59 protein-coding genes and 1 tRNA gene (1 of these 60 cut by a window edge) are annotated in these 53,560 nt (G+C 68.5%); 36 read left to right on the top strand and 24 right to left on the bottom strand.

Going from position 1 to position 53,560, the window contains the following annotated elements; genetic code table 11:
- Nucleotides 1-454, bottom strand: partial view of a tetratricopeptide repeat protein gene (locus ACN6LB_RS31235; protein ID WP_445028779.1) — the 5' end (the start) only. 1,082 nt of this gene lie to the left of the window's left edge; 454 of the gene's 1,536 nt are visible here — the first part of the coding sequence; its start codon is at nt 452-454; its stop codon lies beyond the left edge, outside the window.
- 92 nt (nt 455-546) lie between these two features.
- On the opposite strand from ACN6LB_RS31235, the gene ACN6LB_RS31230 reads away from it, so the two are divergent.
- A complete protein-coding gene (locus ACN6LB_RS31230; RefSeq protein ID WP_356147584.1) occupies nt 547-1,953 on the top strand; it encodes an FAD-binding oxidoreductase in 1,407 nt (468 codons plus the stop codon).
- A 17-nt stretch (nt 1,954-1,970) separates the two neighbouring features.
- Here the strand turns inward: ACN6LB_RS31230 and ACN6LB_RS31225 are convergent, their stop codons facing one another.
- Nucleotides 1,971-2,444 carry an SsgA family sporulation/cell division regulator gene (locus tag ACN6LB_RS31225; protein ID WP_356147586.1) on the bottom strand — a complete coding sequence of 158 codons (474 nt, stop codon included), beginning with the start codon at nt 2,442-2,444 and terminating at the stop codon, nt 1,971-1,973.
- 255 nt (nt 2,445-2,699) lie between these two features.
- Between ACN6LB_RS31225 and ACN6LB_RS31220 the strand changes: the two genes are divergently transcribed.
- Both ACN6LB_RS31220 and ACN6LB_RS31215 read left to right on the top strand, forming a co-directional pair.
- A complete protein-coding gene (locus ACN6LB_RS31220) occupies nt 2,700-4,190 on the top strand; it encodes an RDD family protein (RefSeq protein ID WP_445028778.1) in 1,491 nt (496 codons plus the stop codon).
- Nucleotides 4,191-4,281: 91 nt separating this feature from the next.
- Nucleotides 4,282-4,950, top strand: a complete 669-nt coding sequence (locus ACN6LB_RS31215) for an RDD family protein (RefSeq protein WP_445028777.1) — start codon at nt 4,282-4,284, stop codon at nt 4,948-4,950.
- A 39-nt stretch (nt 4,951-4,989) separates the two neighbouring features.
- Here ACN6LB_RS31215 and ACN6LB_RS31210 read toward each other — a convergent pair whose 3' ends face one another.
- Entirely contained in the window at nt 4,990-5,349 is a 360-nt protein-coding gene (locus ACN6LB_RS31210) for a hypothetical protein (RefSeq protein WP_356139592.1), read from the bottom strand.
- A gap of 451 nt (nt 5,350-5,800) precedes the next feature.
- On the opposite strand from ACN6LB_RS31210, the gene ACN6LB_RS31205 reads away from it, so the two are divergent.
- On the top strand, nt 5,801-8,155 hold the full coding sequence (locus ACN6LB_RS31205; protein ID WP_356139593.1) for an immune inhibitor A domain-containing protein: 2,355 nt from the start codon (nt 5,801-5,803) through the stop codon (nt 8,153-8,155).
- Between the two features lie 121 nt (nt 8,156-8,276).
- The gene (locus tag ACN6LB_RS31200; protein WP_356139594.1) at nt 8,277-8,636 is read left to right on the top strand and encodes a hypothetical protein; all 360 of its coding nucleotides are present in this window, start codon (nt 8,277-8,279) and stop codon (nt 8,634-8,636) included.
- Between the two features lie 13 nt (nt 8,637-8,649).
- Here ACN6LB_RS31200 and ACN6LB_RS31195 read toward each other — a convergent pair whose 3' ends face one another.
- Nucleotides 8,650-9,234, bottom strand: coding sequence for a nicotinamidase (locus ACN6LB_RS31195; RefSeq protein ID WP_356139595.1), 585 nt, complete (start codon nt 9,232-9,234; stop codon nt 8,650-8,652).
- 215 nt (nt 9,235-9,449) lie between these two features.
- Nucleotides 9,450-10,778, bottom strand: a complete 1,329-nt coding sequence (locus tag ACN6LB_RS31190; RefSeq protein WP_356139596.1) for a nicotinate phosphoribosyltransferase — start codon at nt 10,776-10,778, stop codon at nt 9,450-9,452.
- 94 nt (nt 10,779-10,872) lie between these two features.
- Between ACN6LB_RS31190 and clpS the strand changes: the two genes are divergently transcribed.
- The 7 genes from clpS (at nt 10,873) to ACN6LB_RS31155 (ending at nt 15,766) form a co-directional block, all read left to right on the top strand.
- On the top strand, nt 10,873-11,190 hold the full coding sequence (clpS, locus tag ACN6LB_RS31185) for an ATP-dependent Clp protease adapter ClpS (protein WP_356139597.1): 318 nt from the start codon (nt 10,873-10,875) through the stop codon (nt 11,188-11,190).
- Between the two features lie 79 nt (nt 11,191-11,269).
- Nucleotides 11,270-11,875: a DUF2017 domain-containing protein gene (locus ACN6LB_RS31180; protein WP_445028776.1), complete on the top strand. Its 606-nt coding sequence runs from the start codon at nt 11,270-11,272 to the stop codon at nt 11,873-11,875.
- 345 nt (nt 11,876-12,220) lie between these two features.
- Nucleotides 12,221-13,678 carry an amino acid permease gene (locus ACN6LB_RS31175; protein ID WP_356139599.1) on the top strand — a complete coding sequence of 486 codons (1,458 nt, stop codon included), beginning with the start codon at nt 12,221-12,223 and terminating at the stop codon, nt 13,676-13,678.
- Nucleotides 13,679-13,808: 130 nt separating this feature from the next.
- Complete coding sequence (locus ACN6LB_RS31170; RefSeq protein ID WP_445028775.1) at nt 13,809-14,231, top strand: Mov34/MPN/PAD-1 family protein; 423 nt, start codon at nt 13,809-13,811, stop codon at nt 14,229-14,231.
- 79 nt (nt 14,232-14,310) lie between these two features.
- On the top strand, nt 14,311-14,406 hold the full coding sequence (locus ACN6LB_RS31165) for a putative leader peptide (protein WP_350954403.1): 96 nt from the start codon (nt 14,311-14,313) through the stop codon (nt 14,404-14,406).
- A gap of 113 nt (nt 14,407-14,519) precedes the next feature.
- Nucleotides 14,520-14,798, top strand: a complete 279-nt coding sequence (locus tag ACN6LB_RS31160; protein WP_356139601.1) for a MoaD/ThiS family protein — start codon at nt 14,520-14,522, stop codon at nt 14,796-14,798.
- 17 nt (nt 14,799-14,815) lie between these two features.
- On the top strand, nt 14,816-15,766 hold the full coding sequence (locus ACN6LB_RS31155; protein ID WP_356139602.1) for a PLP-dependent cysteine synthase family protein: 951 nt from the start codon (nt 14,816-14,818) through the stop codon (nt 15,764-15,766).
- A 56-nt stretch (nt 15,767-15,822) separates the two neighbouring features.
- Here ACN6LB_RS31155 and ACN6LB_RS31150 read toward each other — a convergent pair whose 3' ends face one another.
- From ACN6LB_RS31150 to ACN6LB_RS31140, 3 genes are all read right to left on the bottom strand, one after another.
- Nucleotides 15,823-16,215 carry a hypothetical protein gene (locus ACN6LB_RS31150; RefSeq protein WP_445028774.1) on the bottom strand — a complete coding sequence of 131 codons (393 nt, stop codon included), beginning with the start codon at nt 16,213-16,215 and terminating at the stop codon, nt 15,823-15,825.
- Between the two features lie 89 nt (nt 16,216-16,304).
- Complete coding sequence (gene rph / locus ACN6LB_RS31145) at nt 16,305-17,039, bottom strand: ribonuclease PH (protein WP_356139604.1); 735 nt, start codon at nt 17,037-17,039, stop codon at nt 16,305-16,307.
- A 99-nt stretch (nt 17,040-17,138) separates the two neighbouring features.
- Nucleotides 17,139-17,372, bottom strand: a complete 234-nt coding sequence (locus ACN6LB_RS31140) for a PTS glucose/sucrose transporter subunit IIB (protein ID WP_356139605.1) — start codon at nt 17,370-17,372, stop codon at nt 17,139-17,141.
- A 175-nt stretch (nt 17,373-17,547) separates the two neighbouring features.
- Here ACN6LB_RS31140 and ACN6LB_RS31135 point away from each other — a divergent pair, with 175 nt between their 5' ends.
- Together ACN6LB_RS31135 and ACN6LB_RS31130 are read left to right on the top strand one after the other, a co-directional pair.
- A complete protein-coding gene (locus ACN6LB_RS31135; protein WP_356139606.1) occupies nt 17,548-18,852 on the top strand; it encodes a PTS transporter subunit EIIC in 1,305 nt (434 codons plus the stop codon).
- A 285-nt stretch (nt 18,853-19,137) separates the two neighbouring features.
- A complete protein-coding gene (locus tag ACN6LB_RS31130) occupies nt 19,138-20,403 on the top strand; it encodes a PTS transporter subunit EIIC (protein ID WP_445028773.1) in 1,266 nt (421 codons plus the stop codon).
- A 71-nt stretch (nt 20,404-20,474) separates the two neighbouring features.
- Here the strand turns inward: ACN6LB_RS31130 and ACN6LB_RS31125 are convergent, their stop codons facing one another.
- Nucleotides 20,475-21,227 (bottom strand): MBL fold metallo-hydrolase, encoded by a 753-nt coding sequence (locus tag ACN6LB_RS31125; RefSeq protein WP_445028772.1) that lies wholly within the window; start codon nt 21,225-21,227, stop codon nt 20,475-20,477.
- A 292-nt stretch (nt 21,228-21,519) separates the two neighbouring features.
- Here ACN6LB_RS31125 and ACN6LB_RS31120 point away from each other — a divergent pair, with 292 nt between their 5' ends.
- Together ACN6LB_RS31120 and rdgB are read left to right on the top strand one after the other, a co-directional pair.
- Nucleotides 21,520-21,969: a type II toxin-antitoxin system PemK/MazF family toxin gene (locus ACN6LB_RS31120; protein WP_445028771.1), complete on the top strand. Its 450-nt coding sequence runs from the start codon at nt 21,520-21,522 to the stop codon at nt 21,967-21,969.
- Nucleotides 21,970-22,016: 47 nt separating this feature from the next.
- Nucleotides 22,017-22,619 carry an RdgB/HAM1 family non-canonical purine NTP pyrophosphatase gene (rdgB, locus tag ACN6LB_RS31115; protein ID WP_445028770.1) on the top strand — a complete coding sequence of 201 codons (603 nt, stop codon included), beginning with the start codon at nt 22,017-22,019 and terminating at the stop codon, nt 22,617-22,619.
- Nucleotides 22,620-22,674: 55 nt separating this feature from the next.
- On the opposite strand, the gene ACN6LB_RS31110 is transcribed toward rdgB, so the two are convergent.
- From ACN6LB_RS31110 to ACN6LB_RS31100, 3 genes are all read right to left on the bottom strand, one after another.
- A tRNA-Leu gene (locus ACN6LB_RS31110) sits at nt 22,675-22,750 on the bottom strand.
- Nucleotides 22,712-23,206, bottom strand: a complete 495-nt coding sequence (locus ACN6LB_RS31105; RefSeq protein WP_445028787.1) for an HNH endonuclease signature motif containing protein — start codon at nt 23,204-23,206, stop codon at nt 22,712-22,714. The genes ACN6LB_RS31110 and ACN6LB_RS31105 overlap by 39 nt, the downstream gene beginning before the upstream one ends.
- Nucleotides 23,207-23,622: 416 nt before the next feature.
- Nucleotides 23,623-24,246, bottom strand: coding sequence for an HNH endonuclease (locus ACN6LB_RS31100; RefSeq protein ID WP_445028769.1), 624 nt, complete (start codon nt 24,244-24,246; stop codon nt 23,623-23,625).
- Between the two features lie 193 nt (nt 24,247-24,439).
- On the opposite strand from ACN6LB_RS31100, the gene ACN6LB_RS31095 reads away from it, so the two are divergent.
- Complete coding sequence (locus ACN6LB_RS31095) at nt 24,440-24,973, top strand: GNAT family N-acetyltransferase (protein ID WP_445028768.1); 534 nt, start codon at nt 24,440-24,442, stop codon at nt 24,971-24,973.
- Nucleotides 24,974-24,982: 9 nt separating this feature from the next.
- On the opposite strand, the gene bcp is transcribed toward ACN6LB_RS31095, so the two are convergent.
- Nucleotides 24,983-25,450 carry a thioredoxin-dependent thiol peroxidase gene (bcp, locus tag ACN6LB_RS31090; protein WP_356139613.1) on the bottom strand — a complete coding sequence of 156 codons (468 nt, stop codon included), beginning with the start codon at nt 25,448-25,450 and terminating at the stop codon, nt 24,983-24,985.
- A gap of 140 nt (nt 25,451-25,590) precedes the next feature.
- Between bcp and ACN6LB_RS31085 the strand changes: the two genes are divergently transcribed.
- Together ACN6LB_RS31085 and ACN6LB_RS31080 are read left to right on the top strand one after the other, a co-directional pair.
- Nucleotides 25,591-25,929 (top strand): DUF3618 domain-containing protein, encoded by a 339-nt coding sequence (locus ACN6LB_RS31085; protein ID WP_356139614.1) that lies wholly within the window; start codon nt 25,591-25,593, stop codon nt 25,927-25,929.
- 43 nt (nt 25,930-25,972) lie between these two features.
- A complete protein-coding gene (locus ACN6LB_RS31080) occupies nt 25,973-26,317 on the top strand; it encodes a GroES family chaperonin (RefSeq protein WP_356139615.1) in 345 nt (114 codons plus the stop codon).
- An 88-nt stretch (nt 26,318-26,405) separates the two neighbouring features.
- Here the strand turns inward: ACN6LB_RS31080 and ACN6LB_RS31075 are convergent, their stop codons facing one another.
- Nucleotides 26,406-28,847 (bottom strand): transglycosylase domain-containing protein, encoded by a 2,442-nt coding sequence (locus tag ACN6LB_RS31075; protein ID WP_445028767.1) that lies wholly within the window; start codon nt 28,845-28,847, stop codon nt 26,406-26,408.
- Nucleotides 28,848-29,048: 201 nt separating this feature from the next.
- Between ACN6LB_RS31075 and ACN6LB_RS31070 the strand changes: the two genes are divergently transcribed.
- The 4 genes from ACN6LB_RS31070 (at nt 29,049) to ACN6LB_RS31055 (ending at nt 32,810) form a co-directional block, all read left to right on the top strand.
- Nucleotides 29,049-29,849, top strand: a complete 801-nt coding sequence (locus ACN6LB_RS31070; RefSeq protein ID WP_445028766.1) for an ABC transporter permease — start codon at nt 29,049-29,051, stop codon at nt 29,847-29,849.
- A gap of 157 nt (nt 29,850-30,006) precedes the next feature.
- The gene (locus tag ACN6LB_RS31065; RefSeq protein WP_445028786.1) at nt 30,007-30,771 is read left to right on the top strand and encodes an ABC transporter permease; all 765 of its coding nucleotides are present in this window, start codon (nt 30,007-30,009) and stop codon (nt 30,769-30,771) included.
- A gap of 2 nt (nt 30,772-30,773) precedes the next feature.
- On the top strand, nt 30,774-31,850 hold the full coding sequence (locus ACN6LB_RS31060; protein WP_445028765.1) for an ABC transporter ATP-binding protein: 1,077 nt from the start codon (nt 30,774-30,776) through the stop codon (nt 31,848-31,850).
- 33 nt (nt 31,851-31,883) lie between these two features.
- On the top strand, nt 31,884-32,810 hold the full coding sequence (locus tag ACN6LB_RS31055) for a DUF1707 SHOCT-like domain-containing protein (RefSeq protein WP_445028764.1): 927 nt from the start codon (nt 31,884-31,886) through the stop codon (nt 32,808-32,810).
- Between the two features lie 49 nt (nt 32,811-32,859).
- On the opposite strand, the gene ACN6LB_RS31050 is transcribed toward ACN6LB_RS31055, so the two are convergent.
- Nucleotides 32,860-34,188 (bottom strand): SGNH/GDSL hydrolase family protein, encoded by a 1,329-nt coding sequence (locus ACN6LB_RS31050; RefSeq protein ID WP_445028763.1) that lies wholly within the window; start codon nt 34,186-34,188, stop codon nt 32,860-32,862.
- A 220-nt stretch (nt 34,189-34,408) separates the two neighbouring features.
- Here ACN6LB_RS31050 and ACN6LB_RS31045 point away from each other — a divergent pair, with 220 nt between their 5' ends.
- From ACN6LB_RS31045 to ACN6LB_RS31030, 4 genes are all read left to right on the top strand, one after another.
- On the top strand, nt 34,409-35,803 hold the full coding sequence (locus tag ACN6LB_RS31045) for a DUF445 domain-containing protein (protein WP_445028762.1): 1,395 nt from the start codon (nt 34,409-34,411) through the stop codon (nt 35,801-35,803).
- Between the two features lie 109 nt (nt 35,804-35,912).
- Entirely contained in the window at nt 35,913-37,379 is a 1,467-nt protein-coding gene (locus tag ACN6LB_RS31040; protein WP_445028761.1) for an MFS transporter, read from the top strand.
- Between the two features lie 76 nt (nt 37,380-37,455).
- A complete protein-coding gene (locus ACN6LB_RS31035; protein WP_356139623.1) occupies nt 37,456-37,923 on the top strand; it encodes a hypothetical protein in 468 nt (155 codons plus the stop codon).
- 86 nt (nt 37,924-38,009) lie between these two features.
- Nucleotides 38,010-38,390 carry a VOC family protein gene (locus ACN6LB_RS31030; RefSeq protein ID WP_445028760.1) on the top strand — a complete coding sequence of 127 codons (381 nt, stop codon included), beginning with the start codon at nt 38,010-38,012 and terminating at the stop codon, nt 38,388-38,390.
- On the opposite strand, the gene ACN6LB_RS31025 is transcribed toward ACN6LB_RS31030, so the two are convergent.
- On the bottom strand, nt 38,391-38,918 hold the full coding sequence (locus tag ACN6LB_RS31025) for a levansucrase (RefSeq protein ID WP_445028759.1): 528 nt from the start codon (nt 38,916-38,918) through the stop codon (nt 38,391-38,393).
- A 33-nt stretch (nt 38,919-38,951) separates the two neighbouring features.
- Nucleotides 38,952-39,401, bottom strand: coding sequence for a hypothetical protein (locus ACN6LB_RS31020; RefSeq protein WP_445028758.1), 450 nt, complete (start codon nt 39,399-39,401; stop codon nt 38,952-38,954).
- Between the two features lie 172 nt (nt 39,402-39,573).
- Here ACN6LB_RS31020 and ACN6LB_RS31015 point away from each other — a divergent pair, with 172 nt between their 5' ends.
- Nucleotides 39,574-40,527, top strand: coding sequence for a GlxA family transcriptional regulator (locus ACN6LB_RS31015; RefSeq protein ID WP_445028757.1), 954 nt, complete (start codon nt 39,574-39,576; stop codon nt 40,525-40,527).
- Nucleotides 40,528-40,600: 73 nt separating this feature from the next.
- On the opposite strand, the gene ACN6LB_RS31010 is transcribed toward ACN6LB_RS31015, so the two are convergent.
- Entirely contained in the window at nt 40,601-40,903 is a 303-nt protein-coding gene (locus tag ACN6LB_RS31010) for a hypothetical protein (RefSeq protein ID WP_356139628.1), read from the bottom strand.
- A 302-nt stretch (nt 40,904-41,205) separates the two neighbouring features.
- Here ACN6LB_RS31010 and ACN6LB_RS31005 point away from each other — a divergent pair, with 302 nt between their 5' ends.
- From ACN6LB_RS31005 to ACN6LB_RS30980, 6 genes are all read left to right on the top strand, one after another.
- Nucleotides 41,206-41,631, top strand: a complete 426-nt coding sequence (locus ACN6LB_RS31005) for a DUF2267 domain-containing protein (protein WP_445028785.1) — start codon at nt 41,206-41,208, stop codon at nt 41,629-41,631.
- Between the two features lie 280 nt (nt 41,632-41,911).
- Nucleotides 41,912-42,739, top strand: coding sequence for an alpha/beta fold hydrolase (locus ACN6LB_RS31000; RefSeq protein WP_445028756.1), 828 nt, complete (start codon nt 41,912-41,914; stop codon nt 42,737-42,739).
- 118 nt (nt 42,740-42,857) lie between these two features.
- On the top strand, nt 42,858-43,004 hold the full coding sequence (locus tag ACN6LB_RS30995; protein WP_445028755.1) for a hypothetical protein: 147 nt from the start codon (nt 42,858-42,860) through the stop codon (nt 43,002-43,004).
- 255 nt (nt 43,005-43,259) lie between these two features.
- A complete protein-coding gene (locus ACN6LB_RS30990; protein ID WP_445028754.1) occupies nt 43,260-43,517 on the top strand; it encodes a hypothetical protein in 258 nt (85 codons plus the stop codon).
- A complete protein-coding gene (locus tag ACN6LB_RS30985; RefSeq protein WP_445028753.1) occupies nt 43,492-44,025 on the top strand; it encodes a DUF6879 family protein in 534 nt (177 codons plus the stop codon). The genes ACN6LB_RS30990 and ACN6LB_RS30985 overlap by 26 nt, the downstream gene beginning before the upstream one ends.
- 25 nt (nt 44,026-44,050) lie before the next feature.
- Entirely contained in the window at nt 44,051-44,902 is an 852-nt protein-coding gene (locus tag ACN6LB_RS30980; protein ID WP_445028752.1) for a helix-turn-helix domain-containing protein, read from the top strand.
- On the opposite strand, the gene ACN6LB_RS30975 is transcribed toward ACN6LB_RS30980, so the two are convergent.
- From ACN6LB_RS30975 to ACN6LB_RS30965, 3 genes are read right to left on the bottom strand one after another with little or no spacing between them, the layout of a single operon-like run.
- Entirely contained in the window at nt 44,877-45,188 is a 312-nt protein-coding gene (locus ACN6LB_RS30975; RefSeq protein ID WP_445028751.1) for a hypothetical protein, read from the bottom strand. The genes ACN6LB_RS30980 and ACN6LB_RS30975 overlap by 26 nt on opposite strands.
- Before the next feature lie 27 nt (nt 45,189-45,215).
- Nucleotides 45,216-45,467, bottom strand: a complete 252-nt coding sequence (locus ACN6LB_RS30970) for a DUF397 domain-containing protein (RefSeq protein ID WP_445028750.1) — start codon at nt 45,465-45,467, stop codon at nt 45,216-45,218.
- 1 nt (nt 45,468) lies between these two features.
- The gene (locus ACN6LB_RS30965; protein ID WP_445028749.1) at nt 45,469-46,314 is read right to left on the bottom strand and encodes a helix-turn-helix domain-containing protein; all 846 of its coding nucleotides are present in this window, start codon (nt 46,312-46,314) and stop codon (nt 45,469-45,471) included.
- A gap of 203 nt (nt 46,315-46,517) precedes the next feature.
- Here ACN6LB_RS30965 and ACN6LB_RS30960 point away from each other — a divergent pair, with 203 nt between their 5' ends.
- A complete protein-coding gene (locus ACN6LB_RS30960) occupies nt 46,518-47,186 on the top strand; it encodes an ATP-binding protein (RefSeq protein WP_445028748.1) in 669 nt (222 codons plus the stop codon).
- A gap of 5 nt (nt 47,187-47,191) precedes the next feature.
- Here ACN6LB_RS30960 and ACN6LB_RS30955 read toward each other — a convergent pair whose 3' ends face one another.
- Both ACN6LB_RS30955 and ACN6LB_RS30950 read right to left on the bottom strand, forming a co-directional pair.
- Nucleotides 47,192-50,389, bottom strand: a complete 3,198-nt coding sequence (locus ACN6LB_RS30955; protein ID WP_445028747.1) for a DUF3427 domain-containing protein — start codon at nt 50,387-50,389, stop codon at nt 47,192-47,194.
- 67 nt (nt 50,390-50,456) lie between these two features.
- Nucleotides 50,457-50,582, bottom strand: coding sequence for a hypothetical protein (locus ACN6LB_RS30950; RefSeq protein WP_445028746.1), 126 nt, complete (start codon nt 50,580-50,582; stop codon nt 50,457-50,459).
- 640 nt (nt 50,583-51,222) lie between these two features.
- Here ACN6LB_RS30950 and ACN6LB_RS30945 point away from each other — a divergent pair.
- On the top strand, nt 51,223-52,233 hold the full coding sequence (locus ACN6LB_RS30945; protein WP_445028745.1) for a YDG/SRA domain-containing protein: 1,011 nt from the start codon (nt 51,223-51,225) through the stop codon (nt 52,231-52,233).
- 108 nt (nt 52,234-52,341) lie between these two features.
- Here the strand turns inward: ACN6LB_RS30945 and ACN6LB_RS30940 are convergent, their stop codons facing one another.
- Entirely contained in the window at nt 52,342-53,355 is a 1,014-nt protein-coding gene (locus ACN6LB_RS30940; RefSeq protein WP_445028744.1) for a hypothetical protein, read from the bottom strand.
- Nucleotides 53,356-53,560 lie beyond the last annotated feature (205 nt).

Here is a 53,560-nt window from a genome sequence, read left to right as displayed (position 1 = left end):
CCGCCACGTTCCCCTTCGGCCGCACCCGCAGTGACGTACGCAGCGCCTTCTCGGCCTTCGGGTAGTACACGGGCGCCGCGGTCCGCCGCGCCCGCTCCACGTACGCCGTACCGAGCACCGCCCACGACTGCTCGTCGCGCGGATGCGCCCGCAGATGGGCCTCACGGTCGCGGATGAGCACCGCCAGGTCGGGCAGCGCGGCGGGCGCCCCGGCCCCGACGGCCGTCATGGCCCGCGCCACCGGACCCGGCGCGGGCGGCACCGCCCTGTGCCGCTCGGAGGGCAGCAGCACCAGCACCCCGCCGAGGACGACGCACCCGGCGACCACCCCGATCAGCGCACGCTTCACGAAGGGGCCCGGGCGCGCCCCCGGACGCAGCGCCTCGGCCCCGATGCCGGTCTGCGTGGCGGTCTCCATGGCGGTGTCCGGGCCGGTCTCCATGCCGATCTTCATGGCGATCACTGTGCGTCAATACGAAGACCACATCCCGGCATACGAAGGGTGCCGCGGACGGGGTTCACACCGATGGCCCCGGGTGCGACGCTGTGATCATGAGCCGTATAGAAGCCCCGCGCGACGAAGCGACCGGCAACCTCGTCGACCGTCTCCTCGCGGGCCTGCCGGCCGAGGCGGTCCTCACCGACCCGGACGTCACGGCCTCCTACGCCAACGACATGGCGAGCTTCTGCGCGGCGGGCACCCCCGCCGTGGTGGTCCTGCCGCGCACCGTCGAGCAGGTCCAGCACGTCATGCGTATCGCGACCGAGCTGCGCGTGCCCGTCGTCCCGCAGGGCGCCCGCACCGGCCTGTCGGGCGCCGCCAACGCCTCCGACGGCTGCATCGTGCTCTCACTCACGAAAATGGACCGCATCCTGGAGATCAGCCAGGTCGACCGCATCGCCGTCGTCGAGCCCGGCGTCGTCAACGCCACGCTCTCCCGCGCGGTGGGCGAAGTCGGCCTGTACTACCCGCCGGACCCCTCCAGCTGGGAGATGTGCACGATCGGCGGCAACATCGGCACGGCCTCCGGCGGCCTGTGCTGCGTGAAGTACGGCGTGACGGCCGAGTACGTCCTCGGACTGGACGTCGTCCTCGCCGACGGGCGGCTGATGTCGACCGGGCGCCGCACGGCGAAGGGCGTCGCCGGATACGACCTCACGCGGCTCTTCGTCGGGTCGGAGGGCTCGCTCGGCATCGTCGTGGGGGCGACCCTCGCGCTGAAGCCGCAGCCTCCCCAACAGCTGGTGCTGGCCGCCGAGTTCGGGTCGGCGGGCGCCGCGTGCGACGCCGTGTGCCGGATCATGGAGGGCGGGCACGTGCCGTCCCTGCTCGAACTCATGGACCGTACGACCGTCAAGGCCGTCAACGACCTGGCGCACATGGGCCTGCCGGAGTCGACGGAGGCCCTGCTGCTCGCCGCCTTCGACACCCACGACCCGGCGGCCGACCTCGCCGCCGTCGGCGCGCTGTGCGAGGCCGCGGGCGCGACCCAGGTCGTACCCGCCGATGACGCGGCGGAGTCCGAACTCCTGCTCCAGGCGAGGCGGTTGGCGCTGACGGCGCTCGAAGCGGTCAAGGGCACCACGATGATCGACGACGTGTGCGTGCCGCGGTCGCGGCTCGGCGAGATGCTCGAAGGCATCGACCGCATCGCCGACAAGTACGCCCTCACCATCGGGGTGTGCGCCCACGCGGGCGACGGCAACACCCACCCCACCGTCTGCTTCGACGCCGCCGACCCCGACGAGTCCCGGCGCGCCCGCGAGTCCTTCGACGAGATCATGGCCCTCGGCCTGGAACTCGGCGGCACGATCACCGGCGAGCACGGCGTGGGCGTCCTGAAGAAGGAGTGGCTGGCGCGCGAGATCGGCCCGGTGGGCGTGGAGATGCAGCGGGCGATCAAGACGGCGTTCGACCCGCTGGGCCTGCTCAACCCGGGCAAGCTCTTCTGACAGTCGTACGTGCGTGATCACTCCCCGTCCTTCGACTCGTCGGACGGCCACGGGTCGCGCAGCCACAGGTCGTCGGCCGGGGTCGGCGTGAGCAGCTCGGCGAGGCCGTCGTCGATGCCGAGCTGCTCGGCCTCAGAGCCCGGGGGGACCACCCGAAGCGTCCGCTCCAGCCACGCGGACACCTGCGCCGCGGGCGCCTCCAGCAGGGCGTCCCCGTCCGGCGAACTCAGCGCCATCAGGACCACACTCCGCCCCGCCACCTTGGTCGGCCACACCCGCACGTCCCCGTGCCCGCACGGCCGGAACACCCCCTCCACGAGCAGCTCGCGGGCGAAGGTCCAGTTGACGGGGTGATCGGTGCCGATGTGAAAGGAGATGTGGACGGCGTACGGATCGTCGGACCGGTAACCGAGCCGGGCCGGTACCGGGATGCTGCGCTCCGGCGACAGGACCAGTTTGAGCTCCAGCTCGCGTTCCACCACTGTGTGCATGACGTACGTTTCCTCTCTCGTTCCGGGCCTCGGAGCGGGCCCGTGCGAGTGAAGAGCGCCTTGCCCCCGGAACCATTACGCGGGTTCGGAGAATTTGTTTTCCGCACCGTCCGGCGCGGCTGCCCCAAGTGCCCCCGAGCGCGGCGGAACCGTGCTCGAAAGGAGTGGGTGCGGCGGGAGGGGCGGTGGCGTGTGCCGGGGTCTGATAGATGTGGAGGCCGCAAAAAACCCCCGAGCAGATACGGGACGACGGACATGAGCGCCCCAACCCCGGCCCCCGGTGACGACAGGCCCCGCGAAGGCTACTACCCGGATCCCTCCATTCCTGGATATGTCCGGTACTGGAACGGTGCCGCCTGGGTACCGGGCACGAGCCGCCCCGCGCCCTCCGACGGCGAACCGCTCGCGCCGCCGCCCGGCACGCGCCCCGCGCCCGCGCCCGCCGCGGCGGAGGAGACGGGCCCGCACTTCTTCGACGAGGACCCGCAGCCCCAGCTCGACGCGCCCCGGGTGAGCCCGGCCGAGGCACAGCACGGGAGCCGGCCCGAGCCCGCGACCGCGTGGGGCGCCGACCGCTCCCGGCAGTCCGGCTTCGGCGGCGAGCAGGACCGCCGGGTGTCGTGGGGCGCACCGCAGGGCGCCGACCCGCGGGTGCCGAGCGCGGCCCGGCCGTCCGACGCGGTCGTGCAGCCCGACGGCCAGTCCTCGCGCACGGACGGCACGGCGACGATCCCCCCGGCGGACTCGGCCCCCGGCGGCGGCACCGTGGTGTTCCGCCGCCCGAAGGGCCCCGTGCGCCCCACGGACGCCGAAGACGAGAGCGCGGATCCGGGCGGCTCCGCGGGCACCCCGGGCCCCCGCAACCCCGTCGCTTCCGAGGGCACCATGCAATTTCGTGCGCTCTCCCCGCGCGCGGGGAAGCAGGGCGGGGCGCAGACCGGGAGCACGGCTTCGGCGGGCGGTGGCTTCGGCGCCGGCCAGGCGGCCCAGGCGGCAGCCGCGGCGGCGCAGGCCGCCCAGGCCGCCGCACAGGCACCCGCCCCGGCACCTGCACCCGCACCCGCCTCCACGCCCGCCCCTTCTCCTTCCGTCCCCCAGCAGGCAACCCCCATGGCCTCCGGGGTGGGCGGCGGCCAGCCTTCCTGGGCTCAGCAGGTGCACCGGCTGGCCGGCGCCCCGGGTGACGAGGAGCAGCCGGTCGCGCCGTGGAAGCCCCCGGTCGAGGACATCTTCACGGCGGCCGCGCGCAGGCAGTCGGCCGCGCGTCCGGCGGCGCTCGGCAGGCGGCTGGCCGCCCGGCTCGTGGACACCGTGGTGCTGGGCGCGGTCACCGCCGCGGCCGCCGTGCCGCTGGGCACCAAGGCGCTCGACCACGTCAACGAGAAGATCGACGCGGCCAAGCTGTCCGGCGAGACGGTGACGGTCTGGCTGCTCGACGGCACGACCGCCGCATACCTCGGTGTCATCGTCGCCGTCCTGCTCCTCGTCGGCGTCCTCTCGGAGGCGCTGCCCACCGCCAAGTGGGGCCGCACCCTGGGCAAGAAGCTCCTCGGCATCGAGGTGCGCGACATCGAGGCCCACGAGCCGCCGTCCTTCGGCCTGGCCCTGCGCCGCTGGCTCGTCTACGGCATCCCGGGCGTCCTCGGCATCGGTGTCGTGGGCATCCTGTGGTGCCTCTTCGACCGCCCGTGGCGCCAGTGCTGGCACGACAAGGCGGCCCACACCTTCGTAGCGGCAGGGACGTAGGACGACGTAGCGCATCGGCCGTAGGCGAGGCGGTCCCTCGGACGGCCGCTCGCCGGATGCGGAACCGGGGGGTTCGCGGTCCACTCGGGCCATGAGTAGCGAACCGCCGCCCCCCGGCTCCGGTCAGAATCCACCGGACGACGACCCGCTCAGGAAGCAGCAGCCCCCGCCCGCCGAGGGCGGCGGCTCCCCCTACGACGCCCCCTACGGCGGCCGGCAGCCCCCGTCGTACGGCGGCGGCAGTCCTTACGGCGGCGATCCCTACGGCGGTGGCGGCCCCTACGGCGGCGGCTCCGGCGATCCCCTCGCGGGGATGCCTCCGCTCGCCGACAGCGGCAAGCGGGTCCTGGCGAGGATCCTCGACATGATCATCGTCGGTGTCGTGGTGTGGCTGCTGTCCTGGGCTTTCGGCTTCAGCCAGTACACGCTGGACACCGACAAGATCAAGTTCGCCGACTCGTTCGGCCGGGAGGTGGTCGGCGCCGTCCTCTACATCGCCTACGACACCCTCATGGTCAGCAAGTCGGGCCAGACCCTCGGCAAGCAGCTGCTCAACCTGCGCGTGGCCAACCTCGACAACGGCGCCACGCCCTCCGCGCAGACCGCGCTGATGCGCGCGGCCGTGCTGTGGATCCCGTTCGCGTTCTGCTGCGCGTGTGTCTGGACCGCGATCGCGGGCGGCTGGAGCTTCTTCGACAGGCCCTACAAGCAGGGCCTGCACGACAAGGCGGCCAAGACGGTGGTGGTCAGCACCCGTTGACCTGGAGGGCGGCGCACTGCACCGCGGCGGGTCCGTGCATCACGGGCCCGCCGTTTCGCGTACGGGCACGGAGGCGGCGGACGCCGACACGGACACCGGCATCGGTTCGGGCGCGATGGACACGGAGACGGCGACGGACGCGGTCTCGCGCCGCACCGGGACCCGCTCCTGCGCGACAGCGGCCGCGGTAGCCGTAGCGGCGGCCGAAGTTCCTTCGGCGGGCGCCGACCTGGGCAGCGGGACCGTCATGGCGACCAGCAGCCCGAGAGCGAGAGCCGAGAAGGCGATCAGGATGATCCCCAGGCTCGAACTCGTCTGAGACAGCAGCAGCATGGCGAGCGTCGAGAAGATCACGGTGCAGGAACCGTAGGCGAGCTGTGCGGCGTTCGGACGAGGCATGGCAATCGTGTCCTCGGGTGGGGGTCTCCCCCCGGGTGCCTCTCGCGATGGGGGAGGTGCGGATAAGAATCGGGGGTGAGAAACGGCGTCGACCATGGCAATCCGCCGACATCCGGCGCTCCGCCAATCGACTCTATTCCGCTGCATGCCCGAGGGGAACAGCCGGTAAGCGTGACCTAACCCACGGTGCCGGAGCACGGGGGGCGCACGGAGTCATGCAGTCCACGAAGTGGACGGGTGGACGCGCCCGTTGAGCGGCACATAGACGCCCCGCACGCCGTCCGGATATCGAACGGTCATGACTGCATAGTGCAGTTGGCGGGTCCAAGTCAAGATCTGTCTTTTCTTTGGTAACTCCGGTCAAATGTCGTCACTTGACACGCGTATACGCGCGCGGACCCATGACCAGGATCCCCTCCATCCGCGCGGACGAACGCGGGGGAGGAATCAAGTGACCAGCAGATCATGGACGTTCAGAGCGGCCGCGGTGGGCGTAGCTCTCGCGGCGGCCACCGCCACGTTCTCGACGTTCGCCGTCGCGCAGGCCGACGACACCTCGTCGGCGGCTGTGAACCGGCACGACCCGCAGCCGGCCAAGACGAAGGTCGACCACGACCTCGACGGCCCGCTCAGCAAGACCCAGAAGGCGCAGCGCCAAGAGGCCCTGAACCAGGTCATATCCGGCGATGCCCAGGTCAAGGACCGCAACGGCTCGCGGGTGGTTCAGCTCAAGAGCAAGAAGGGCCACAGCAAGTACGTCGAGCTGGGCCGCGAGAAGACCGACAAGATCTTCACGATCCTGGTCGAGTTCGGCGACAAGACCGACGCCAGTGCGGGCGGCACCGCCGGCCCGCTGCACAACAAGATAGCCAAGCCGGACCGCGCCAAGGACAACAGCACTGCCTGGCAGGCGGACTACAACCAGAAGCACTTCCAGAACCTCTACTTCGGCACCGGCAAGAACGTCGAGTCGATGAAGAAGTTCTACGAGAAGGAGTCCTCGGGCCGCTACTCGGTCTCGGGTGAGGTCGCCGACTGGGTCAAGGTGCCCTACAACGAGGCCCGTTACGGCAACAACGCGTGCGGCTCCACCAACTGCCCCAGCGTGTGGAACGTCGTCAGCGACGGCGTGACCGCCTGGGTCGCCCAGCAGAAGGCGGCCGGCCGCACCGACGCCGCGATCAAGGCGGACCTGGCCAAGTTCGACCAGTGGGACCGCTACGACTTCGACGGCGACGGCAACTTCAACGAGCCCGACGGCTACATCGACCACTTCCAGATCGTGCACGCCGGTGAGGACGAGTCCGCCGGTGGCGGCGCTCAGGGCACCGACGCGATCTGGGCCCACCGCTGGTACGCGTTCGGCACCGACGCGGGCGCCACGGGTCCCACGGGCAACAAGCTCGGCGGCACCCAGATCGGCGACAGCGGCATCTGGGTCGGCGACTACACCATCCAGCCGGAGAACGGCGGACTCGGCGTCTTCGCCCACGAGTACGGCCACGACCTCGGTCTGCCGGACCACTACGACACCAGCGGCGGCGGCGACAACTCCACCGGCTTCTGGACCCTGATGTCGTCCGGTTCCTGGCTCGGCACCGGCAAGAACGCCATCGGCGACCTGCCCGGTGACTTCAGCGCCTGGGACAAGATGCAGCTCGGCTGGCTCAACTACGACACGGCGAAGGCCGGCAAGCAGTCCACGCACAAGCTGGGCGTCGCCGAGTACAACACCTGGGACAAGCAGGCGCTCGTCGTCACGCTGCCCGAGAAGGCCGTCAAGACCGAGGTCGTCGCCCCGGCCCAGGGCGCCACGCAGTGGTGGAGCGGCAGCGGTGACAACCTCAAGAACACGCTGACCCGTTCGGTCGACCTGACCGGCAAGTCGAAGGCCACCCTGGACCTCGACGGCTGGTGGGACATCGAGAACGGCTACGACTACCTCTACACCGAGGTGTCCACCGACGGCGGCGCCAACTGGACCGTCCTGGACGGCACGGCGAACGGCGCGGCCATCGGCAAGGACGCCAGCGGCAAGACCGCCCTCACCGGCACGGCGAGCGCGTACCAGAAGCTGTCGTACCCGCTCGACGCCTACGCGGGCAAGAAGATCGACGTCCGCTTCCGCTACGCCACCGACGGCGGTGTCTCGCAGAAGGGCTTCGCGGCCGACGAGATCTCCGTGACCGCCGACGGCGCCGCCCTCTTCTCCGACAACGTGGAGAGCGCGGACGCCGCGTGGACCGCCACCGGCTTCTCCCGCATCGGCGCGTCGTTCACCAAGGACTACGCGCAGTACTACATCGCCGAGAACCGCCAGTACGTCTCGTACGACAAGACCCTCAAGGTCGGCCCGTACAACTTCGGCTTCTCGACGACCCGTCCGGACTGGGTCGAGCACTACCCGTACCAGAACGGTCTGCTCATCTGGAAGTGGGACACCTCCCAGGCGGACAACAACACCAGCGTCCACCCGGGCGTCGGTCTGGTCCTGCCGATCGACTCGCACCCGACCGCGCTGAAGTGGGCCGACGGCACCGCGATGAGCAGCCGCCTCCAGTCGTACGACTCGACCTTCAGCCGCTACCGCACGGACGGCATCACGCTGCACCACGCGGACGTGGCGACCAAGATCCGCTCGTCGAAGGGTGTGTCGGTCTTCAACGACCACACCAGCACCTACTACGACAAGGCCACCCCGACCGCCGGTGTCCAGGTCACTGACACCAACACCAAGATCAAGATCGTCAAGGAAGCCAAGGACGGCTCCACGATCTCGCTCCAGGTCGGCCCCGCAGTGAAGTAGTCAGCGTTTCCGCAGGTCAGAAAGTGATCGGCCGCAACCCCCTGGCGGGTTGCGGCCGATCGTGTTTAGGTGCGTCCTGTGGATTTCTTATTGACACCGGTGCACACGGGGGTGTGACTGCATGGCCGCAGGAGGTTTCTGCAAGCTGCCTAACGGCAGCGTGGTGGTGGCGCTGAACCTGCCCACCACGCCCGGGGAGGGCACGGACTGCGTCCGCGTACTCGTGCTCGCCCAGAACCGCGCCCGAGCCCTGACCAGGCTCCGCAACCTCGGAATGCGCGCGGTCTACCTGCGCGGCAACTCGGCCCCGCCGTCCCCGGACGAGATCACCGCCGTCCTGCACCACCCGGACGGCCTCATATGGCGTACGGCCCCCGACACGGCCCGTGACAACGGTGTCGGCGGCCCCGAGCTGCCCCAGGAGCTGTGGCACCCGTTCCGGGCCCTGCTGCGCCGCCCCACGGCTCCTCAGGGGCTGTGAGGGCAGGAGAGCCCTAAACGACGGGCTTGCCGGTCAGCTCCACGCCCGCGCCCCGCAGCTCCTCCAGCGCGCGCTCGGTGGTCTCCTCGGCGACTCCGGCCGTGAGGTCGAGCAGCACCTGGGTGCGGAAGCCCTGCGCGGCCGCGTCCAGGGCCGTCGCCCGTACGCAGTGGTCCGTGGCGATCCCCACCACGTCGACCTCGTCGATCGCGCGGGCGCGCAGCCAGTCGCCCAGCGGGACGCCGTTCTCGTCGACGCCCTCGAAGCCGCTGTACGCCGCCGCGTAGGCGCCCTTGTCGAAGACGGCGTCGATCCCGCCGGAGGCGACGGCGGGCGCGAAGTTCGGGTGGAAGCCCACGCCCTCGGTGCCGGCCACGCAGTGCGCGGGCCAGGAGTGGACGAAGTCCGGGTTGTCGGCGAAGTGGCCGCCGGGGGCGATGTGGTGGTCGCGGGTGGCCACGACATGCCGGTACCCCGCGGGCGCCTGCCCGATCAGCTCGGTGATCGCGGCGGCCACGTCGGCACCCCCCGACACCGCGAGGCTGCCGCCCTCGCAGAAGTCGTTCTGCACATCTACGACGATCAAGGCGCGGCGCATGGGCGGTGTCCTTCGGCTCGGCGGCGGGTCGGTCGGTGGTGGGGTGCGGGCCCGGCCTTCGAACTACCGAGCTTAGAGACTTCGTGTGCGGGACGGGAGAGTGCGCGGGCCCCCGGCGCGGGGCGAGGACGCTGCCGTTGCATTCCCGCTCACCGGGTGTTCATGCGCCCGGGCACCCCGCACCGGACCGCCTCGGACGTACTTCGGCCGGAGTCTCAGACGTACTCCGTCGGAATCACGGACTCTCCGCGCGAGAGCTGGGTCGCCGACAGCGGCAGGTTCGCGCGGGCGGCCGCATGCCGGTCGCGTACGGCGTCGAGCGGCTCGCGGGCCACGACCCGGCCGCCCTTGACCAGCTCGACCAGGAGCTGCCGGTCGGCCAGCTCGCCGGGGACCGCGCCGGTGCCGATCACCTCGGCCTCGGCGACCCCGTACTCGTCCAGGCGCCGCGCCGCCCACTTGCGGCCGCCGATGGACGTCTTGCCGCCGCTCGACTTCTTCGCGACCGCCACCAGCGGAGCCTTCAGGTCCGCCGACTCGGCGCGCGCGACCAGCTTGTAGACCATCGAGCACGTGGGATGGCCGGACCCCGTCACCAGCTGGGTGCCGACGCCGTACGCGTCCACGGGTGCCGCCGCCAGCGAGGCGATCGCGTACTCGTCCAGATCCGAGGTCACCACGATCTTCGTCTCCGTCGCGCCCAGCTCGTCCAGCTGCTGCCGCACCCGGTGCGCGACCAGGAGCAGGTCCCCGGAGTCGATGCGCACGGCCCCGAGGTCGGTCCCGGCGACCTCGACGGCCATCCGGACGGCCTCCGTGACGTCGTAGGTGTCCACGAGGAGCGTGGTGCCCCGGCCCAGCGAGTTCACCTGGGCGCGGAAGGCGTCGCGCTCGTGGTCGTGCAGGAGGGTGAAGGCGTGCGCGGAGGTGCCCACGGTCGGGATGTCGTAGCGGAATCCGGCCGCGAGATCGGAGGTGGTGGCGAAGCCGCCCACGTAGGCGGCGCGCGCGGCGGCCACCGCGGCCAGCTCGTGCGTGCGCCGGGCGCCCATCTCGATCAGCGGCCGGTCCCCGGCGGCGGACGCCATCCGGGAGGCGGCGGCCGCGATCGCCGAGTCGTGGTTGAGGATGGAGAGGATCACCGTCTCCAGGAGTACGCACTCCGCGAAGGAGCCCTCGACCCGCAGGATCGGCGAGCCCGGGAAGTAGACCTCGCCCTCGGGATAGCCCCAGATGTCCCCGCCGAAGCGGTACGAGGCGAGCCATTCGAGGGTTTCCTCGTTCACGATCCCGCGCTCGTGCAGAAAGCCCAGGACGCCCGCGTCGAAGCGGAAGTTCTCCACGGCGTCCAGGACGCGGCCGGTCCCGGCCACCACTCCGTAGCGGCGCCCCTCCGGCAGCCGCCGGGTGAAGACCTCGAAGACGGAGCGCCGCTCGGCGGTCCCGGCCGCGAGGGCGGCCTGCAGCATCGTCAGCTCGTACTGGTCCGTGAAGAGCGCCGTCGAGGGAACGTCCACCGGCAGCCCAAGGTCCGCTGTGTTCATGGGAGGCGATGCTACCCCCATCTCGTCACTCTGACGATTTAGGGGGTCGCTTTTGTGGGGCCCGTTTGGCCGGGCACCCCCTTCTGGTGGCAGCATGGGCCGTGTGACGGCTCCCGCTCCCCTAGAGACCGAAAAGACCGAGTCGGCGGAAGAGGTCTTCGCCGTACCCGAGCCCGATGTCCCGTGGGTGACGATCGTCCACAACGACCCGGTCAACCTCATGAGCTACGTGACCTATGTCTTCCAGGCGTACTTCGGTTACTCCAAGGACAAGGCCACCAAGCTCATGCTCGACGTCCACCACAAGGGCCGGGCCGTCGTCTCCAGCGGAACCCGCGAGGAGATGGAACGCGACGTGCAGGCCATGCACGGCTACGGTCTGTGGGCCACCCTCCAGCAGGACCGCAAGTGACCTCAGCGACCCCCACACACCGACCGTTGGTCTCAGTGACCTCACGTACCGAGTGGACCGGAAGTAGCGACGCAACCTGATGCCAGGACACTTCGAACCGATCCCCGGCGGCGGCGCGGCCGTCGCGCTCGACGAGGTCGAGATCTCGATCATCCGCTCCCTCGCCGTACAGCTGCTGGAGCTCATCGGACCGGGCCCCGCCGAGGACGCCCCCGACGACCCGCTCGCCGAGCTGTTCGCGGAGGGCCCGAGCGAGCCGCCCTCCGACCCGGTGCTGATGCGCCTCTTCCCGGACGCCTACAGCGGCCCGGACGTAGAGGCACGCTCTCCCGAACAGGCCGAGGAGCAGCGCGCGCACTCCGCAGAGTTCCGCCGCTTCACCGAGAACGACCTGCGGGCCGGCAAGCGCGAGAACGCCCTCGTGGTGATCCGCTGCCTGGACGCGCTCAGCACGGCAGGCGAGGGCAGCGCCGTCCTCAAGCTGTCCGCCGAGGAGTGCGGGCAGTGGCTGCGCACCCTCAACGACCTGCGCCTGGCGATCGGCTCCCGCCTCGACATCGAGGACGAGGAGGACACCGACCTCCTCTACCGGCTGCCCGACGAGGACCCGCGCAAGCCGATGGTGATGGCCTATCTGTGGCTGGGCGGACTCCAGGAGACGCTGGTCAGTGCCCTGATGCCGTAGTCGGGCCGCCGGCCCATTCCGTTCGCTCAGCGGACGCTCAGATCCGGATAACGATAAAGTCACTATGACCGCGCCCTTTGGGGCGCGGTTTGTTTTTTGTCCGGTTCTCCCTGTGGTGTGCGCCACGAACCGGACCGCCGAGCCATGTTGCGGCCGTGATAAATCTTCACGACCGCCCGACAGGACACCACCCACGTCCGGTCGGGTGCGCCACCGAGCCGGCGACCGCCGGCCAGGCACGAGCGGGTCGCAGAACCCGCTCAGCTCCATCACATCCGGGGGGATCGGAACCCGATCCGAAGCCATGGGACTGGCTCGGTTCGGCATGGAGGAAGGCGCACCAATATGACCTCGTCGCAGGTCGGTAAGCAGCAAGAAGAGCAGAGCCGCAATGGAGTCGTGGGCGGCGACACCCCCGAAGAGGGGTACGAGCGAGGGCTCGGCAGCCGCCAGGTACAGATGATCGCGATCGGCGGCGCCATCGGCGTCGGCCTGTTCCTCAACGCCGGGGCGAACATCGCCAAGGCGGGCCCCAGCCTCATCCTCATGTACGCCATCGCCGGCGTGATCATCTTCTTCATCATGCGGGCGCTCGGCGAACTGCTCCTCTACCGCCCGGTCTCGGGCTCGTTCGCGGAGTACTCCCGCGAGTTCCTCGGCCCGTTCTTCGGCTACTTCACGGCCTGGACGTACTGGCTCATGTGGGTGGTCACCGGCATGGCGGAACTGACCGCCGCCGCGATCTACGTCCACTACTGGTTCCCGTCGATCCCGCAATGGGTGTCGGCGCTGGTCTTCCTGGTCGTCCTCTTCGTGGCCAACCTGATCTCGGTGAAGGTGTTCGGCGAGATCGAGTTCTGGGCCTCGATGATCAAGGTCACCGCCCTCATAGGCATGATCGTGATCGGCCTGGGCGTGCTCACCTTCGGCTTCAGCTCCGCCGGTGACACCGCGGCCGTCTCCAACCTCTGGCAGTTCGACGGCTTCTTCCCCAAGGGCATCGGCTCTTCCCTGATGACCCTGCAGGGCGTCATGTTCGCCTACCTCGCCGTCGAGCTGGTCGGCGTGACGGCAGGCGAGTCCGAGAACCCGGAGAAGACGCTCCCCAAGGCGATCAACACCCTGCCCTGGCGCATCGCCCTCTTCTACGTCGGCGCCCTCACCGTCATCCTCTGCGTCGTGAAGTGGACCGAGTTCGCCCCCGGCGTGAGCCCCTTCGTGAAGGCGTTCGCGATGATCGGCATCCCGGCAGGCGCGGGCATCGTCAACTTCGTGGTGCTGACGGCCGCCCTCTCCTCCTGCAACTCGGGCATGTACTCGACGGGCCGCATGCTGCGCAACCTCGCGGACAACGGCGAGGCGCCCCGCGCCTTCAACAAGCTCTCGGCCTCCAAGACCCCCGCGCTCGGCATCACCGTCTCCGTCGCCTTCATGGGCATCGGAGTGGTCCTGAACTACGTCGTCCCGGAGAAGGCCTTCGGCTACGTCACCTCGGTGGCCACCGCGGCCGGCATCTGGACCTGGCTGATGATCCTGGTCAGTCACGTCCTCTACCGCCGGGCCGTGGACGCGGGCCGCCTGCCCGCCTCCTCCTTCCCGGCGCCGGGCGGCGCGAAGTGCAGCTATGTCGCCATCGCCTTCCTCCTCTTCGTCACGGGCCTGATCGCGTACGACGCCGACTCCCGCGTCTGCCTGTACGTGATGGCCGTCTGGTCCGCGGCGCTCGGCATCGGCTGGGCGATCCTGAAGGCCCGCAACCCCCAGGTCGCGGAGCGCCGCGAGCCGGCGTACGAGCAGGTCTGAGGCCTCCAAGCTCAGCATGTGGGCCGCCGCGTACCACCCTTCGGTACGCGGCGTCCCACCCGTCGCCCACCACCACCCTGCCTGACGCGCTGCGCGCGGCCCCTTTTGATGCCCGCATATCCTGAGCCCCATGCTGACCATCACCCAGGCCCTGTACGACCAGATCGTCGCGCACGCGCGCCAGGACCACCCCGACGAGGCCTGCGGCGTGGTCGCGGGCCCGGTGGGGGAGGGCCGCCCCGAGCGCTTCGTCCCGATGCTGAACGCCGCCCGCTCACCGACGTTCTACGAGTTCGACTCGCAGGACCTCCTCAAGCTCTACCGCGAGATGGACGACCGCGACGAGGAGCCGGTGATCATCTACCACTCCCACACGGCCACCGAGGCCCACCCCTCCCGCACCGACATCACCTACGCGAACGAGCCCGGCGCCCACTACGTGCTCGTCTCGACCGCGGACACCGACGACGCCGGCCCCTTCCAGTTCCGGTCCTTCCGGATCGTCGAGGGAGAGGTCACGGAGGAGGAGGTCAAGGTCGTGGAGACGTACTGATCTCACGTCCTGGTCGAAATATGTCCGGAGTGTGGGATCACACTCCGGGATCCGGACCGGGAATCGATACGATGAGCCCATGGTTTTCCACGACGTGAGCGACAAGACGCCGGGCGCACTGCTCGTGGCGCGGCTGCACGTCGACCTGTGCAGGCTCGCCAGCGCCATCTGTTGACGCCGGACCCTGCCGCCGTCCGGCCGTGAGCCGCGGCGCCTCACCACGCATCACCGCTGTTCTGCGCTGCCGCGCGCCTACCGACCGATCACTCCCGACAGGAGCCCTGAGCCATGGCCATCGAGGTCCGCATCCCCACCATCCTCCGCACCTACACCGACGGACAGAAGGCCGTCGAGGGCGGCGGGGAGACCCTCGCCGCGCTCTTCGCCGACCTGGAGACCCGCCACCCGGGCGTCCAGGCCCGCATCGTGGACGGCGGCGAGCTGCGCCGCTTCGTCAACGTCTACCTCAACGACGAGGACGTCCGCTTCCTCGACGGCATCAACACCAAGCTCACCGACGGCGACAACGTGACGATCCTGCCGGCCGTCGCCGGCGGCATGGTCTGATCGGCCGCTGATCCCCCATGCGCTACGACTCCCCGCTGGCCGCGGTGGGCAACACCCCTCTGGTGCGCCTGCCGCGGCTCTCGCCGTCCGACGACGTCCGGATCTGGGCGAAGCTTGAGGACCGCAACCCGACCGGCTCGGTCAAGGACCGCCCGGCCCTGCACATGATCGAGCAGGCGGAGAAGGACGGCCGCCTGACGCCGGGCTGCACGATCCTGGAGCCGACGAGCGGCAACACCGGCATCTCCCTCGCCATGGCGGCCAAGCTCAAGGGCTACCGCATGGTGTGCGTGATGCCCGAGAACACCTCGCAGGAACGCCGGGAGCTGCTCGGCATGTGGGGCGCCGAGATCATCCCCAGCCCCGCGGCGGGCGGCTCCAACACCGCCGTCCGCGTGGCCAAGGAGCTCGCCGCGGAGCATCCGGACTGGGTGATGCTCTACCAGTACGGAAACCCGGACAACGCGGGCGCCCACTACGCGACGACGGGCCCGGAGATCCTGGCGGACCTCCCCTCGGTCACGCACTTCGTGGCGGGCCTCGGCACCACCGGCACCCTGATGGGCGTCGGCCGCTTCCTGCGCGAGCAGAAGCCGGACGTGAAGATCGTCGCCGCCGAGCCGCGCTACGACGACCTGGTCTACGGCCTGCGCAACCTCGACGAGGGCTTCGTGCCGGAGCTGTACGACGCCTCGGTCCTGACCACCCGCTTCTCCGTGGGCTCCGCCGACGCGGTCACCCGCACCCGCGAACTCCTCCAGCAGGAGGGCATCTTCGCGGGCGTCTCCACCGGAGCGGCCCTGCACGCCGCGATCGGCGTCGGCAGGAAGGCCGTCAACGCGGGGGAGACGGCCGACATCGTCTTCGTCGTGGCCGACGGCGGCTGGAAGTACCTGTCGACGGGCGTCTACACGGCGGCGACGACGGAGGAAGCGATCGAGACGCTGCAGGGTCAGCTCTGGGCGTAGGCCCCGGAGCCGGGGTCTGGGGGTTGTGCCCCAGGCCCCGGGAAACCCCGAGCGACTTACGGCGTGCACACCTTCGTCAGCTCGCCCGCCGCGTCCGTCACCGGACTGATGTCGGGCGTCGAATCGCCGTTCTTGACGGCCGTACGGACGTTGCCGACGGCCTTGCTCAGGTCGTCGACCGCCTTGTTCACATCGGTGTTGTCGGTCTTGTCGCCCAGCTTGTCGAGGCTCTTCTCGATGGAGTTGAGGGACTCGTCGGTCTGCGTCGGGTCGTTCGCCGCGTTCTCCACCGCCTGCTGGAGATCGGTGACGCTGTCGGCGATGGAGTCGGCGGTCTGGACACAGTCCAGAGCCTTGTCGACGGCATCGCAGCCGACGACCGCCGGTACGGCGACAAGTGCGGCGACGACGGCGAATGCCGCGGTGCGGCGACGGTGGCGCGAGGCCATGGAACAGTCCTCCCCGTGGACATGCGAAACACTGTGGTCAACGGACGCACGGCTGGACCGTACGCCCGTACCCATAAGAACGCGAAGACTTATCCCGCGGTTGCCTCAAGAGCCGCCCGCTGAATGGCCGCGAGCTCGTCGCAGCCCGAAACGGCAAGATCCAGCAGGGAGTTGAGCTCCTTGCGGTCGAACGGCTCGGCCTCCGCGGTGCCTTGGACCTCGACGAACCGCCCGTCGCCCGTGCAGACGACGTTCATGTCGGTGTCGGCCCGCACATCCTCCTCGTAGCAGAGGTCCAGCAGCGGAACCCCGCCCACGATGCCGACGGAGACGGCGGAGACCGTGCCCGTCAGCGGCTGCCGGCCGGCCTTGACCAGCTTCTTGCCCTGCGCCCAGGCGACGGCGTCGGCGAGGGCGACATAGGCGCCGGTGATCGCGGCGGTACGGGTGCCGCCGTCGGCCTGAAGGACGTCGCAGTCGAGGACGATCGTGTTCTCGCCCAGCGCCTTGTAGTCGATGACCGCGCGAAGCGAACGGCCGATCAGGCGGCTGATCTCGTGCGTACGGCCGCCGATCTTGCCGCGTACGGACTCACGGTCGCCGCGCGTGTTCGTGGCGCGCGGCAGCATCGAGTACTCCGCGGTGACCCAGCCCTCGCCGCTGCCCTTGCGCCAGCGCGGGACGCCCTCGGTGACGGAGGCGGTGCAGAAGACCTTCGTGTCACCGAAGGAGACGAGGACGGAGCCCTCGGCGTGCTTGCTCCAGCCACGCTGGATGGTGATGGGGCGGAGCTGTTCGGGGGTGCGGCCGTCGATTCGAGACATGGCGCTGAGCCTAGCCGCACATGACCGAGGGGCTGCCGCCGGTAACGGAAGCAGCCCCTCAGGGATGAGTTCAGCCGTGTGTCCGGCCGCGAAGCGACCTCACATCATGTCTTCGATGTCCGCCGCGATCGGGTCGGCGTCCGTGCCGATGACGACCTGGATCGCCGTGCCCATCTTGACGACGCCGTGCGCACCCGCGGCCTTCAGGGCGGCCTCGTCGACCTTGCTCGCGTCGATGACCTCGGTGCGGAGGCGGGTGATGCAGCCCTCGACCTCTTCGATGTTCTCGATCCCGCCGAGTCCGGCAACGATCTTCTCAGCCTTGGTGGCCATGTCTTACTCCCTGATCCGAACCGCTTTGTCGCAGTAACCCACAGTTGGCCCATCTTCGCGAGCGGTCATGTCGTACGTACCGAATGATGGCGTTCACGACAGCGCGACCGTCCGTCAACTGGTCTACACCACCCGGCGGACGGTCGCCAAACCCGGTCCCGTCCGGAGGACGCCGATGAGTGCCGACAGCGCCGCCGAACCCGCACCCCCACCCGCGCGCACCCACTGGAACAACCTCTTCCAGGGTCTGCAGAAGATGGGCCGCAGCCTTCAACTGCCCATCGCCGTCCTGCCCGCGGCCGGCATCCTCAACCGGCTCGGCCAGCCGGACGTGTTCGGTGACGACGGACTCGGCTGGACCGATGTCTCCAAGGTGATGAAGGGCGCGGGCGGCGCCCTCCTCGACGGCTCGCTCGGACTCCCGCTGCTGTTCTGCATCGGCGTCTCCATCGGCATGGCGAAGAAGGCCGACGGCTCCACCGCGCTCGCGGCGGTCGCGGGCTTCCTCGTCTACTACAACGTGCTGCACCAGTTCCCGGTGGACTGCGGGAAGGGTATGACGTCGATCGAGGGCGTCGGGTGCCAGGCCGCCGACCACTCGGTAACGGGGTTCTCGTACCAGAACCCGGGCGTCTTCGGCGGCATCATCATGGGACTGCTGGCGGCGTACTTCTGGCAGCGCTACCACCGCACCAAGCTCGTCGACTGGCTCGGCTTCTTCAACGGCCGCCGCCTCGTCCCCATCATGATGTCCTTCATCGCCATCGCGTTCGCCGCGCTGTGCCTGTGGATCTGGCCGCCGATCGGCGACGGCCTGGAGAACTTCAGCGACTGGCTGGTCGACCTCGGCGCCTGGGGCGCGGGCGTCTTCGGCGTCGCCAACCGCGCGCTGCTCGTGATCGGCCTGCACCAGTTCCTGAACGTGCCCATCTGGTTCCAGTTCGGCACCTTCAACCCGCCGGGCGGCGGGCAGCCCGTGCACGGTGACATCAACATGTTCCTGGCGGGCGACCCGAACGCGGGCCAGTTCACCTCGGGCTTCTTCCCCATCATGATGTTCGCCCTGCCGGCCGCCTGCCTCGCGATGACGCACTGCGCAAAACCCCATCGCCGCAAGGAAATCGGCGGCATGATGCTCTCCGTCGCGCTGACGTCGTTCGTCACCGGCATCACCGAACCGATCGAGTACTCCTTCGTGTTCATCGCGCCGCTCCTCTACGCGGTCCACGCGATCCTCACGGGTGTGTCCATGGCGGTGACCTGGGGCCTCGGTGTGCACGACGGCTTCAGCTTCTCGGCCGGCCTCATCGACTACGTCATCAACTGGAACCTGGCCACCAGACCCTGGGCCATCATCCCCATCGGCCTCTGCTTCGCCGCCGTCTACTACGTGATCTTCCGCTTCGCGATCACGAAGTTCGACCTGAAGACCCCGGGACGCGAGCCGGAGGAAGAGGTCGAGGACATCACCAAGGCGTAGCAGCAGTCGTACGGCATCTCTGTGACGGGCCCCCCGGACCTACTGGTCCGGGGGGCCTTCGGCGTGAATGGATCCGAATCTTCCGGTATGGCCCAGGCCACAAAAATCGCGGGTTCCTTATCCAGCCTTCACCGTGCTACAACAGGTCTACACCACTCAGTGGTGTAGACCACGCGGCGCCGACCGCGTTCCATCGGAGACGCCGCCGTCCCCCTCTTTCCCTGTCCCCAGGCGGCGTTTTGCCCTCCCCCAGCCTGCGGCCGGGGGGACCCCCAGGAGGAAGTTGTGTCCACAGCCACCGCCGCGCCCGCGGCCGGAAAGAAGAAGGGCTCCGGCGCGATGGCTGTCCTGCAGCGCATCGGCCGCAGCCTGATGCTGCCGGTCGCCGTCCTGCCCGCAGCCGCGCTCCTGGTACGCCTCGGCAACACCGACATGCTCGGGCGCCCGTCCTTCCCGACGTTCCTCACCAAGATCGCCGGCTTCATGGCCGCGGGCGGCAACGCGATCCTCGACAACATGGCACTGCTGTTCGCCGTCGGCATCGCGATCGGCTTCGCGAAGAAGTCGGACGGCTCGACCGCCCTCGCCGCCGTCGTCGGCTACCTGGTCTTCAAGAACGTCCTCAGCACGTTCACCGACAAGAACCTGCCCAAGGTCGCCACCGCCGTCGACGGCAAGGTGGTCATGGTGGACGCGCCCGTGGACGCCAAGGTCCTCGGCGGCGTGGTGATGGGCATCGTCGTCGCCCTGCTCTACCAGAAGTTCTACCGGACCAAGCTGCCCGACTGGGCAGGCTTCTTCGGCGGCCGCCGCCTCGTCCCCATCCTCTCCGCCTTCGCGGGCCTGCTCATCGGCATCGTCTTCGGCTACATCTGGCCGGTCCTCGGCACGGGTCTGCACAACTTCGGCGAATGGCTGGTCGGTTCGGGCGCCGTCGGCGCAGGAATCTTCGGCGTCGCCAACCGCGCCCTGATACCCATCGGCATGCACCACCTGCTGAACTCCTTCCCCTGGTTCCAGGCGGGCGACTACCACGGCAAGAGCGGCGACATCGCCCGCTTCCTCGCCCACGACCCGAGCGCCGGACAGTTCATGACCGGCTTCTTCCCGATCATGATGTTCGGCCTCCCGGCCGCGTGCCTGGCGATCGTCCACTGCGCCCGACCCGAGCGCCGCAAGGTCGTCGGCGGCATGATGTTCTCGATCGCCCTGACCTCCTTCGTCACCGGCGTCACCGAGCCCATCGAATTCACCTTCATGTTCATCGCGCCGGTCCTCTACGCGATCCACGCAGTCCTCACCGGCGTCTCCCTGGCGCTGACCTGGGCACTCGGCATGAAGGACGGCTTCGGCTTCTCCGCCGGCGCGGTCGACTTCGGCCTCAACCTCGGCATCGCGACGAACCCCTGGGGCCTTGTCCTGGTCGGCCTCTGCTTCGCAGTGGTCTACTACGCGGTCTTCCGCTTCGCGATCACCAGGTTCAACCTGCCGACGCCGGGCCGCGAGTCCGACGAGGAACTGGCCGAACTGCAGAAGGCAGAGGCCAAGTAACCCCGCCGCACACCAGGCGAAGGCCCCCGGAACCCATCGGTTCCGGGGGCCTTCCCCTTGCGCACCCGCGCTCAGATCTCGTACGACACCCGAGGCGCCGCCAGCTCCACCGGACCGTCGTACGCGGTCCGGGCGTCCGCCAGGTTGATCCGGGGGTCCGTCCACGGCGGGATATGCGTCAGCACCAGCCTGCGCGCCCCGGCACGGGTCGCGGTCTCGCCCGCCTCACGGCCGTTGAGATGCAGATCCGGAATGTTCTCCTTGCCATGCGTGAACGCCGCCTCGCACAGGAACAGATCGGTGTCGCGGGCGAGTTTGTCCAGGGACTCGCTCACGCCCGTGTCACCGGAGTACGTCAGCGAGCGGCCGCCGTGCTCCACCCGGATGCCGTACGCCTCCACAGGATGGCGCACCTTCTCCGTGTGCACGGTGAACGGACCGATCTCGAACGTGCCCGGCTTGACCGTGTGGAAGTCGAAGACCTCACTCATCGAGGAGGCGGACGGCGTATCGGCGTAGGCCGTGGTGAGACGCTGCTCCGTGCCCTCGGGCCCGTACACCGGGATCGGGTCGCAGCGGCCGCCGTCATGGCGGTAGTAGCGCGCGACGAAGTACGCGCACATGTCGATGCAGTGGTCGGCGTGCAGATGGCTGAGGAAGATCGCGTCGAGGTCGTAGAGACCGCAGTGGCGCTGCAGCTCGCCAAGGGCACCATTGCCCATGTCGAGAAGCAGCCGGAAGCCGTCGGCCTCGACGAGGTAGCTCGAGCAGGCCGATTCCGCGGACGGGAACGACCCCGAGCAGCCGACGACGGTGAGCTTCATAAAGCTGGAACCTCCGCGCTGGCAGGAAGTGCACAGAGCAGATGCGGTGACCGGAAACCCGGCGCATGTACTCGGAGCAGATGTGGGAACGGGGGTCGTGCGGTCCGTCGAGCGTAAGGCGCAAAAGGGCCGGTCGCTCCTCCGCCAGGGGCTGTTGTGGGCGAACTCACCTGAGCTGTCACCGGTTCGGATGGATCGAACGAACACAGGCACGCATGGGCTTCTCCGAGAGGAGAAGCGGAAGGGGAGCGGACGGGGAGCGGACCCGGGTACCCGCCGGTACCTTCTTCGTATGGACACGTCCTGGTGGCTCGCACTCGCGGCCGTCGTGCTGCTCGCGCTCGTGGCGACGCTCATCGACGGCTGGGGGCGACGCGGGCGCAGACCGTCCGGTCGTACGCGCCCGCCGGGCGGACCCCGACAGCGCGCGGCCAGCCCGCAGCCCGCCGAGATCTGGTGGGCGAACGTCCCTTACGAGGACGGACCCGGCGCCAAGGACCGCCCCTGCCTTGTCCTGACCGTCCGCGGCGACCACGTGACCGTCGCGAAGATCACCAGCAAGTACCACGACGAACGCGCCGGAGTGATCCCGCTGCCCCCCGGCGCCGTCGGCGACGCCCAGGGCCGAGCCAGCTTCCTGGAGACGGACGAACTGCGCGACGTGCCCCGCTGGGACTTCCGCCGCCGCGTCGGCGTCGTCGACCCGGTCCTGTGGGACCAGATCCGCTACCTGGCGGGATAGCGCGGGCGCCGTACAGGATCCCGTACCGCGGTCGGGATACTGGGCCCATGACCCGCCTGATCCTCGCCACCCGCAACGCCGGAAAGATCACCGAGCTCCACGCGATCCTCGCCGACGCCGGCCTCCCGCACGACCTCGTCGGCGCCGACGCCTACCCCGACATCCCCGACGTCAAGGAAACCGGCGTCACCTTCGCCGAGAACGCCCTGCTGAAGGCTCACGCCCTCGCCCAGGCCACCGGCCTGCCCGCCGTCGCCGACGACTCCGGCCTCTGCGTCGACGTCCTGAACGGCGCACCCGGCATCTTCTCCGCCCGCTGGGCAGGCCGCCACGGCGACGACAAGGCCAACCTGGACCTGCTCCTCGCCCAGCTCGGCGACATCGCCGACACCCACCGCGGCGCCCACTTCGCCTGCGCGGCGGCACTCGCCCTCCCGGACGGCACGGAGCGCGTGGTCGAGGGCCAACTCCGCGGCACCCTGCGCCACGCCCCCGTCGGCACGAACGGCTTCGGCTACGACCCGATCCTCCAGCCGGAGGGCGACACCCGAACCTGCGCGGAACTGACCCCGGCCGAGAAGAACGCGATCAGCCACCGGGGCAAGGCGTTTCGGGCTCTGGTGCCGGTGGTTCGGGAGCTGTTGGGCTGACTCAACAGGCAGGCCCGACACCTTTGAATCAAAGGTGTCGGGCCTCTTTACTCTGTGGGCCCGGTGGGACTCGAACCCACGACACACCGGACCTAAACCGGCGCCCTCTTGGCCAGCTGGGGTACGGGCCCAGGTCGCTTACTGTACTGTGCTGGGCTCGGAAGCCGTGCAGGGATGTCCCGGCGGCTGCGGTTCGAGAAAGAACTCGTCTGGCTGTGGCACGACGGGCACAGATACCTCAGATTTTCCCGGCGGTTGTCCAGTCGGTCGCCGTTGACGTGATCAATCTCCAGTACAAGTCGTCTGCCCTGCCATGTGTCTCCGACGCCGCACTCGTCACAGACGTGCGGTGCACCAAGGTCATCAAGGGCTCGCCTGAGCAGGATCGTCTTGGTACGGGGACAGCCGGGTGCGAGTCGCACCAGGATCTCGGCTGCTGGTTTGCGGTGTGGGGAGCGGGCACCGCGAAAGTGTCCTTGCCCCGTGAAGTGGGTGGTCGACAGGCCGTGGGCTTCAATGCTGCGCTTCACCAGCGCCCGGCCTGAACCGCTGTCGCTCAGGCCAAGACCAGCGAGGACTCCTGCCATGCTCGTGGCGGCCTCGACCCTCGGCGCCAGTTCGTCACGGGACAGAATGCCTGGGCCATATCTTCGCCCACCGGTGAAATGCGCCGTGTCGATCCCGAACTTGTCCAGCTTCATTCTGATGTGGCCGTACGGGCTGTCGCGCGGAGGGAACCCCATGTACTCCAGCATTTCCCTGATGCTGTGTGAGCGGGCGGCGGCCTCTCTCAGAACCTCCTCCGGATAGCTACGCCGTTCGCGCTCGGGCAGGGGCTCGTCGCGGAAGTGGGAGGTGTCGATGCCGTAGTGCTGCAACCTCTTGCTGAGATAGCGGCGAGGGCCACTACCCATCGGCGCTCCCAGCATGCGCATCAGCTCGGCAACGCTGGTGGCCTTGGCGGCAGCCCGAGTCAGCAGGTCGTGTGTGTACTTCGGCCTGCTCAAGCGGCTGCCCTCCGCCTGCGACCCCGGTATGTGTCCGTCACCGCATGACAGTTGGGGCACAGTAGTCGAAGGTTCCCAGGACGGTTGTCCCACCACTCGCCGTTGATGTGGTCGACCTCCAGCCGGAGGGGTTTGTTGTTCCACTTGGGTCCTGTGCCGCACATGGTGCAGGCTTCCGTGACCCCGATACGGAGCAGATCACGAAGGAGTCGCCTTCCAGGGATTCTGCCGACCTCTGGTGATCCCAGGGTCAGCGGATTTCCTCGTGAGCCCTTCGGTCCTCCCTGCCGCACTACGAAGTGGGATGTGTCGATGCCCAGCGAGGCGATACGGCGGCTGATGTGCGTGTGATTGCCGCCCACCGGGCTGATGCCCAGGCGGCGAACCACCTCTTTGACACTGGATGACGCGGCCACAATCTCCCGTAGCCTCTCCTCGGTGTGGCGAACCCAACGGGTTGGAAAGTGTGAGACGTCTACTGCGGACTCCGTCATCTTCTGACGCAGATAACGTCTGCTGCCGGGTGTTGGCGTGCCCCCGCACCACCGTACGGCGTCGTCCCAGTTCGTCGTTTCGCGTGCCGCCTCTTCGAGTAACTCGCGGGTGTACCTGGCTCCCATCGGATCCCCTCCGTCCCCGGCCACACGTTCGTGACCTCGTACGGAGTAACGAACCGCTTATCGGACAGTCACGCCCGAAATGCAAACCCGAAGCGGCGAAGTGGGCCCTCCCCAGGCGCCGCGGTTGATATCCTGCATCTCGCACGCCCAGCCTTCCGGTCCCGGACCTTTGTCCGAGCGGGAGGCTTTTTTTATGTCTTCTCAGTACTCCGCGCAGCGGAACACAGAACCCGGCGACGTGGTCGTACGTCGCGCGACTCCCGATGATCGTCCGACCGTGGAACGGCTCTGGCTGCTGTTCCGCCATGATCTGTCCGAGTTCGCGGCCGGGGGGCAACTGCCCAACCCGGACGGGACGTTCCGCAGTGAGCGGCTGGAGGCGGCGTTCGCGGGTGGGGCGGACTGGGTGCCGTATCTGTTCACGAGTGGGGGGCGGCCCGTGGGGTTTGCCTTTGTGCGGGGGGTCACGGGGGCCGGGCGGGTGTTGAACAGCTTCTTCGTGGTGCGTGGGGCCCGGCGCGCGGGGATCGGATTGCGTGCCGTGCGGGACGTCGTCGCCCGGCACCCCGGGCCGTGGGAGATCGCGTTTCAGGACGCCAACGAAGGTGCGGTGCGGTTCTGGCGGCGCGTTGCCGATGAGGTCGCCGGGGGTGGTGGCTGGGTCGAGGAGCGCAGGCCGGTGCCGGGGCGACCGGACCTGCCTCCCGATGTGTGGATCTCGTTCTGAGCCCCGGGGTCAGATGCCCAGGTCCTTGATGATCTTCGCCACGTGGCCCGTCGCCCGCACGTTGTACAGGGCGCGTTCGACCTTGCCCTCCTCGTCCACGATCACCGTGGAGCGGATGACGCCCATGTACGTCTTGCCGTAGTTCTTCTTCTCGCCGTAGGCCGCGTAGGCCTCGGTGACGGTCTTCTCGGGGTCGGCGAGCAAGGTGATCCTGAGGGACTCCTTGTCGCGGAACTTGGCGAGCTTCTCCGGCTTGTCGGGGGAGATGCCGATGACGTCGTAGCCCGCGCCGGCCAGCAGCTCCAGGTTGTCCGTGAAGTCGCAGGCCTGCTTCGTGCAGCCGGGGGTGAGGGCGGCGGGGTAGAAGTAGACGATGACCTTGCGGCCCTTGTGGTCGGCGAGGGAGACCTCGTTGCCGTCGGCGTCGGGCAGGGTGAAGGCGGGGGCGGTGTCGCCGGGCTGGAGTCGCTCGCTCATCGGTACCTCACGTGGCCGGGTGGTGGGCTTGGTTACGGAACGAGCGTAGTGGGGGTGCCGAGCGGTGCGTCGCGGCCCGAGCTGACAGACTGTCGAGGGCACAGATCGGAAACACAGGACACGACCACGGAGGCTGCGCGGTGTCGGATACGTCGAGAGCGTCGGATATCAGGACTCCGGCGGAGATCGAGGCGGACATCAAGCGCCGCCGTGAGGTGCTTGCCGAGACGCTCGACGAGATCGGCGTGCGGGTGCACCCGAAGACGATCGTCGGTGACGCGAAGGCGAAGGTCGTCTCCAACATCGACCACACGCTCGGGCGGGCCTACGTCGGGGTCAACCGGATGGTCAGCGATGTGAAGGGCCAGCTCGTCACCGAGGAGGGCGCGCCGCGGCTGGAGCGGATCGTGCCCGTGGCGCTTGTAGTGGTCGGGCTGGTGGGACTGTTCGCCGTGGGTTCGCGGCGGCGCAAGGGCTGACCCGCCCGCGTACGAAACCGGTTGGAGCAGGTAGGTTCGGGGCGTGAGCGAGAAGACCACCCAGCACGACAAGTTGCCCATCCGCATGCTGCACGACCGTGTGCTGGTGCGGCAGGACGCCGCCGAGGGCGAGCGGCGTTCCGGCGGCGGCATCCTGATCCCCGCTACGGCGGCCGTCGGCCGGCGTCTGGCCTGGGCCGAGGTCGTCGCGGTCGGGCAGAACGTGCGGACGGTCGAGCCGGGTGACCGCGTGCTGTACGACCCCGAGGACCGCGCGGAGGTCGAGGTGCGCGGTACCGCGTACGTGCTGATGCGCGAGCGGGATCTGCATGCGGTGGCCGCGGACCGTTTCGAGGGGTCCGAGGATTCCACCGGGCTGTATCTGTAGCAGGGTCGGTAGCGAAGTCGTAGCGGCTTCGAAGGGGCTGGTGACGTCGTCACCACCCCCTTCGCCGTGTTTCGCCGTGTTCGGCGGGTCAGTCGCGTCTTGAGAGCGGGCGCAGGGGGCCGCCGGTCGTCGTGCCTGTCGTGCCCGTGGTGCCGTTCGTCCCCGTGCTGGTGCCGCCGCCGGTGTCCGTCGCGCCGCCCGTGTCGGTCGTACCGCCGTCGGTGGTCGTGCCGCCGGTGTCGGTCGTGCCGCCGTCGGTCGTGGTGCCGCCCGTCGTGGTCGTGCCGCCGGTCGTGCCGCCGTCGGTGGTGGTGCCGCCCGTGGTCGTCGTGCCGCCGTCGGTGGTCGTGCCGCCCGTGGTGGGGGTTCCGCCGGTGGTGGTGCCGCCGGTCGTGGGGGTTCCGCCGGTGGTGGTGCCGCCGTTGTCCTGGCCGCCGGTGCCCGGGGCGGTCGGCTCGGTCGGCGGGTACTCCGGCTCGTCCGCGCCCTCCTGGAGTTCGAGGTCGAAGTCGGTGGCCGGCTTGTTCCTGAGGGCGGTCTTGGTGAACTGCGCCCAGATCTGGGCGGGCGCGCCACCGCCGTTGATGCGTGGCAGGCCCATCGCGTTGTACAGCGACTTGTGCGCGCCGGTCTCGGGGTCCTGGCCCATGACGGCGACGACGGTGGCGAGGTCGGGGGTGTAGCCCGCGAACCAGGCGGCCTGGTCCTCCTCGGCGGTGCCGGTCTTGCCGGCGGCGGGGCGGTCGGCGGCCTGGGCGGCGGTGGCGGTGCCGGTGTCGACGACGCTCTGCAGGACCGACGTGGTGGTGTCGGCGGCCTCCCGGCTGACGGCCTGCTCGGTGTCCTGCTTGGGCAGGCTGACGTCCGCCGCGCCCTCCTTGGTGATCTTGTCGACGATCGTGTACGTGCCGTGCTTGCCGTGGTTGGCGAGCGTGGCGTACGCCTCCGTCATGTCGAGGACGCTGGCGGTGGCCGGGCCGAGCGCGATGGAGGGGGAGGCGGTGAGGTCGGGGGTGTCGGAGGGGATGCCGAGGTCCTGCGCGGTGTCCTTGACCTTGTCCGGGTCGACGTCGACGGCCATCTGGGCGTACACGGAGTTCACGGACTTGTCGGTGGCGGTGCGCACGGTGATGTTGCCGTACGAGACGCCGTCCTCGTTCTCCGGTGCGTACGAGTCGCCGCTCCAGCCCTGCACGGGGCGCTCGTTGGAGCCGTCGTAGATCGTGTTCGGGGTGATGGTGCGGCCGTCCTGGGTCTCGGACCCGTTCTGTACGGCGGAGGTGAACACAAACGGCTTGAAGGTGGAGCCGACCTGGTAGTCGCGGCGGGTGGCGTTGTTGACGTACTGCTTGGTGTAGTCGATGCCGCCGTACATCGCGAGGACCTTGCCGGTCTTCGGGTCGATGGAGACGCCGCCGGCGCGGACGTACTTGTCGACTTTGTTGTTCTTCTTGTCGAGCTTGTCCATCACCTGGTCGTTGACGGCCTCGACGAAGGCGTCCTGCTTGGACTTCTGGAGCGTGGTGGTGATGCGGTAGCCGCCGGCGCTGAGCGTGTCCTCGTCGATGATCTTGTTCTCGAAGAGGTAGTCGTTGACGGCCTTCACGAGGTAGCCGCGCTGCCCGGACATGCCCGCCGAGCCCTTGGCCTCCTTGGGCATGGGGAACTTGACGTTGGCCCGGTCGGCCTCGCTCAGCCACTTCTTCTTGACCATGCCGTCGAGGACGTAGTTCCAGCGGGCGAGGGCCGCGGACTTGTTCTCGGGGTGCGCGATCACGTCGTACTCGCTGGGCGCGTTGAGCAGCGCGGCGAGGTAGGCGCCCTGGCCGACCGACAGGTCCTGGGCGTCGACGCCGTAGTACGCCTGCGCGGCGGCCTGGATGCCGTACGCGTTGCGGCCGTAGTAGCTGGTGTTGAGGTAGCCCTCGAGGATGTCGTTCTTGCTCTTCTGCCGGTCGAGCTTGATGGAGATGAAGAACTCCTTCACCTTCCGTGTCGCGGTCTGCTCCTGGCCCAGGTAGTAGTTCTTCACGTACTGCTGGGTGATCGTGGAGCCGGACTGCTTGCCCTTGCCGGTGACCGTGTTCCAGCCGGCGCGGAGCATGGCCTTGGGGTCGATCGCCGACTCGGTGTAGAAGTCGCGGTCCTCGGCGGCGAGCGTCGCGTGCTGGGCCTCCTTGGAGATCTGCGCGAGTGACACGTTCTCGCGGTTGACCTCGCCGTCGCGGGCGAGTTGGCTGCCGTCCGCGTACAGGTAGACGTTGCTCTGCTTGGTCGCTGCGGCGTTGGCGGGCGGGATGTTCACCAGGTAGTAGCCGAGCGCGAAGAGGCCGACGAGCAGCAGGATCACGGTGATGAACGTGACGAGCACCATGCGCCAGGTCGGGATGAGCCGGCGCCAGCCGGTGCGCTTCGGGCGCTTGGGCTTCTTGCCCGCCGTGCCCTGGGCCGGCGCGGGCGGGGGAGCCGTCTCGGGCTCCCTGGGCGCCCAGCCCTGGGTCGGTTGCTGCGGCTGCGACTCGTCGCTCATCTGTTTGCCGGACTCCTGTTTTGCGTCTTGCGGTCCAAAACGCCCACTTACGCGTTCTGCGCCCCCTCTTGAAGACTGTCGCACCAAGCGTTCCGTTCCCGGACCTCGGCACGCGCCCGCCCCGAAAAATGCGTGGCAGCCGCCGCAGGCCCGGAACTAGGCTCGTGCGCTTGGGCCGAAATCAGCGGAAGGGGCTCCTCCGTGGGCACTGGACGGTTGTATGCGGCCGTCGCGGCGGGAGGCTTCCGCCGGTACGCCACCTATCGGGCGGCCACGGCGGCCGGGGTGTTCACGAACACCGTCTTCGGGATGATCCTGGCGTACACGTACATCGCGCTGTGGGACGAGAAGCCGCATCTCGGCGGCTACGACCAGGCGCAGGCGCTCACCTATGTGTGGCTGGGGCAGGCGCTGTACTCGACGCTGGCCATTCAGGGCGGCGGCGCGGAGAAGGATCTGATGGCCCGCATTCGCACGGGTGAGATCGCCGTCGACCTGTACCGGCCGGCCGATCTCCAACTCTGGTGGCTGGCGAGCGACTTGGGGCGGTCGCTGTTCCAGATGCTGGGGCGGGGCGTGATCCCGTTCGCGTTCGGTGCGCTGTTCTTCCGGATGGCGCTGCCGGGGGACGTCACCACGTGGCTGGCGTTCCTGGTCGCGCTTCTGCTGGCGATGGTGGTCAGTTTCGGGATCCGGTATCTGGCGGCCCTGAGCGTGTTCTGGCTGCTGGACGGCATGGGTGTCTCGCAGGCCCTGATGATCACGGGCGTCTTCTGCTCGGGCATCGTGCTTCCGCTCAACGCCTTTCCGGGGGCGTTCGGCGACGTCGTCCGGGCGCTGCCGTGGGCGGCGCAGCTCCAGCTGCCGGCGGATGTGCTGATGGGGGAGACCGATCCGCTGGGGGCGTTCGCCCTGCAGGCGGTGTGGGCGGTGGTGCTGCTGGCGGCCGGGCGGCTGCTGCAGTCGGCGGCGACGCGGCGGGTGGTGGTGCAGGGTGGCTGAGCCCCTCGGTGAGAGGTTGCGTGAGATGGCCGGTGCGGGGTGCGGCGAGATGGCCGGTGAGAGGCCCGGAGAGGTCGTCGGTGCGAGGTCCGGAGAGATCGTCGGCGCGAGGTCCAGGGCGCGTGAGGGGCTGCGGGCCTATCGGTTGATCGCCGCGATGTGGATCCGCTCCTCCATGACGTACCGCGCGTCCTTCGTCGTCACGATGTTCGGCAATCTGCTGATGACCGCCATGGACTTCGTCGGGATCCTGCTGATGTTCTCGCAGGTCGACTCGCTCGGCGGCTGGACGCTGCCCGAGATCGCCTTCCTGTACGGCCTGTCGGTGACGGCCTTCGGGATCGCCGACCTGGTGCTCGGCTCGATGGACGTCCTGGGCGCCCGGATCCGCGACGGCTCGTTCGACACGCTGCTGGTGCGGCCCGCGCCGGTGCTCGCCCAGATCGGCGCGGACCGTTTCGCGGTGCGCCGGGTGGGACGGATCGTGCAGGGGGCGGCGGTGCTGGCCTGGGCGCTGGTGTCGGTCGATGTGGAGTGGAGTGCGGCGAAGGTGCTGCTGATGCCGGTGATGGTGTTCAGCGGGGCGGCGATCTTCTGCGCGGTGTTCGTGGCGGGCGCGGCCTTCCAGATCTTCGCGCAGGACGCGGCGGAGGTGCAGAACGCGTTCACGTACGGCGGCACCACGCTGTTGCAGTATCCGCCGAGTGTGTTCGGCAAGGACCTGGTGCGCGGGGTGACGTTCATGCTGCCGCTCGCCTTCGTCAACTGGGTGCCGGCCTCCTATGTGCTGGGGCGGCCGTACCCGCTGGCGCTGCCGGAGTGGGCGGCCTTCGCGCCGCCGCTGGTGGCCGTGGGGTGCTGTGCGCTGGCCGGTCTGGCGTGGCGGGCGGGGCTCGGGTCGTATCGGAGTACGGGGAGTTGAGCGTGACAGAGCAGGCGTTCATCGAGTTGGACCGCGTCGAGAAGGTTTTCGACGTGCGCAGGAAGACCGGCTTCCTGAAGCGGGAGCGGCGGCAGGTGCGGGCGGTTGACTCGCTGTCGTTCACCGTGGCGCGCGGCGAGATGGTCGGCTACATCGGCCCGAACGGTGCCGGGAAGTCGACCACCATCAAGATGCTCACCGGGATCCTGACCCCGAGCGGCGGCCGGCTGCGCGTCGCCGGGATCGACCCGTCCCGGGAGCGGACCCGGCTCGCGCGGCGCATCGGTGTCGTGTTCGGGCAGCGGACGACCCTGTGGTGGGACCTTCCGCTGATCGACTCGTACGCGCTGATGCACCGCATGTACCGGATCCCGGATGCCCGGTACCGCGAGAACCTCGACCGGTGCGTCGAACTCCTCGAACTGGGCGAGCTGTTGGACGTCCCCGTCCGTCAGCTCTCGCTCGGCCAACGGATGCGCGGCGACATCGCGGCGGCCCTGCTGCACGACCCGGAGGTGCTCTACCTCGACGAGCCGACCATCGGCCTCGACGTGGTCAGCAAGGCCAAAGTGCGGCAGTTCCTGCGGGAGTTGAACACCGATCGCGGCACGACGGTCCTGCTGACGACGCATGACCTCCAGGACATCGAGCAGCTGTGCCGACGTGTGATGGTCATCGACCACGGGCGGCTGATGTACGACGGAGCGCTGGCCGGGCTGCACGAGGTGGGGGAGAGCGAGCGCACCCTCGTGGTCGATCTGGAGCGCGAACTGCCGCCCATCGAGGTGGAGTCGGCGCGGGTGGTGAAGGTGGAGGGGCCGCGGCAGTGGCTGGCGTTCCCGGCGTCGGAGTCGGCGGCTCCGCTCGTGGCGCGGATCGCTCGGGAGTATCCGATGGTGGACCTGTCGGTGCGGGAGCCGGACATCGAGGCGGTCATCGCGAAGATGCTGTCCTCCATGGGCGACACCCCCGGTTCCATGGGCGGCGCCCCGGACTCCCTGGACGGCACCCCTGATTCCCTGGCCGGGACCCCTCAACCCCCGGCGGAAAATCCCCCGGTGGGGAAAGCGGTCTCATAGCCCGCCGCGCGGGGAACTCGTAGTGTGGCAGTCATGACCGATGCCGTGCCTTCACCGGAGACGCCCCCGGGTCACTCGACCCCTGAGCTCCGGGCTTCCGACGCCGATCGTGAACGAGTCGCCGAGCAGCTGCGGGACGCCGTAGCCGAAGGCCGCCTCGACATGGAGGAGTTCGAGGAACGGCTGGAGGCGACGTACAAGGCGCGTACGTACGGAGAGCTGGCGCCGATCACCCGTGACCTGCCGGGTGCGGTGGCCGTCACACCGGTGTCGATGGTCAAGCAGCCTGCGCAGAGCGGGAGTTGGGCCGGTCGGATCGTCGGCGGCGAGGGCTCGTCCACGTGGGGTGTCGCGATCATGGGCGGGTTCCAGCGCAAGGGGCAGTGGACGGTGCCCAAGCGCTTCACCTCCTTCACGTTCTGGGGCGGCGGTGAGATCGACCTGCGCGACGCGAACTTCGCGGACCGCGAGGTCGTCATCAACTGCGTCGCCATCATGGGCGGCGCGAACGTGATCGTGCCGCCCGGCGTCGAGGTCGTCGTCCGCGGCCTCGGCATCATGGGCGGCTTCGACCACCGCCAGGAGGGCCGGCTCGGCGACCCGGGCGCCCCCCGCGTGATCATCACGGGCTTCGCCTTCTGGGGCGGTGTCGGCGTCGAGCGCAAGCTGCCCCGTGCCGAGCGCCTGCGCCTGAAGGAGGAGCGCCGCCAGGAGAAGCTGGAGCGCCGGGAGTCCCGCAGGGAGCTGGAGGGCCGCTCCGACCACCCCGACGTGTTGGACGACCTGTACGACACCGCCCGCGAGGCCCTTGAGGAGCACCGCGAGCTGATCCGCGAGCGCCACGACGAGCGCAGGCAACGCCACGAGGAGCGCCGCGAGCGTCACGAGGACCGCCGTGAACGGCACCGCGAGCGCCACGAGGACCGGCGCCGGGACCGGGGCTGGGACGGCGACCACTGAACCGCGCGGGGGAGCCCGGCCGCGGCCTGCTCCTTCGGTCAGGGGCGGTTCACAGCTCGGCCGGTGCCGCGCCCTTCAGGTCTTCGAGGTCGAAGACCTCCGCCATCCGCTGGTAGCCCTTGTCGCTCGGGTGGAGGTGGTCGCCCGAGTCGTAGTCGGCGCGCAGCCGGCGCGGGTTGTACGGGTCGCGCAGCGCCTTGTCGAAGTCGACGACGGCGTCGTACACCTTGCCCGCGCGGATCTGCGCGTTGACCTGCCGGCGTACGGCCTCGCGGGCGGAGCTGTAGCCGCGGTGCCCCTGGAAGGGCATCAGGGTCGCGCCGACGACGCGCAGTCCGCGGGCGTGCGCCTGCCGGACCAGGGTGCGCAGCCCGTCGGTGATCCGGTCGGGGTCGGCGAGCTTCGGGTTGCGCAGGATGTCGTTGACGCCGAGGTCGATGACGACGGCCTTGACGTTCGAGCGGTCGAGGACGTCGCGGCCGAAGCGGGCCACACCGGCCTGGTTCTCGGCGGGCCGGCCGAGGCCGTCGGCGAGGACCTGGTTGCCGCTGATGCCCTGGTTGACGACGCTGTAGCGGGGCACGTCGGCGGTGCCGGCGGAGGAGCGCACCCGGTCCGAAAGGATGTCCGTCCAGCGGCTGTTGGCGCCGACGGTGGAGGTGATGCCGTCGGTGAGCGAGTCGCCGAAGGCGACGACGGTGCCCGCCGACTCGTTGCTGAGCACGTCGAGAGCGGTCAGATAGCGCCAGTACGGGGTCTGCTCGGCGTACGGCGTGCCGCTCACGTCCTCCGTCCGGTCGCCCTCGGCGACGTAGGAGATCTGCTGGGCGTGCGGGTGGTAGGTGACCGGTCCGGACGGGATCGGTGAGTACGTCGTCACGAGGACGTCCGCGTCGTGCGGGATCTCCACGCGTACGGCGTCGCTCAGGACCTGCTGTCCGGGCTGGATGATCACCGAGAGGCTGCCGCCGAAGGTGAGGCGGCGCATGGTGCCGGTCGCCGCCGCCGCGTTGTTCACGGCCGCCGCCACGGCGAGGGAGGCGTGGGTGATGGTCAGTGGCTGCTGTCCGTAGAGATTGGACAGCGTGATGCGGGCACCCGTACCTCCGGCGCCCGCGTGCACGACGTTGCGGACCGAGCGGCCCGCCATGCCGCCCGTCTCGGTGCCGGGTTCGGCGCCGACGGGGGAGGCCGACCAGGAGCCGACCCAGGAGCCGGTGGAGGCGGGGGCGGCCGACGGGTGCGAGGTGCGGCCGCCGGCGAGAGTGTTGCGTGCGGTGCCGTCGTCGGCTGCGGCGCCGAGGTATATGGCGCCGGAAATGACCACGATCACAGCGATGATCGCGGACAGCAAGGCATAACCGTGACGCTTGGTCATGCGGTGCGGGTCTCCTCGGGCGATGGGAGCCCGAGGCTCCGATGTGATGACCCCATGATGCGTCATGGAGCAGGGGGCAGCTGAACAGGACCCCCCATTGGGCCGCGGAGTTCCCCAGTGACTTCCCCCCTCCGGACAGACGCCGGGAACTCTTGTTCCGTTCCAGGAGTCGGTCAGGAAGGGACAATGTTTGTAGGGGGACCGTGAACGGGTGGAGTGGATGGAACGCACAAAACCGGATGAAACGAGTGGCGTAGGGCATGATGCCCGGCCGGGCGCCGCCGATAACGCGGCGGTGCCCGGCCGGGCTGCCGGGGGTGGAGCCGCCGCTCCCGCCCCGGTGGGCCGCGCGATGACGTCCTTCAGCCCCGCCGACGAGGAGAAGCAGCGCGGCGTCCGCCGTATGAAGCTCACCGCGACCGGCCTCCTGCTGTTCGTGGCCGTGGTGTACGTCCTCGCGAAGTGGGCGTCCAACGCGGGCGCGGGCGCCTGGGCGGGGTACGTCGCGGCGGCCGCGGAGGCCGGCATGGTGGGCGCGCTCGCCGACTGGTTCGCGGTCACGGCGCTCTTCCGCCACCCCCTCGGCCTGCCCATCCCGCACACCGCGATCATCCCCACCAAGAAGGACCAGCTCGGCGTCTCGCTGGGCGAGTTCGTCGGCGAGAACTTCCTGTCGTCCGATGTCGTACGGCAGCGGTTGCACGCCGTCGGCATCGGCAGCCGGCTGGGCGCCTGGCTCGCCGAACCCGAGCACGCCGACCGGGTGACGGCCGAGCTGGCCACCGCGCTGCGCGGCGCCCTCACGGTGCTGCGCGACTCCGACGTCCAGGCGGTGGTGGGCGAGGCGATCACGCGCCGCGCCGACGCCCAGGAGATCGCGCCCGGCATCGGGAAGATGCTGGAGAAGGTCGTCGGGGACGGCGGTCACCGGCGGGTCGTCGACCTCGTCTGCGTCCGCGCCCACGACTGGCTGGTGCTGCACAGCGACTCCGTGATGGACGCGGTGCAGGGCGGCGCCCCCGGCTGGACCCCGAAGTTCGTCGACAAGAAGGTCGGCGAGCGGGTCTACAAGGAACTGCTCCGCTTCGTCACCGAGATGCGCGACGCCCCCGCCCACCCGGCCCGCGGCGCCCTCGACCGCTTCCTCACCGACTTCGCCTCCGACCTCCAGTCCGACACCGACACCCGCGCGCGCGTGGAACGCCTCAAGGGCGAGGTGCTCGGCCGCGGCGAGGTCCAGGACCTGATCGCCTCCGCCTGGACGGCCGTACGCTCGATGATCGTGTCGGCCGCCGAGGACGAGCGCAGCGAGCTGCGGCTGCGCGTGCGGGCCTCGCTGCTGTCGCTGGGCGCCCGGATGGCCGTCGAGCCGAAGATCCAGGCCAAGGTCGACGGATGGGTGGAGGGCGCGGCCGTGTACGTCGTGACGACGTACCGCAAGGAGATCACCTCCCTCATCACGGACACGGTCGCGGGCTGGGACGCCGAGCACACCACGAAGAAGATCGAGGCCCACATCGGCCGTGACCTGCAGTTCATCCGGATCAACGGCACGGTGGTGGGATCGCTGGCGGGGCTGCTGATCTACGTGGTGTCGCGGGCGCTGGGGGCGTAGCGGCGGTGCTCGCGGGACGCACGGGACGGAGGCGTTGCCGCACACGGATGGCGTGAAGGCGCTGCTCGCGGGCACTCGGACACGGTTCGCCCGACGAGGAGGGGAGCCCATGTCCAGCGCCGACATGCAAGTGCAGACCGGAACGGTGACCACGTCCATCCCCGCCCGGCTCGACCGCCTCCCGTGGTCGCGCTGGCACTGGATGATCGTGGTCGGCCTCGGCACGGTGTGGATCCTGGACGGCCTGGAGGTCACGGTCGTCGGCAACATCGCGGGCCGGCTCTCCGAGCCGGGCAGCGGACTGCCGATCTCGTCCGCACAGGTCACCGGTCTCGCCGCCGCGCTGTATGTCGCCGGAGCCTGCACGGGCGCGCTCTTCTGGGGCCGGCTCACCGACCGCTACGGCCGCAAGAAACTGTTCATGATCACGCTCGTGGTCTATCTGGCGGCCACGGCCCTGACGGCCGTCTCCTTCGAGTCCTGGTGGTTCTTCACCTTCCGCTTCCTCACGGGCTTCGGCATCGGCGGCGAGTACGCGGCCATCAACTCCGCGATCGACGAGCTGATCCCGGCCCACTTCCGCGGGCGGGTCGACCTGATCATCAACGGCAGCTTCTGGGTCGGCGCGGTCGGCGGCTCGCTCCTGTCGATCCTCGCGCTGAACACGGACGTGTTCGCCGAGAACGTGGGCTGGCGGCTGACGTTCGCCCTCGGCGTGGTGCTCGGCCTGGTCATCCTCCTCGTCCGCCGCAACGTCCCCGAAAGCCCGCGATGGCTGCTGATCCACGGCAGGGAGCGGGAGGCCGAGCAGGTGGTCGCCGCGGTGGAGGAACGCGTCCGCGAGGAGCGCGGCGGGCGCGAACTCCCGGAACCCGCCGGGGAGATCACCATCGAACAGCGCAAGACCATCGGCTTCCTCACGATCGCCCGCACGGTCTTCGCCGACTACCGCAGGCGCGCCGTCCTCGGCCTCTCCCTCTTCGTCGGCCAGGCCTTCCTCTACAACGCCATCACCTTCGGCTTCGGCGCGATCCTCACGACGTTCTACGACGTCTCCACGTCCGACACCGGCTACTACTTCGCCGTCATCGCGGTCGGCAACTTCCTCGGCCCGCTGCTGCTCGGCAAGCTCTTCGACACGGTGGGGCGGCGCGTGATGATCTCCTCGACCTACCTGCTGTCCGGGATCCTCCTCTTCGGCACGGCCTGGCTCTTCGACCAGGGCTCGCTGAGCGCGGTGACCCTGACGGCCTGCTGGTGCGTGGTGCTGTTCTTCGCCTCGGCGGGCGCGTCGAGCGCGTACCTGACGGTCTCGGAGATCTTCCCGATGGAGACCCGCGCCCTCGCCATCGCCTTCTTCTACGCCATCGGCACCGCCGCGGGCGGCATCAGCGGACCGCTCCTGTTCGCCGACCTCACCAAGACAGGCAAGGTCGGCGACACGGTCCTCGCCTTCCAGATCGGCGCGGGCCTGATGTGCGCGGCGGGACTGGTCGCGGCCGCACTGGCGGTACGGGCCGAACGGCGCTCCCTGGAGGACATCGCCAAGCCGCTCACGGCCGTGGCGACTCCCTAGGAAACGGTGGAACCCAGGGCCGGTCTGAGTACGCGTACTCTGTCGAGCCGTCCGCACGCGCGCAACTCTCGTACGCATGACCGAGAAGCTGTTGAGCCCTCTGCGAACGCGCCGCTGGCCGGAACGCTGGCTGACGCGCGTACTCGGCGCCGCCCTGTCCTGCGCGGCGTATCTCGTCTGCCTCCCTTGGGACCTGCGCAACCGCGTCCAGCTCCCGGGGTCCGACACGGAGACGACCCCGATGACGGGCATCGGCGTCCTGCTCCTGGGCGCCGCCCTGCTCCTCCTGGCGGCCTACTTCGGCCACCGGGACGCGCTCGGCTGGCCGCTGCTCCTGGTGGCCGTGCCCCCGGCGGCGCTGATGTACGTCTCGCTGAGCGCACACCCCGGCCCGCCGGACGGGTTCGCGAACGCGTGGCCCCTGGCGTGGGGGTTCTTCACCCTCCTCATCGCGGCCGGAGTGTTCGTCGCGGCCGTCGTGGCACGGCAGTTCAGGGCAGACTCGGCGGACGAGGAACTGATGCCGGCGCAGCGGTCGTCATGACCGGCGATCGCGATGACCAGTGGTCCTGTCGTGATGACCAGTGGTCTTGATGACCGGCGGTCGTGATTTTTGAGGAGAGGTTCGTCATGACCATCCGCAGAGTCGTCCCGAACGTCCAGGTCGAGTCCGAGAAGTCCATGGTGAACAACCGTGACTTCTATGGCCTGTTGGGCTTCGAGGAGGTCATGAACCTGGGCTGGGTCAGGACCCTCGCCTCCCCCTCCAACCCCACCGCGCAGATCAGCTTCCTCACCGAGGAGCGCACCGCGCCGGTCGTGCCCGACCTGAGCGTGGAGGTCGAGGACGTCGACACGGTGTACGCGGAGGTCGTCGCCTCGGGCGCGGAGATCGTACGGGAGCTGCGGGACGAGGATTGGGGCGTACGGCGCTTCTTCGTGCGGGACCCGAACGGCAGGGTCGTGAACGTGCTGGGGCACCGGGACCGAGTCACCGGTGCCGCCCGCTGATCACTGGCCGAAGAAGTACTGCGAGCCCTTCTGGATGAAGTACGACGCGTAGACGCGACCGAGCGCGGGCTTGCCGCGGTACATCCCGACGTACTGCTGCGTGCTGTCCACCACGACCGGCCGCGTCATGCAGGCGAACTTGATGCGCTGCCGATCCTCCGCCCAGTGGACGGCGGCAGGATCGACCCGGTCGCTGACCAGCAGCGGGAAGGCGCCGATGCCGTTCTGCAGGCCGACGGGCAGGCCGCCCTTGTTGTCCTTGGCGTACTTCATCACCTGGTCGGTGAAGCCCTCGATGGCGGGGACGGTTATCTCGGGGACCGCCGCGGCCACGGTGAACAGGTGCAGCCGTGTCGCCATCCAGCTCATGCGGAAGTCGGCCCGCCGCCCCACGAGGACGGGCACACCGGCCCAGTCCTCCCACCGCGTCTCGCATCCGTCGGCCGTGAGCCTGCTCTGCACCGAGGCGAGATAGGCCTGCGGCGCCGGCTGTCCTTGCTGCCCGTGTCCTGGCACCTGTCCGTACATGGGCGGGATCCTATGCCCCGGGTGCGCGGGTTCCTATGCCCCGGTCGTGGACCCGGGCCGAATGATCATCAGCACGGTGACGGTGGCCCAGAGAAGGTTGAAGATCCCCGTGAACATGGCGAGCCGGACGGCCGCCGCGGGGTCGCCGCCGCCGTCGACGAACACGCTCTGCCGGGGCAGCACCAGGGCGACGAGGACCAGAGCGGCGAGCGCGGTCAACGCGATCGAGACGACCAGCCAGGCGTCCCCGAGCACCCCCATGTTGCTCGCCGTGGCGAACCCGAAGACGGGGACGACGACGCCGACGGCCGCGTACACCCGGCAGATGCGGTGCAGCAGCCGTACGGTCTCCGCGGCCCCCACGTCACCGGGGTCGGCGAGGGCCTTGCGCGCGCTGGGCGGGAAGAGGCTCGCTGCGACGGTCACGGGCCCGACGGCGACGATCGCGGCGATGACATGGACGGCGAGGAGGAACTTGGTCACGGGGTGACGCTAGGTGCACGGCGGATCTTGCAGAAGTGGCGGTTTTGCCAGGGTGTGACGGATTCTCGCCAGGGGTGTTCTGGGCTCTTTTCAGTGCCGAGGTGCACTTCTCCCGCTGGTGCGACGTGTACGACGGCTTGGCCATAACTCGTCGTATGCCTACTCTCCTGCCATGCACACTGTGGCCGTACTGGCGCTGGACCAGGTGATTCCGTTCGACCTCTCCGCCCCGATCGACACGTTCGGCTGGGCCCGGCTGCCGGACGGGCGGGAGGCGTACCGGGTCCGGGTCTGTGCCCCGGCGGAGGAGGTGAGCGCGGGCTCGTACAGCCTGCGCGCGCCCTACGGCCTCGACGCGCTCGCGGACGCCGACACGATCGTGCTGCCCGGGGTCGCCGACCCCACGATCCCGCTGCCGCCGGGGGTGGCGGAGGCCCTGCGCGCGGCGGCGGCGAACGGCACACGGATCGCCTCCGTCTGCGTCGGCGCGTTCGTCTTCGCCGCCACGGGACTCCTGGACGGGCTGCGCGCGACCACGCACTGGTTCGCGGCGCAGGACCTGGCGGAGATGTACCCGGCGGTTACGGTCGACCCGAACGTCCTGTACGTCGACAACGGGCAGCTCCTGACCTCGGCCGGCGCGGCCGCGGCCATCGACATGTGCCTGCACATGATCCGCAGGGACCACGGTTCCGCCGTGGCCGCGCATGCCGCCCGGATGGCCGTCGTACCCCTCGAACGGGAGGGCGGCCAGGCCCAGTTCATCGTCCACGACCGGCCTCCGGCCCCGGCCGGCGCCACGCTGGAACCCCTGCTCGGATGGCTGGAGGACAACGCCGACCGCGACCTCGCACTGGACGACATCGCGGCCCACGCCGGCATGAGCGCCCGTACCCTCAACCGCCGCTTCCGCGAGCAGACGGGGACGACACCGCTGCAGTGGCTGCACCGGGCGCGGGTGCGCCGGGCCCAGTACCTCCTGGAGACCACCGCGTACCCCGTCGAACGCATCGCGGCGCAGGCGGGATTCGGCTCCCCGACGGCGTTCCGGGAACGCTTCAAGAGGGTGGTGGGGACGAGTCCGTATGCGTATCGGCGGGCGTTTCAGGGGGTTGAGGGGGTGTAGTTGCGGGGTCGGCCGACGTGGATCGGCTGGGCTGGGAGCTGGGCTGAGGTACGGCTTCCGGGGGCCGGGCTGATCAGGCGTGCCGGTCGGCGACCGCCCAGGAGGCGAGGGCGACGGCTCCGGCGACGCCGAACACGGCGGGCCAGGCGCCGACCTTCTTGGCCAGCGGGTGGGACGCGCCGAAGGCGGCGACGTACGCGACGGTCAGCGCACCCGCGGCCCTGCCGCCGGCCTGCTGCCGCCACTGCTGCGCGGCTGCGGCTCCCGCGGCGGCCAGGACGACCCCGCCGAGCTGCCGCTTCTTGGTCCAGCGGGCCACGCCGTATCCACCGATGAGCCCACTCGCGGCCACCGCCGCGGCCGGTACCTTCGCCATTTTGCTGCCTCCCGCTGCTGCGTCTGTCGATCGAACCGAGGCTAACGCTCTCGCGGGGCCACGCCACGGCCGCCCTCGCCGTCGCGCCCCGTCTCTTGCCGCAGGCGTACTCCGAATGTCCTTCCTCCCTCGGGGAACTCGACGGCTGAGCACGGCTCAAGCGCTGCTGACGCGCAAGTACCTACGCTCGCGAAGCCGAGCCGCGTTGGCAGGGATCGGATTCGGATTCGGATCGGAATCGTAGGAGAAGACACACGATGAGCATCCTGAGCAGCGCGGACCCCACGAGTCCGGCGAACACGATGAACACGACGGACGCGATGAGTTCGCTGAGATGGAGTGAGCTGGTCGAAGTGGTCCGGCAGTCCGGCCAGTACCTCTCCGAGTCGGAGGCGGAGCGCGTCATCCGTATCGTGCTGTCCGCGCTGGGCGGCCACGTGCACGGCGACGTACGCGACGAGCTGGCGAGCCGGCTTCCCGAGGAGGCGGGCCGGCTCGTCGCGACGCAGCTGCCGGCCACGCGGCGCCTGACCGCCGCGCAGTTCGTCGACAGCGTCGCGGCCCGCATCCTGGGCGCCACCCCGGCCACGGCCCGCTGGGACGTCACGTCGGTGCTCAGCGTGCTGCCGAAGGCGGTGGGCAACGAGGTCATCGACCAGGTCCTGGAGCAACTGTCCACCGGCTACGCCCTGTTGTTCGGCAGGGCGGACCTGACGTTGGCGACGTGACAGTGGTGACGTGACGTGACGTGACAGTGGTGACGTGAGGCCGCCGGGCTGACGCCGACGGCCTCACACCGCTTACGGTGGCCGTCCGGCCGCGCGCGGGCATGGACCGGGAGCCGGAATCCGGGAGCCGGAATCCGGGAGCCGGAATCCGGAAGCCGGAAAGCCGGAAGCCGGAAAGCCGGAATTCTGGGAGGCGAAACCGGCATCCGCCGACACCGGTTCCCGGTCCATGCCCGCCGCACGGCCGGGTGCCCGACCCGACGGCGGAAGACAAGACATCGTGCAGACCCCTCAGCCCGAGCCCCGCACCCTCACGCTCACCACCGAGGACACCATCCGTCTCGCCTACCGCGACCACCACCCACGGCCAGGAACCGCCACTCCTCCTCCCCGGCCCCCTCTCCTCCTCCTGCACGGCCTCGCGGGCCACATGGGCGAGTGGGACGACGTACTCCCGCTGCTCCTCGCGGACGGCCACAGAGTGGTGACGTACGACGCCCGGGGCCACGGCGCGAGCACCCGCCGCCCGCGGGACATGACCCGAGCGGCGTGCGTACGGGACACGGTGACGCTCATCCGCGAACTCGCCCTGGCCCCCGTGACGTTGGTGGGCCAGTCCCTGGGCGGCCTCACGGCACTCCTCACGGCGGCCGCGCACCCGGAACTGATCCATTCCCTGATCCTGATCGAGGCGGGCCCGAACGGCCCGAACCCGAACCTCCCCACGGAGATCGCGGCATGGCTGGACAGCTGGCCGACCCCCTTCAAGTCCCCTGCCGCAGCAGCCGACTTCTTCGGCCACGAGGCCTGGGCACGGAACCTGGAGCAGCGCGAGGACGGCTGGCACCCCCGCCTGGACCACGACACGACGATCGCGGCGATCACCGAACTGGCCACGCACGCCTACTGGTCCGAGTGGACCCGGATCCAGTGCCCCACCCTCGTCATCCGCGCCGCAAACGGCACCATGCCCCCGACAGAGCCCACCCAAATGATCTCCCACCGCCCAACCACCCAACTCACCGTCATCCCCGACGCAACCCACGACGCCCACCTGGACCAGCCGGAACGGCTGCACGCGGCGATGACGGCGTTTTTGGCGAGGTGATGGCGGGTCCCCCGCCCCGGGGGTCCCGGCACCACCGCTCGTACTCACGCGAGTGCAGGATGAACGCGTGCCACCCCGGGTCGACCTGCCTCGACGGCGACAGCGGCACGTCGCTGCGATGACCACTCATCCACAGGAACGCAAGAGCCTGGTCCACGACCTTCTCCGCGTGCGGCCGGGACACCTTGTCCTCTGCTTCCAGGAAGGAAGCAAGGCGATCGAACAACTCGTCGTCGACGAGGGATCGTCCGGTCCGGACCTCTGAATCCAGGATGACGGTCATCGCGTCCTCTCTTTCCTGCTCATGCCCGTGTCGGGCGGTGCGGGGCCGGCCACCGGGTGCCGGTGGAGCCATCGCTCGCCGCGAGGTTATGAGTGCAACGAGTCCGCTTCCCACTGATGTGCAGCAATGTGCACCAGCTCATTCCGTAGAGGGAGATCTGGCTCAACACCCTTGACCGGCAACGCTGGATGCAGGACTTTGCTGCACATCAGTGCACAGTTCGAAAGGGAGACGGCCATGGCCTTACAGCTCATCGGTGTCGATCCAGAGACGGGCCAGAGCGGTTCGCCGACAGCGTGGGTGGACTCGGAGAACGCCGACATCGTGCTCCAGAGCTACATCGCCGATGATCAGACCCGTCTCCAATGCGTGGAGAACACCGCAGCCGGGCACGACAAGGGGATCCCTGCCCACGAGACAGTGATCCGCGTCCCCGTACACCTGGTGCCGCTGCTGAGGGAGGCTTGCGATGCCGCAGAGCGAGCTGCGCTTTAACGATCTCCTCGAAGCGTCCCAGAGCTCAGCTGTTCATCTGGAGATGCGGGATGTGTACGGAGTCGGTGACGAAGCCGATGACTTCAACGAGTGGAAGCGCATTGGCAGGCGAGACGTAGACCCCGGGTCTGCGTACTGGACACCGTGGGTCGACCTGATCTCACGTGCGACATCCCGCGGTGTTGCCGTCCGTCGGGCTCGGATCGTGTCGGAACCGGTCACCGATTACATCCGCTACGAGTGGGCCGGCACTCCGGTCAACGTCCATGCCGGAGAACAGGTGCGGTGGCTGTCTCGGCGACGTGCGGCAGACTTGCTGCTGCCCGGCTGTGACCTATGGATCTTCGACGGCACGCAGGTACTGTTCAACCACTTCACCGGCGAGGGGAACTGGGCGGAACCTCCGCTCGAACTCTGTACGGAGCCGGAAGTCGTCCAGCAGTGCGTGGACGCCTTCGAGGCGGTATGGGGCCGCGCAGTCCCGCACGACCAATACAAGATTCACTGACAGGAATTACCGGACAGGCCAGCTCATGCCCATATCCCCCTCGTCATCGGCCCAAGACGCTCGCAAAAGAGTGGCGGGCCGACTGCGCGAACTGCGGAGGGATGCGGGGCTCACGGTCGTCGAGCTGGCCGGTCGGTGCGGTTGGCACCACGCCAAGACCTCGCGCATCGAGAACGCCAAGACGCCCCCGTCACCCACAGACATCCGCAGGTGGTGCACTGCCTGCAATGCCGAAAGCCATACGGCTGACCTGATCGCCGCATCCCGGGACGCCGAGTCCATGTATACGGAGTGGCAGCGCCGAGTCCGTCAGGGTCTACGCCAACTCCAGGACAGCTATGTGAAGTTGTACCGGTCAACTCGGCTGTTCCGCGTCTACTCACCCACGCTGATCCCAGGGCTCGTGCAGACAGAGGGATACGCACGGGCTTTGCTGGGAGCCAACGCCCAGCTGCTCGATGTCCCCAATGACGCGGAAGAAGCAGCAGCCGCCCGACTCGAACGCTCGCAGATCATCCACGAACGCGGACACCGCTTCGTGCTACTGATCGAAGAGGGCGCCCTTTACTACCAGTTGGCCGATGGCGACACGATGGCGGCTCAGCTCGGATACCTCCTCACCGCAGGCGCCCTGCCAGCCGTCTCGCTGGGCGTCATCCCAAGAGCCACGCGAGAACGCGCTCTGTGGCCGCAAGAGCTGTTCCATGTCTACGACGACACTCTCGTGTCGGTGGAACTCCTGTCCGCCCAGGTCAACATCACACAGCCGTCCGAGATCGAGCTGTACCTGAAGGCGTTCGAACAACTCCGGAGCATGGCTGTTTACGGCGCCGACGCACGCGCCCTCATCCTCAAGGCCATTGAGGCACTGCGGTGACAGCACCCCCAGCGCGATCAGCGCGCTCGGAGGACTCGGCAGGCACGAACACGCTCAGGCAATAGCTGGTCGGCTGCACCAGGCGGCCGCAGAACACATCGATGCGGACCATCGACGGGTCGATCGACTGATGCTCAGCCAGGAAGCGGCTTTTAAAGGCCCGGAATTCGGCCTCGTCCTGTGTCGAGAAGATGCGCTCCCATCGACCGTCACGTTCTTCGTACGCGGCTCTTGCACGCTGACTCCGCGCTTCCTGCTGCCGCTTCCTCTTCCGCTGCCCGGGCATGCCCAACAGCTTGCTGGACAGCCGGCCCTACGGCAACGGAGATCGCCCGACACCCCACGGTTCCCGTTGGGCGCGATGGATAGCGGGGAAGGAGCGCTGGCGCAGCGGGCGTATGAAGCTCTGCCATGCGTGACTGCCGACGTTGATGGCCGCACCATGGGCGTTCTTGGAATCGCGTACGAGGATGGCGCCGCCGGAGTACGCGCACTCCACGCACTCCGTGCCGCTGCCCCCGCTGTACGACGACTTGAACCAGCGGGGCGCAGGTACTGCGGCCATTTCAAGACTCCTCGTCTATGCGTTGGACCAGCGCCATGGAGGACTCAAGGTCGAGTGCTTGTGCGCTGAGGTACTCGAACGCCAACCTATAGCGGTCCAACTCCGGCTGCTTCTCCATGAAGAGCCCACCGCCGAGGAGGTCCACGTACACCACGTCCAGCTGGCGCGTGGGTCCCCGTAGGACCGCGAAACTCCCCACTGCTGCCGCATGGGCCCCTGCTGAGAACGGGAGGACTTGGACCGTGATGTCTGGACGTTCCGCAACGGTCATGAGGTGGCGCAGCTGTTCACGCATGACCTCGGTTCCGCCGACCACGCGTCGGATCGCTGCCTCGTCGATCACGCACCAGATGTGTGGAGGCTCGTCGCGCTGAAGAAGCTCCTGCCTCTTCATGCGGATGTCGACCATGTGCTGCACCTCCCGTTCTGGGCACTGCATCTCTGAAGCTCGGTGAACGGCTTCGGCGTAGGCACGGGTCTGGAGTAGGCCGGGGATGTACATGCAGGCGTAGTGGTCTTCTCGGACGACTTCGTCCTCAAGCGTGAGCATGAGGTTCATGGAGTCGGGGATGGGGTCGGCGAGAGACCGCCACCAGCCCTGGATCTTGGCCCCCTTTGCCAACTCGACGAGGGCCAAGCGTTCCTCATCAGAGGTCCCGTACTCGCGGCACAAGGCATCTACGGAGGGCCACTTGACCGAGCCCTCCTTCGTCTCGTAGCGGCTCAGCGTGGCCTTGGAGATGCCGACGCGCGCGCCAGCTTCTTCGAGGGTGAGGCCCTTGAGTTCGCGGAGGCGGCGCAGATCAGCGCCCAGCTGGCGTCTGCGGGTAGTAGGTCCAACTGCCATGTGCGAGGCCTTTCGTGTTGATCCTTCAGATGGTGCTGGTTGTGGGAGTGAGGCGGCAACGTGGTGTGCGCCGGGAGCGCGCGACACATGCGCGCGCTCCGATGCGATGGAAATGAGAGTTCCATTTTGAGAGTTCCAATGCAACTCTCGGTACGTGACCGATTGCGTATAGCAACTCGGCGCAGCGCCGAAGGAGTTGAGCCATGGCCCACATCACGTGCATGCCGAGAACGCCTTGGGATCTCCCCTTCGCGGCGGAGCCCGAGGAGGTGGCAGCTCTACGGCGGATCATGCGGATCCACTTGAAGTGCTGGGGACTGCAAGAGCTCACGGATGCTGCGCAACTCTGCGTCACTGAACTTGTTTCGAACGTCATCACGCATGTAGGGGCAGGGACCCCGACCACGCTCGCAGTTTCGATGAGTGGCACCCGCCTGCGGATCGAAGTCCACGACCCCGACACCCGTGCCCTACCGACCCTGATCCAGGCGGAAGCCGACTCCGAAGGTGGGCGCGGCATGGCGCTCGTTGAAGCCGTTGCCGAGCGCTGGGGCGTGCAGCTCGGTGAGGACCGGAAGGTGACTTGGTGCGAGTTGGCGACGAATCTGACCTCGCCGAACGGCCACAGCGGCGGCGCACAGGTGGCCAGAGCCGAGGCGATCCTCGGCCTCTATGCAGCGGCGGCCTTGCCTTGCGCGATGAGCGAGGGCCCACGTGCGTTGAGCGTGGCCGTAGCGGAGGACGCGGCGATCGATGTCATCGCAGACGTCCTCCTCTGGCTCCGTGCGCATGGCTGCGATGCGGACGAGGCGCTCGACCGGGCTCAGATGCACTTCGAGGCTGAAGCGGCTGTTTCCGGAGACTTGCGATGAGGGCGTCACCCAGTGGCGATTGCTGAATACGTCCAGACGTCCGCCGGAATCTGGTGCTTCAGCTTCCACGTGACGGCCATCGGCTTGCTCCCCTCATGGCTGTCGTACTCGGCCGGGCCGAGCAGCATCCACGGTTGAGCTCCACCGATGTCAGTGCTTTTGTAGCGCCGAACGAAGAGTAGAACGTGGCTTCCCTCGCGGACGTGATGCTGATAGCGGAGGCCTGTGGGGGAGGTTTCAGAGGTCTGGTTCTGAGACTCCCAGTGGAATCGGGTCTCGCTCAACGCGAAGTCGTGATAGCGCGTTTGCGGGGAGAAGTCCTTTTCATCCTTGTCTAGCGTGACGAGGAGAGCATCGGTTTTGATCGAATCGCACCACTTCACTCCCTCCCGGAAGTCACCTGGCATGAAGCCGCCAATGGAGGACTGGCCAAGGGCAGGAAGGATTTCCTCACGGCTGTACGAGGCATGCACCGTGAGCGGGATGCCGTTCTGGCCGTTCATGCCCAGTAGAGGAATGGGGACGTGCTCGGTGTGAGCGAGGTTGTACTCCAGCACCTGGCGCAGCTCGCTGCGTACGGCGTGCTGGTGGCGCAGAGTTGCAAATCCGGCGTCGTAGTCAGCAAAGCCCTTGCGGGTTACGCCGCCGAGCGGCCAGAGCTGGAAGAAGAGCATGTGTGCGTACGCCTGCCCTTGTTCGTCAAGCGTGTTGTAGGAAGGCGCGTCATCCTCCAGCATCCGCGTGTACGCGGCTACTCGCAGCGGATCGTCCACGTGGAGGAAGGCGGAGACGCGCTTGAGGAGCGCGGCTTCACCCTCCGGCGCCTCACCTTTCAAGAGGCCAGAGCGGCGGAGGAGTCCCGTCCACGAGTTGCCGCTGCCTCGATAGAGCTCTCTGAGCTCGCGACCACTCTCGAAGAGGTAGCCGCTGAGCTCCCGCTCCGCGTAATCAGCTACCTCGCGGGCCAAGGCCGTGACATTGACACCGATCTGGTCCTTGATGTTGGCGATGATGGTCTTCTTGGCCTTCTCCTCAAGGAGGATCTGGCAACCAGAGGGAAGCTGCGGGAAGTCATGCTCGATGTTGTCAAGGAGCCGCTTGCGGGTCAGGTTCGTCAACGCCCGGAACTGGTTCTCGAAGCGAAACTCCTTGCGATGCAGACCAATGAAGTCCAGCACAGTCAGCACCGCTTTGTCCTCGGTGCGCCGGAGGCCTCGACCAAGCTGCTGGAGGAACACGGTCGCGCTCGACGTTGGGCGCAACAGGAGCAGTGTGTCTACGTCGGGAATGTCGAGCCCCTCATTGAAGAGGTCGACGGAGAAGATTACCTGCAACGCCCCTGATCTGAGGCTTTCCAGTGCTTGTCTGCGCTCCTCTGCTGGTGTTTCACCGGAGAGAGCAACAGCATTGAGGCCCGCGATGCGGAAGTGCTCGGCCATGAAGCGCGCGTGCGCGACTGACACGCAGAAGCCCAAGGCGCGCATGGCGCCTGGCTCGGCGATCTTCGCTTCGACGGCCTTGATGACCAGCCGCGCCCGGGCCTTGTCGCCGCTGAGTACGTTACTCAGGGCCTCCGCGTCGTATCCGCCGCGTTTCCATGTCACCGCACTCAGGTCGGTGTTGTCGCTGATGCCGAGGTAGTGGAACGGGCTGAGGAGGTTGTTTTCGAGGGCTTCCCAAAGCCGCATTTCAGCTGCGATCCGGCCATCGAAGAATTCGTCCTGGATGTTCTTGCCGTCCATGCGCTCAGGCGTGGCTGTCAGCCCCAGGAGCTCCGCCGGCTGGAAGTGATCGAGGATCTTGCGGTACGTCGGTGATGTCCCGTGGTGGAACTCGTCGATCACGATTACATCGAAGTGATCAGGAGAGAGCCGATCCAGCGCTCGTGCGTTGAGCGACTGCACACTCGCGAAGACGTGGGTCCATCGTTCCGGGATCTCGCCGCTGTGGAGGGACTCGCCGAAGTTCGGGTCTACCAAGACGTCTTGGTAGGTGCGCAGAGACTGCTGCAAGATCTCCTTGCGGTGGGCGACAAACAAGAGGCGCAGGTCACGGCCGTACTTCCTGCGCAACTGCTTGTAGTCGAGCGCTGCCATTACCGTCTTGCCTGTACCGGTCGCCGCGACCAGCAGATTCCGGTGGCGGTTATGGACCTCACGCTCGACATCCAGCCGCTCCAGCATGTCGCGCTGATGCGGATATGGCCGTACTTCAAGGCCAGACAGGGTGATCCTGCGCTCCGCCGCGGACGTGGAAGAGGTGCCGCCCGCGATCGCCAACGCCTCCGTCAGCCGGTCCCCGTCAGTGTCGGGGTCGTACGACTCGAAGGACGGATCGCTCCAGTACGCCTCGAAGGTCGCCTCGAACTTTCGCAGTACATCAGGCGTGGCGACCGAAGACATCCGGACGTTCCACTCCAAGCCATCGAGCAGCGCGGCCTTGGAGAGATTGGAGCTACCGATGTAGGCGGTGTCGTAGCCGCTCTTGCGGCGGAACAGCCATGCCTTGGCGTGAAGCCGGGTGGACCGGGTCTCGTAGTTCACCTTGACCTCGGCGTTGAACTCTTGGACCAGTCGATCCAGCGCGCGCCGCTCGGTCGCTCCGATGTACGTCGTCGTGATGACGCGTATCGGCACGTCTCGCTCATGTGCTGCTTGCAAGGACTGCTCGATGATCCGCAGACCGTGCCACTTCACGAAGGCGCAGAGCAGATCTACGCGGTCAGCGGTGGCAAGCTCGGCGCGCAATTCGAAGCCGAGGCTCGGGTCTTCTGGTGAGTTGGTGATGAGGGCGGCGTCGGAGAGCGGGATGCCTGGGCGTACGGCGAAGACGCCGGGAGCCTCCTGCCGGGTCAGTGCGAGAAGTTGACGAGGTCCGGGAGCGACCAGATCCACCCACTCCTGTGCGCCTTCGAGGGTGCTGATGGACTCCAGGATGTGGTTCGCGGCGTGTACCCGCTCCTCCGCAGGGAGGCCTTGCATCACCCGCCGCACCGCTCGGGCCACGTGCCTGGCCAAGACATGTGGGACGGACTCGTCGCCGACTACATCGCTCACCGGATGCCATCCGAGGGCGGCGAACTCCTTCAGCTTCTGCTCGAACCGCAGAGTGATGAGCTCTTCGTACACGCCTGCCGCAGGCTGCGTCAGATCCCCCAGCTCAGACACGCGGACCCCTTTGGTGACTTGTACGGCCGTGCTCATGTGTAACAGAGACCACTGACACTTCGGGCTGAGGGCGATGAGGAAGCCCCGTGCGACATGTCCTGTGTCACTGATTCCTTATGCCGCGCGTCTCGATGGTTGTAGCTACTGATCGGCGTTGCAGCGCACCAGCAATGAGCTCCATCTCGATCAGGGTGCCAACCAGGCCGGTGTCCTTCAGTTCGCTGGCCATCGTGCGTGCCTGGCCCAAAGGCAGCTGGAGAGACTCGCGTAGGACTCGCAGGATGGGGATGAGGCTGGGCTCGTCGTCCGCAAGGTGAAGTCGGGCGGGCCCGTGTTCTGCGAGCAGAGCCTGCCGGATCTCCTCGGGAGTCGCTCCACCTGTGTCCTGCTCACACCACCCATTTGGGCAGGTCTGACACACTCCTTCAGTGCCCCACCACAACTGCCCGTGATCGAGGTACTGGCCAACGTCGCGGATCATCCAGCCGCCGCAGTCTTCGCATCGCGCCGTGACTTTCACTCCTTGAGTGATCACCGAACTCCTCGCCGCCAGACGCCGATCAGCGGATCCTCCCTCAAACGTGCCAGTCAGCCGAGCCACCGCTTCCCGCGGGCGCGGGGCGGATCACAGCGGCCTGAGTCAACGACCTGCCGGTAGGCGCGATCGGCGAGTTCCGTGTCCGAGCCAACTCGGCCGTTGGCAACTGCCGCGGACCGCCCGCTCTACGCGAGATCACCGGCGCATGGTACTGACTGCAAGCGCCCAGCGGCTTGTGACCCCGCCCGACGTGGCGACCTCGGACATGACGCAACTGGCCAGTTTTATATACAGGTTTGACAGAGGTGATCGACTTCGCTCAAGTGGAAACGTGGAAATCGAACGAGCTATCGGTCACATCTCCGGGATCCCCCTTGGGGCCGTCTTCCATCGACGACTGGATGTGATGCGAGCCCAGTTACATCGCACCAACCAGAAGGGCATCTCGTGGATCGCTGACGAGGACGGCGCCGAAGTTGGCGACGCCATCGTCTTGCACGGCGGGTACGAGGATGACGAAGACCACTGGACGTGGGTGCGATACACCGGGGCCTCGCCGGACAAGGAGAAGGATGAGAAGACGGGGAAGCTGTTATGTAGTCAATCATGGGCATACCGGGATAACGCTGCTCTGAAGCGCAGCTATGAGCGCGGGCATCCGATTCGTGTCATCCGTGGCTATGAAGGGGATCCGCGATTCTCGCTCCCCGATGACTATAGGTATGACGGCCTGTACAAGATCACGGCCATCCGCACGGCGATATCCAAGTCACCAGCGCCGGACGGCTCGGAACTCAAGATCTGTCAGTTTGACCTGGCGCGACTGTCGGATCCACTCCAGGAGCAGACGGACGTTGAACGTCACGTTGCTGAAATGCTCGAAGAACTCGATGGGTTGGATGAGTTGAGCGGGCAGCAGGAAGCTGAGAAGTTTCCTGAGGTGCGTACCACCCAGGTTCAGCGTTTCGTGAGAGACGCTCCGGCGGCTAGGCGCATCAAGGAGCTCTACGAGGGCGAGTGTCAGCTGTGCGGTCTCCGCCTGATGGGGCCGGACGGCAAGCCCTACAGCGAGGGTGCGCACATACGACCGTTGGGTAGGCCCCACAACGGGCCCGATGTTGAGCCGAACATCCTCTGCCTCTGCCCCAACTGCCATGTGCGGCTGGACATTGGCGCCGTCGTCGTGGCCGACGATTGGTCGATCGTTGTGCGTGCGGGATTGCTTGGCGCGCCTGTGCTGCCAAGGCTGCTGATGAAGGGCCAACACAGGGTGCATCCGGACTATGTTCGCTACCACCGGGCGTGGTGGGAGAAGAACACTGGGCCCGCCAGCGACTCGTAGGACTGAAGCTCCTTGCGATGTGGCGGGGGCCTACGTGGCCCCGCCACAGACGCGCAGATTTGGTCGGTGATCGCCGGCTTGGCGCGCCACTGACCGGGCCCGTTTGGACTACCCGACCCCGTGACACCCCCCATAAACCCGCCCCGACCCACACCAGCACTCAGCCCCCCGCTGCGGAGGCCAAGCCACAGCCAGCCCCCTGGCTGCCAGTGTCGTCGCGTACTGCGGGAGCAGGGTGGTGTCCGACGGGGAGGACGCCTCCGACGCGGCGAAGGCTTCGTAGGACGGGACCGTTCCCGTCACGATGCCCAGGTTTGGGGTGCCGGAGGCTGAGAGCTCGCGCAGGGATGCCTCTATGGTCGCGAGGTGTTCCTCGTGGGAGGGGTATTCCGAGGTCAACGACGGGTACGCCGCGAGGAGTTCGGCCAGTTCGGCGGCGGGCCAGTGCAGGACGGCCACCGGGAAGGGGCGGGAGAGCGCTTCGCGGTAGGTGCCGAGTTCGGCGCGCAGGCGGCTGATCTCGGCCGCCAGCTCCGCCGGGTTGTCCGAGCCGAGGGACCAGACGCGCTTCGGGTCGTGGAGTTCGTCCAGCGAGACCGGGGAGGAGTGGAGGGTGTCCGCCAGGGCGTCCCAGTGGTCGTGGGCCATGCCGAGCATGCGGCGGACGCGGTGGCGGCCGTAGAGGAGCGGGTGAGTCGAGTACGGGGGCTCGGGCACGTCCGTCAGGAGGAGCGTCGCGCCCTGCGTGAAGGTGTCCTGCGCCGCCTCCAGCTCGTCGTGGGACTCCAGGGACTCCGCGACGATCACCCAGGGGGCCGGGTCGCGCGGGGACGCGGCGCGGACGCCGTCGATGATCGCGCGGGCCTCCGCCTCGTGGCCGTACTCCCAGAGGTTCGACGCCTTGAGGGCGCGGACCAGGTGGGGGGTCTCCAGGGAGGCCGGAGTGGCCAGCAGGCGGTCGTAGAGCGCGGTGGCGCCGGGGCGGTCGCCGGCCAGTTCCAGGTGGGCCGCGGCCTGCAGGAGCAGGTGCTCGGCGTCCTCGGGATACAGGCCGGCAGTCCGCTCCAGGCGCGCTGCTTCGGCGGTGTGGTCGACGTTCTCGGCAGACGTGTCGGGGCGCATGAGGGACACCGTACTGCGACCGGTGTGCAAAGAAGAGGTAGGGAAGACGTACGTGCAGGTCAGGTGGGTCGGGAAGCTCCAGGGTGGAAGGCCCGGGACCGAAGCGCCCGGGGGGGGGGGGGGGGGGGGGGGGGGGGGGGGGGGGGGGGGGGGGGGGGGGGGGGGGGGGGGGGGGGGGGGGGGGGGGGGGGGGGGGGGGGGGGGG

This window comes from Streptomyces sp. SAS_270 (assembly GCF_052543295.1).
The sequence above is the reverse complement of the archived record's forward strand: the minus strand, read 5'-3'. Positions and strand labels throughout refer to the sequence as shown.

What these genes read in the sequence shown, in the direction of transcription:
- ACN6LB_RS31225 (WP_356147586.1), bottom strand. Translation starts at nt 2,444, where the DNA reads ATGCACACAGTGGTGGAACGCGAGCTGGAGCTCAAACTGGTCCTGTCG.
- ACN6LB_RS31220 (WP_445028778.1), top strand. Translation starts at nt 2,700, where the DNA reads ATGAGCGCCCCAACCCCGGCCCCCGGTGACGACAGGCCCCGCGAAGGC.
- ACN6LB_RS31215 (WP_445028777.1), top strand. Translation starts at nt 4,282, where the DNA reads ATGAGTAGCGAACCGCCGCCCCCCGGCTCCGGTCAGAATCCACCGGAC.
- ACN6LB_RS31210 (WP_356139592.1), bottom strand. Translation starts at nt 5,349, where the DNA reads ATGCCTCGTCCGAACGCCGCACAGCTCGCCTACGGTTCCTGCACCGTG.
- ACN6LB_RS31200 (WP_356139594.1), top strand. Translation starts at nt 8,277, where the DNA reads ATGGCCGCAGGAGGTTTCTGCAAGCTGCCTAACGGCAGCGTGGTGGTG.
- ACN6LB_RS31195 (WP_356139595.1), bottom strand. Translation starts at nt 9,234, where the DNA reads ATGCGCCGCGCCTTGATCGTCGTAGATGTGCAGAACGACTTCTGCGAG.
- ACN6LB_RS31190 (WP_356139596.1), bottom strand. Translation starts at nt 10,778, where the DNA reads ATGAACACAGCGGACCTTGGGCTGCCGGTGGACGTTCCCTCGACGGCG.
- clpS (WP_356139597.1), top strand. Translation starts at nt 10,873, where the DNA reads ATGGGCCGTGTGACGGCTCCCGCTCCCCTAGAGACCGAAAAGACCGAG.
- ACN6LB_RS31180 (WP_445028776.1), top strand. Translation starts at nt 11,270, where the DNA reads ATGCCAGGACACTTCGAACCGATCCCCGGCGGCGGCGCGGCCGTCGCG.
- ACN6LB_RS31175 (WP_356139599.1), top strand. Translation starts at nt 12,221, where the DNA reads ATGACCTCGTCGCAGGTCGGTAAGCAGCAAGAAGAGCAGAGCCGCAAT.
- ACN6LB_RS31170 (WP_445028775.1), top strand. Translation starts at nt 13,809, where the DNA reads ATGCTGACCATCACCCAGGCCCTGTACGACCAGATCGTCGCGCACGCG.
- ACN6LB_RS31165 (WP_350954403.1), top strand. Translation starts at nt 14,311, where the DNA reads ATGGTTTTCCACGACGTGAGCGACAAGACGCCGGGCGCACTGCTCGTG.
- ACN6LB_RS31160 (WP_356139601.1), top strand. Translation starts at nt 14,520, where the DNA reads ATGGCCATCGAGGTCCGCATCCCCACCATCCTCCGCACCTACACCGAC.
- ACN6LB_RS31155 (WP_356139602.1), top strand. Translation starts at nt 14,816, where the DNA reads ATGCGCTACGACTCCCCGCTGGCCGCGGTGGGCAACACCCCTCTGGTG.
- ACN6LB_RS31150 (WP_445028774.1), bottom strand. Translation starts at nt 16,215, where the DNA reads ATGGCCTCGCGCCACCGTCGCCGCACCGCGGCATTCGCCGTCGTCGCC.
- rph (WP_356139604.1), bottom strand. Translation starts at nt 17,039, where the DNA reads ATGTCTCGAATCGACGGCCGCACCCCCGAACAGCTCCGCCCCATCACC.
- ACN6LB_RS31140 (WP_356139605.1), bottom strand. Translation starts at nt 17,372, where the DNA reads ATGGCCACCAAGGCTGAGAAGATCGTTGCCGGACTCGGCGGGATCGAG.
- ACN6LB_RS31135 (WP_356139606.1), top strand. Translation starts at nt 17,548, where the DNA reads ATGAGTGCCGACAGCGCCGCCGAACCCGCACCCCCACCCGCGCGCACC.
- ACN6LB_RS31125 (WP_445028772.1), bottom strand. Translation starts at nt 21,227, where the DNA reads ATGAAGCTCACCGTCGTCGGCTGCTCGGGGTCGTTCCCGTCCGCGGAA.
- ACN6LB_RS31120 (WP_445028771.1), top strand. Translation starts at nt 21,520, where the DNA reads ATGGACACGTCCTGGTGGCTCGCACTCGCGGCCGTCGTGCTGCTCGCG.
- rdgB (WP_445028770.1), top strand. Translation starts at nt 22,017, where the DNA reads ATGACCCGCCTGATCCTCGCCACCCGCAACGCCGGAAAGATCACCGAG.
- ACN6LB_RS31105 (WP_445028787.1), bottom strand. Translation starts at nt 23,206, where the DNA reads ATGGCAGGAGTCCTCGCTGGTCTTGGCCTGAGCGACAGCGGTTCAGGC.
- ACN6LB_RS31100 (WP_445028769.1), bottom strand. Translation starts at nt 24,246, where the DNA reads ATGGGAGCCAGGTACACCCGCGAGTTACTCGAAGAGGCGGCACGCGAA.
- ACN6LB_RS31095 (WP_445028768.1), top strand. Translation starts at nt 24,440, where the DNA reads ATGTCTTCTCAGTACTCCGCGCAGCGGAACACAGAACCCGGCGACGTG.
- bcp (WP_356139613.1), bottom strand. Translation starts at nt 25,450, where the DNA reads ATGAGCGAGCGACTCCAGCCCGGCGACACCGCCCCCGCCTTCACCCTG.
- ACN6LB_RS31075 (WP_445028767.1), bottom strand. Translation starts at nt 28,847, where the DNA reads ATGAGCGACGAGTCGCAGCCGCAGCAACCGACCCAGGGCTGGGCGCCC.
- ACN6LB_RS31065 (WP_445028786.1), top strand. Translation starts at nt 30,007, where the DNA reads ATGTGGATCCGCTCCTCCATGACGTACCGCGCGTCCTTCGTCGTCACG.
- ACN6LB_RS31055 (WP_445028764.1), top strand. Translation starts at nt 31,884, where the DNA reads ATGACCGATGCCGTGCCTTCACCGGAGACGCCCCCGGGTCACTCGACC.
- ACN6LB_RS31050 (WP_445028763.1), bottom strand. Translation starts at nt 34,188, where the DNA reads ATGACCAAGCGTCACGGTTATGCCTTGCTGTCCGCGATCATCGCTGTG.
- ACN6LB_RS31045 (WP_445028762.1), top strand. Translation starts at nt 34,409, where the DNA reads ATGGAACGCACAAAACCGGATGAAACGAGTGGCGTAGGGCATGATGCC.
- ACN6LB_RS31040 (WP_445028761.1), top strand. Translation starts at nt 35,913, where the DNA reads ATGTCCAGCGCCGACATGCAAGTGCAGACCGGAACGGTGACCACGTCC.
- ACN6LB_RS31035 (WP_356139623.1), top strand. Translation starts at nt 37,456, where the DNA reads ATGACCGAGAAGCTGTTGAGCCCTCTGCGAACGCGCCGCTGGCCGGAA.
- ACN6LB_RS31030 (WP_445028760.1), top strand. Translation starts at nt 38,010, where the DNA reads ATGACCATCCGCAGAGTCGTCCCGAACGTCCAGGTCGAGTCCGAGAAG.
- ACN6LB_RS31025 (WP_445028759.1), bottom strand. Translation starts at nt 38,918, where the DNA reads ATGTACGGACAGGTGCCAGGACACGGGCAGCAAGGACAGCCGGCGCCG.
- ACN6LB_RS31015 (WP_445028757.1), top strand. Translation starts at nt 39,574, where the DNA reads ATGCACACTGTGGCCGTACTGGCGCTGGACCAGGTGATTCCGTTCGAC.
- ACN6LB_RS31010 (WP_356139628.1), bottom strand. Translation starts at nt 40,903, where the DNA reads ATGGCGAAGGTACCGGCCGCGGCGGTGGCCGCGAGTGGGCTCATCGGT.
- ACN6LB_RS31005 (WP_445028785.1), top strand. Translation starts at nt 41,206, where the DNA reads ATGAACACGACGGACGCGATGAGTTCGCTGAGATGGAGTGAGCTGGTC.
- ACN6LB_RS30995 (WP_445028755.1), top strand. Translation starts at nt 42,858, where the DNA reads ATGACCACTCATCCACAGGAACGCAAGAGCCTGGTCCACGACCTTCTC.
- ACN6LB_RS30990 (WP_445028754.1), top strand. Translation starts at nt 43,260, where the DNA reads ATGGCCTTACAGCTCATCGGTGTCGATCCAGAGACGGGCCAGAGCGGT.
- ACN6LB_RS30985 (WP_445028753.1), top strand. Translation starts at nt 43,492, where the DNA reads ATGCCGCAGAGCGAGCTGCGCTTTAACGATCTCCTCGAAGCGTCCCAG.
- ACN6LB_RS30980 (WP_445028752.1), top strand. Translation starts at nt 44,051, where the DNA reads ATGCCCATATCCCCCTCGTCATCGGCCCAAGACGCTCGCAAAAGAGTG.
- ACN6LB_RS30975 (WP_445028751.1), bottom strand. Translation starts at nt 45,188, where the DNA reads ATGCCCGGGCAGCGGAAGAGGAAGCGGCAGCAGGAAGCGCGGAGTCAG.
- ACN6LB_RS30970 (WP_445028750.1), bottom strand. Translation starts at nt 45,467, where the DNA reads ATGGCCGCAGTACCTGCGCCCCGCTGGTTCAAGTCGTCGTACAGCGGG.
- ACN6LB_RS30965 (WP_445028749.1), bottom strand. Translation starts at nt 46,314, where the DNA reads ATGGCAGTTGGACCTACTACCCGCAGACGCCAGCTGGGCGCTGATCTG.
- ACN6LB_RS30960 (WP_445028748.1), top strand. Translation starts at nt 46,518, where the DNA reads ATGGCCCACATCACGTGCATGCCGAGAACGCCTTGGGATCTCCCCTTC.
- ACN6LB_RS30955 (WP_445028747.1), bottom strand. Translation starts at nt 50,389, where the DNA reads ATGAGCACGGCCGTACAAGTCACCAAAGGGGTCCGCGTGTCTGAGCTG.
- ACN6LB_RS30950 (WP_445028746.1), bottom strand. Translation starts at nt 50,582, where the DNA reads ATGGCCAGCGAACTGAAGGACACCGGCCTGGTTGGCACCCTGATCGAG.
- ACN6LB_RS30940 (WP_445028744.1), bottom strand. Translation starts at nt 53,355, where the DNA reads ATGCGCCCCGACACGTCTGCCGAGAACGTCGACCACACCGCCGAAGCA.